The organism is Ligilactobacillus sp. RTP31139st1_D10_RTP31139_211217, from assembly GCF_040226755.1.
Lineage (GTDB): Bacteria > Bacillota > Bacilli > Lactobacillales > Lactobacillaceae > Ligilactobacillus > Ligilactobacillus animalis.
In genome coordinates, this window is sequence record NZ_JBCOAR010000002.1 from 57187 (window position 1) to 114857 (window position 57671).

General features: G+C 41.1%; 57 protein-coding genes (2 of these 57 only partly in view). 6 read left to right on the plus strand and 51 right to left on the minus strand.

The features are described from left to right. The 9 genes from ABT996_RS01450 to rpsO form a co-directional block, all read right to left on the minus strand. Positions 1 to 131: the start of a HAMP domain-containing sensor histidine kinase gene (locus tag ABT996_RS01450; protein ID WP_033193006.1), read on the minus strand. 1393 nt of this gene lie to the left of the window's left edge; the window shows 131 of its 1524 coding nt (coding positions 1–131); it begins with the start codon at positions 129 to 131; its stop codon lies beyond the left edge, outside the window. Continuing rightward, positions 131 to 817: a response regulator transcription factor gene (locus ABT996_RS01455; protein WP_004048888.1), complete on the minus strand. Its 687-nt coding sequence runs from the start codon at positions 815 to 817 to the stop codon at positions 131 to 133. The genes ABT996_RS01450 and ABT996_RS01455 overlap by 1 nt, the downstream gene beginning before the upstream one ends. Positions 818 to 1076: 259 nt before the next feature. Then, complete coding sequence (gene gnd, locus ABT996_RS01460) at positions 1077 to 2501, minus strand: NADP-dependent phosphogluconate dehydrogenase (protein ID WP_010688800.1); 1425 nt, start codon at positions 2499 to 2501, stop codon at positions 1077 to 1079. 80 nt (positions 2502 to 2581) lie between these two features. Then, positions 2582 to 3817: an ATP-dependent Clp protease ATP-binding subunit ClpX gene (gene clpX / locus ABT996_RS01465; RefSeq protein WP_035449000.1), complete on the minus strand. Its 1236-nt coding sequence runs from the start codon at positions 3815 to 3817 to the stop codon at positions 2582 to 2584. A 169-nt stretch (positions 3818 to 3986) separates the two neighbouring features. Then, on the minus strand, positions 3987 to 5273 hold the full coding sequence (gene tig / locus ABT996_RS01470; protein WP_035448997.1) for a trigger factor: 1287 nt from the start codon (positions 5271 to 5273) through the stop codon (positions 3987 to 3989). A 168-nt stretch (positions 5274 to 5441) separates the two neighbouring features. Then, entirely contained in the window at positions 5442 to 6629 is a 1188-nt protein-coding gene (gene tuf, locus ABT996_RS01475) for an elongation factor Tu (RefSeq protein ID WP_010688796.1), read from the minus strand. Between the two features lie 205 nt (positions 6630 to 6834). Beyond that, entirely contained in the window at positions 6835 to 7719 is an 885-nt protein-coding gene (locus ABT996_RS01480) for a hypothetical protein (RefSeq protein WP_035448995.1), read from the minus strand. Positions 7720 to 7787: 68 nt separating this feature from the next. Continuing rightward, on the minus strand, positions 7788 to 9497 hold the full coding sequence (locus tag ABT996_RS01485; RefSeq protein ID WP_010688793.1) for a ribonuclease J: 1710 nt from the start codon (positions 9495 to 9497) through the stop codon (positions 7788 to 7790). Positions 9498 to 9677: 180 nt separating this feature from the next. After that, complete coding sequence (gene rpsO, locus ABT996_RS01490; RefSeq protein ID WP_004048905.1) at positions 9678 to 9947, minus strand: 30S ribosomal protein S15; 270 nt, start codon at positions 9945 to 9947, stop codon at positions 9678 to 9680. 273 nt (positions 9948 to 10220) lie between these two features. Here rpsO and rpsT point away from each other — a divergent pair, with 273 nt between their 5' ends. Continuing rightward, positions 10221 to 10475, plus strand: coding sequence for a 30S ribosomal protein S20 (rpsT, locus tag ABT996_RS01495; protein ID WP_103050404.1), 255 nt, complete (start codon positions 10221 to 10223; stop codon positions 10473 to 10475). A 51-nt stretch (positions 10476 to 10526) separates the two neighbouring features. Here rpsT and holA read toward each other — a convergent pair whose 3' ends face one another. From holA to ABT996_RS01575, 16 genes are all read right to left on the minus strand, one after another. Beyond that, positions 10527 to 11558: a DNA polymerase III subunit delta gene (gene holA / locus ABT996_RS01500; RefSeq protein ID WP_035448993.1), complete on the minus strand. Its 1032-nt coding sequence runs from the start codon at positions 11556 to 11558 to the stop codon at positions 10527 to 10529. A gap of 77 nt (positions 11559 to 11635) precedes the next feature. Then, the gene (locus ABT996_RS01505) at positions 11636 to 13864 is read right to left on the minus strand and encodes a DNA internalization-related competence protein ComEC/Rec2 (RefSeq protein ID WP_035448991.1); all 2229 of its coding nucleotides are present in this window, start codon (positions 13862 to 13864) and stop codon (positions 11636 to 11638) included. A gap of 8 nt (positions 13865 to 13872) precedes the next feature. Next, entirely contained in the window at positions 13873 to 14361 is a 489-nt protein-coding gene (locus ABT996_RS01510) for a ComE operon protein 2 (protein ID WP_035448990.1), read from the minus strand. 60 nt (positions 14362 to 14421) lie between these two features. Further along, positions 14422 to 14721 carry a ComEA family DNA-binding protein gene (locus tag ABT996_RS01515; protein WP_035448988.1) on the minus strand — a complete coding sequence of 100 codons (300 nt, stop codon included), beginning with the start codon at positions 14719 to 14721 and terminating at the stop codon, positions 14422 to 14424. Between the two features lie 70 nt (positions 14722 to 14791). After that, positions 14792 to 15073, minus strand: coding sequence for a hypothetical protein (locus ABT996_RS01520; RefSeq protein WP_035448986.1), 282 nt, complete (start codon positions 15071 to 15073; stop codon positions 14792 to 14794). A 63-nt stretch (positions 15074 to 15136) separates the two neighbouring features. Beyond that, on the minus strand, positions 15137 to 15607 hold the full coding sequence (coaD, locus tag ABT996_RS01525) for a pantetheine-phosphate adenylyltransferase (protein ID WP_010688787.1): 471 nt from the start codon (positions 15605 to 15607) through the stop codon (positions 15137 to 15139). 1 nt (position 15608) lies between these two features. Continuing rightward, positions 15609 to 16178, minus strand: a complete 570-nt coding sequence (rsmD, locus tag ABT996_RS01530; protein WP_258409073.1) for a 16S rRNA (guanine(966)-N(2))-methyltransferase RsmD — start codon at positions 16176 to 16178, stop codon at positions 15609 to 15611. 88 nt (positions 16179 to 16266) lie between these two features. Then, positions 16267 to 16557 (minus strand): YlbG family protein, encoded by a 291-nt coding sequence (locus ABT996_RS01535; protein ID WP_010688784.1) that lies wholly within the window; start codon positions 16555 to 16557, stop codon positions 16267 to 16269. A 52-nt stretch (positions 16558 to 16609) separates the two neighbouring features. Further along, on the minus strand, positions 16610 to 17731 hold the full coding sequence (locus ABT996_RS01540; protein ID WP_035448984.1) for a CAP-associated domain-containing protein: 1122 nt from the start codon (positions 17729 to 17731) through the stop codon (positions 16610 to 16612). Further along, positions 17731 to 21156 carry a pyruvate carboxylase gene (locus ABT996_RS01545; protein WP_035448982.1) on the minus strand — a complete coding sequence of 1142 codons (3426 nt, stop codon included), beginning with the start codon at positions 21154 to 21156 and terminating at the stop codon, positions 17731 to 17733. Before ABT996_RS01545 ends, ABT996_RS01540 begins: the two co-directional genes overlap by 1 nt. A gap of 42 nt (positions 21157 to 21198) precedes the next feature. Then, positions 21199 to 22401, minus strand: coding sequence for an FtsW/RodA/SpoVE family cell cycle protein (locus ABT996_RS01550; RefSeq protein WP_035448980.1), 1203 nt, complete (start codon positions 22399 to 22401; stop codon positions 21199 to 21201). Further along, complete coding sequence (locus ABT996_RS01555; protein WP_004048930.1) at positions 22398 to 22688, minus strand: DUF1507 family protein; 291 nt, start codon at positions 22686 to 22688, stop codon at positions 22398 to 22400. The genes ABT996_RS01550 and ABT996_RS01555 overlap by 4 nt, the downstream gene beginning before the upstream one ends. Before the next feature lie 146 nt (positions 22689 to 22834). Further along, positions 22835 to 24676 (minus strand): translational GTPase TypA, encoded by a 1842-nt coding sequence (typA, locus tag ABT996_RS01560; protein ID WP_010688776.1) that lies wholly within the window; start codon positions 24674 to 24676, stop codon positions 22835 to 22837. Between the two features lie 152 nt (positions 24677 to 24828). After that, positions 24829 to 25614: an inositol monophosphatase family protein gene (locus tag ABT996_RS01565; protein WP_035448978.1), complete on the minus strand. Its 786-nt coding sequence runs from the start codon at positions 25612 to 25614 to the stop codon at positions 24829 to 24831. Further along, positions 25614 to 25904, minus strand: a complete 291-nt coding sequence (locus tag ABT996_RS01570; RefSeq protein WP_035448977.1) for a UPF0223 family protein — start codon at positions 25902 to 25904, stop codon at positions 25614 to 25616. Before ABT996_RS01570 ends, ABT996_RS01565 begins: the two co-directional genes overlap by 1 nt. An 18-nt stretch (positions 25905 to 25922) precedes the next feature. Next, positions 25923 to 26825, minus strand: a complete 903-nt coding sequence (locus ABT996_RS01575; RefSeq protein WP_349924591.1) for a Rossmann-fold NAD(P)-binding domain-containing protein — start codon at positions 26823 to 26825, stop codon at positions 25923 to 25925. A 276-nt stretch (positions 26826 to 27101) separates the two neighbouring features. Here ABT996_RS01575 and def point away from each other — a divergent pair, with 276 nt between their 5' ends. Then, entirely contained in the window at positions 27102 to 27659 is a 558-nt protein-coding gene (gene def, locus ABT996_RS01580; protein WP_035448973.1) for a peptide deformylase, read from the plus strand. Between the two features lie 74 nt (positions 27660 to 27733). On the opposite strand, the gene ABT996_RS01585 is transcribed toward def, so the two are convergent. Continuing rightward, on the minus strand, positions 27734 to 28204 hold the full coding sequence (locus ABT996_RS01585; protein WP_035448972.1) for a hypothetical protein: 471 nt from the start codon (positions 28202 to 28204) through the stop codon (positions 27734 to 27736). 284 nt (positions 28205 to 28488) lie between these two features. Between ABT996_RS01585 and ABT996_RS01590 the strand changes: the two genes are divergently transcribed. The 3 genes from ABT996_RS01590 to ABT996_RS01600 all read left to right on the plus strand — a co-directional run bounded on the left by ABT996_RS01590 (position 28489) and on the right by ABT996_RS01600 (position 31576). Beyond that, positions 28489 to 28701 carry a DNA-directed RNA polymerase subunit epsilon gene (locus ABT996_RS01590; RefSeq protein ID WP_010688769.1) on the plus strand — a complete coding sequence of 71 codons (213 nt, stop codon included), beginning with the start codon at positions 28489 to 28491 and terminating at the stop codon, positions 28699 to 28701. A gap of 3 nt (positions 28702 to 28704) precedes the next feature. Then, entirely contained in the window at positions 28705 to 30381 is a 1677-nt protein-coding gene (gene rnjA, locus ABT996_RS01595; RefSeq protein ID WP_010688768.1) for a ribonuclease J1, read from the plus strand. 208 nt (positions 30382 to 30589) lie between these two features. Continuing rightward, entirely contained in the window at positions 30590 to 31576 is a 987-nt protein-coding gene (locus tag ABT996_RS01600; RefSeq protein WP_010688767.1) for a diacylglycerol/lipid kinase family protein, read from the plus strand. Positions 31577 to 31663: 87 nt separating this feature from the next. Here ABT996_RS01600 and recD2 read toward each other — a convergent pair whose 3' ends face one another. The 24 genes from recD2 to ABT996_RS01720 all read right to left on the minus strand — a co-directional run bounded on the left by recD2 (position 31664) and on the right by ABT996_RS01720 (position 56432). Beyond that, positions 31664 to 34057, minus strand: coding sequence for an SF1B family DNA helicase RecD2 (gene recD2 / locus ABT996_RS01605; RefSeq protein ID WP_035448970.1), 2394 nt, complete (start codon positions 34055 to 34057; stop codon positions 31664 to 31666). Between the two features lie 11 nt (positions 34058 to 34068). Then, complete coding sequence (locus tag ABT996_RS01610; RefSeq protein ID WP_035448968.1) at positions 34069 to 34728, minus strand: tetratricopeptide repeat protein; 660 nt, start codon at positions 34726 to 34728, stop codon at positions 34069 to 34071. A gap of 12 nt (positions 34729 to 34740) precedes the next feature. Then, positions 34741 to 35394 carry a histidine phosphatase family protein gene (locus ABT996_RS01615; protein WP_035448966.1) on the minus strand — a complete coding sequence of 218 codons (654 nt, stop codon included), beginning with the start codon at positions 35392 to 35394 and terminating at the stop codon, positions 34741 to 34743. 93 nt (positions 35395 to 35487) lie between these two features. Continuing rightward, positions 35488 to 36630, minus strand: coding sequence for a tRNA 2-thiouridine(34) synthase MnmA (mnmA, locus tag ABT996_RS01620; RefSeq protein ID WP_103050407.1), 1143 nt, complete (start codon positions 36628 to 36630; stop codon positions 35488 to 35490). 114 nt (positions 36631 to 36744) lie between these two features. Next, positions 36745 to 37083, minus strand: coding sequence for a DUF1831 domain-containing protein (locus tag ABT996_RS01625; protein ID WP_010688761.1), 339 nt, complete (start codon positions 37081 to 37083; stop codon positions 36745 to 36747). Between the two features lie 17 nt (positions 37084 to 37100). Beyond that, entirely contained in the window at positions 37101 to 38249 is a 1149-nt protein-coding gene (locus ABT996_RS01630) for a cysteine desulfurase family protein (RefSeq protein ID WP_035448962.1), read from the minus strand. 12 nt (positions 38250 to 38261) lie between these two features. Continuing rightward, entirely contained in the window at positions 38262 to 38948 is a 687-nt protein-coding gene (locus ABT996_RS01635) for a 5'-methylthioadenosine/adenosylhomocysteine nucleosidase (protein ID WP_035448961.1), read from the minus strand. Between the two features lie 20 nt (positions 38949 to 38968). Continuing rightward, the gene (locus ABT996_RS01640; protein ID WP_035448958.1) at positions 38969 to 39193 is read right to left on the minus strand and encodes a hypothetical protein; all 225 of its coding nucleotides are present in this window, start codon (positions 39191 to 39193) and stop codon (positions 38969 to 38971) included. A gap of 10 nt (positions 39194 to 39203) precedes the next feature. Further along, on the minus strand, positions 39204 to 39746 hold the full coding sequence (locus ABT996_RS01645; protein WP_010688750.1) for an NUDIX hydrolase: 543 nt from the start codon (positions 39744 to 39746) through the stop codon (positions 39204 to 39206). A gap of 100 nt (positions 39747 to 39846) precedes the next feature. Next, on the minus strand, positions 39847 to 42642 hold the full coding sequence (gene ileS, locus ABT996_RS01650) for an isoleucine--tRNA ligase (protein WP_035448956.1): 2796 nt from the start codon (positions 42640 to 42642) through the stop codon (positions 39847 to 39849). Between the two features lie 313 nt (positions 42643 to 42955). Continuing rightward, complete coding sequence (locus tag ABT996_RS01655; RefSeq protein WP_010688746.1) at positions 42956 to 43702, minus strand: DivIVA domain-containing protein; 747 nt, start codon at positions 43700 to 43702, stop codon at positions 42956 to 42958. A 24-nt stretch (positions 43703 to 43726) separates the two neighbouring features. Beyond that, positions 43727 to 44509: a YlmH family RNA-binding protein gene (locus tag ABT996_RS01660; RefSeq protein ID WP_010688745.1), complete on the minus strand. Its 783-nt coding sequence runs from the start codon at positions 44507 to 44509 to the stop codon at positions 43727 to 43729. A gap of 17 nt (positions 44510 to 44526) precedes the next feature. Then, positions 44527 to 44781 carry a YggT family protein gene (locus ABT996_RS01665; protein WP_103050405.1) on the minus strand — a complete coding sequence of 85 codons (255 nt, stop codon included), beginning with the start codon at positions 44779 to 44781 and terminating at the stop codon, positions 44527 to 44529. Positions 44782 to 44791: 10 nt separating this feature from the next. Then, a complete protein-coding gene (locus ABT996_RS01670; RefSeq protein WP_010688742.1) occupies positions 44792 to 45229 on the minus strand; it encodes a cell division protein SepF in 438 nt (145 codons plus the stop codon). 17 nt (positions 45230 to 45246) lie between these two features. Next, positions 45247 to 46503 (minus strand): cell division protein FtsZ, encoded by a 1257-nt coding sequence (gene ftsZ / locus ABT996_RS01675; RefSeq protein WP_035448954.1) that lies wholly within the window; start codon positions 46501 to 46503, stop codon positions 45247 to 45249. A 26-nt stretch (positions 46504 to 46529) separates the two neighbouring features. Next, on the minus strand, positions 46530 to 47876 hold the full coding sequence (gene ftsA / locus ABT996_RS01680) for a cell division protein FtsA (protein ID WP_035448953.1): 1347 nt from the start codon (positions 47874 to 47876) through the stop codon (positions 46530 to 46532). A gap of 152 nt (positions 47877 to 48028) precedes the next feature. Beyond that, entirely contained in the window at positions 48029 to 48739 is a 711-nt protein-coding gene (locus ABT996_RS01685; protein ID WP_010688738.1) for a cell division protein FtsQ/DivIB, read from the minus strand. Positions 48740 to 48890: 151 nt separating this feature from the next. Beyond that, positions 48891 to 49985, minus strand: coding sequence for an undecaprenyldiphospho-muramoylpentapeptide beta-N-acetylglucosaminyltransferase (gene murG / locus ABT996_RS01690; protein ID WP_010688737.1), 1095 nt, complete (start codon positions 49983 to 49985; stop codon positions 48891 to 48893). A gap of 1 nt (position 49986) precedes the next feature. Further along, on the minus strand, positions 49987 to 51357 hold the full coding sequence (gene murD, locus ABT996_RS01695) for a UDP-N-acetylmuramoyl-L-alanine--D-glutamate ligase (protein ID WP_035448951.1): 1371 nt from the start codon (positions 51355 to 51357) through the stop codon (positions 49987 to 49989). Between the two features lie 21 nt (positions 51358 to 51378). Then, positions 51379 to 52341, minus strand: coding sequence for a phospho-N-acetylmuramoyl-pentapeptide-transferase (gene mraY / locus ABT996_RS01700; RefSeq protein WP_035448949.1), 963 nt, complete (start codon positions 52339 to 52341; stop codon positions 51379 to 51381). Positions 52342 to 52374: 33 nt separating this feature from the next. Continuing rightward, positions 52375 to 54522, minus strand: a complete 2148-nt coding sequence (locus ABT996_RS01705) for a penicillin-binding transpeptidase domain-containing protein (RefSeq protein ID WP_035448948.1) — start codon at positions 54520 to 54522, stop codon at positions 52375 to 52377. Beyond that, positions 54519 to 54887, minus strand: coding sequence for a cell division protein FtsL (gene ftsL / locus ABT996_RS01710; RefSeq protein WP_005920947.1), 369 nt, complete (start codon positions 54885 to 54887; stop codon positions 54519 to 54521). The genes ABT996_RS01705 and ftsL overlap by 4 nt, the downstream gene beginning before the upstream one ends. Positions 54888 to 54900: 13 nt before the next feature. Continuing rightward, on the minus strand, positions 54901 to 55848 hold the full coding sequence (gene rsmH / locus ABT996_RS01715) for a 16S rRNA (cytosine(1402)-N(4))-methyltransferase RsmH (RefSeq protein ID WP_035448946.1): 948 nt from the start codon (positions 55846 to 55848) through the stop codon (positions 54901 to 54903). Positions 55849 to 56054: 206 nt separating this feature from the next. Then, positions 56055 to 56432, minus strand: a complete 378-nt coding sequence (locus ABT996_RS01720; RefSeq protein WP_035448944.1) for a DUF3397 family protein — start codon at positions 56430 to 56432, stop codon at positions 56055 to 56057. A gap of 197 nt (positions 56433 to 56629) precedes the next feature. On the opposite strand from ABT996_RS01720, the gene ABT996_RS01725 reads away from it, so the two are divergent. Further along, positions 56630 to 56746: a DUF4044 domain-containing protein gene (locus ABT996_RS01725; protein ID WP_035448942.1), complete on the plus strand. Its 117-nt coding sequence runs from the start codon at positions 56630 to 56632 to the stop codon at positions 56744 to 56746. A 50-nt stretch (positions 56747 to 56796) separates the two neighbouring features. Here the strand turns inward: ABT996_RS01725 and ABT996_RS01730 are convergent, their stop codons facing one another. Next, positions 56797 to 57671, minus strand: the 3' portion of a protein-coding gene (locus ABT996_RS01730) for an alpha/beta hydrolase (RefSeq protein ID WP_035448940.1). It continues 55 nt past the right edge of the window; the window shows 875 of its 930 coding nt (coding positions 56–930); the start codon falls outside the window, past its right edge — the gene reads right to left on this strand; the stop codon is at positions 56797 to 56799.

Here is a 57671-nt window from a genome sequence, read left to right on the forward strand (position 1 = left end):
GAAAAAACAGCAAAAATCAGCAAAACTCCGATCCCAGTGCCAACCGACCATTTTAGCTTAAGTGAGAAGAATGATTTTGCATGACTATCTTTTAGCTGCTTTTTATGCAAAATAGCCTTTCGAATACACATTAGGAACGCATTACATAGCCGGTTCCACGTACAGTTTGGATATAACTATCCTCACCTGGACGATCGATCTTATTACGTAAGTAGCGAATATAAACATCCACGACATTAGTTTCGATCTGTGATTCGTAACCCCAAACTTCTTTTAATAATACATCACGGGCCAAAACTACATTGACATTTTCCATCAATGTCAACAATAATTCATATTCACGTTTTGTCAATTCAATGATCTCATCGCCACGACGGACAACACGATTTTCTTTTTCGATCACAAGGTCACGATAGCTTACTGTTGTTTGCTTAGATGAATTATATTCACTTTCAAGATCAACGCGACGCAATACGGCACGCAAGCGGGCTAATAACTCTTCGATCGCAAATGGTTTGATCACATAATCATCAGCCCCATGATCTAGACCGGATACACGATCGATCACAGAATCACGCGCTGTCATCATGATAATTGGGGTGTTTTTAACTTGACGGACACGACGACATACTTCAAGGCCATTCAAGTCAGGAAGCATCAAATCAAGTAAGATGGCATCCCATTCTTCGCTCAAAGCTACTTCTAAACCAGTCCGACCACTCTCACAAGCATAAGTTTCATATCCTTCATGCTTTAATTCAAGTTCAACGAAATGAGCTAAATTTTCTTCGTCTTCGATGATAAGTATCTTACTCATTATTCCACACTCCTATATCTTGTTGTTAAACTTTTTATTATTTATTTAATGATAACATACTTAATTCTAACATTGATGCCATCAATAAGTATACCTTAATTTTACCTTAAGAAAGATTTATTATAGCATACTTCTTATTATCTTGCCACCCAACATTAAATTTGGATATTTAATTATAATTTTTTAGATAATAATCATGCTTGATTTTTTGCCTAAAAAAAGGGATACGATCAATTCGTACCCCCTTTTGCTAACTAGTTTATTCTTCGTGATACCATTCGTAGTGATAATTACCTTCTTTGTCGACACGTTCATAAGTATGTGCCCCAAAGTAATCACGTTGTGCTTGGATCAAGTTTGCTGGTAAAACAGCTGATCGATATTGATCGTAGTAGGTAATTGCACTAGTAAAGCCTGGGCAAGGTACACCCGCTTGAATAGCTAAGGCAGCTACTTCTCTAACTGCTGCTTGATACTTAGCTGTGATCTCAGTAAAGTATGGATCGAGCATCAAATTCTTCAATTCTGGTTCCTTATCAAATGCATCTGTGATCTTTTGCAAGAATTGAGCCCGAATGATACAACCTTCACGCCAGATCTTAGCTAAAGAGCCATAATCTAAATTCCAGTCATATTTTTCAGAGGCAAAGCGCATTTGTTCAAAACCTTGAGCATAGCTGACGATCTTGCTAAAGTAAAGCGCTTGGCGGATCTTTTCAACAACTTCTTTTTTATCAAGCTTTTTAGCATCAAATGCTTCTGGCTTAGCTAAAACTTCACCCGCTTCTACGCGTTCATCTTTAAGAGCAGAGATGTAACGTGCGTAAACAGATTCGGTGATCAATGATTGTGGAACACCTAGTTCAAGGGCGCTTTGTGAACTCCACTTACCAGTTCCCTTATTACCCGCACGATCTAAGATCACATCAACTATCGGCTTATCAGTACCTTCATCATCTTTACGGGTCAAAATATCAGCCGTAATATCGATCAAATAGCTATCAAGCTCGCCATCTTTCCATTCGTGGAAGATAGCAGCGATCTCATCGACTGAAAGACCTAGCAAGTTACGCAATAAGTTATAACTTTCAGCGATAAGTTCCATATCACCGTATTCGATCCCATTGTGGACCATCTTAACGTAATGGCCAGCCCCATTAGGTCCAATGTAAGTTACACATGCTTCGCCATCATCTGCTTTAGCAGCGATCTGATCCAAAATAGGCGCTACAAGGTCATAAGCTTCCTTTTGTCCCCCTGGCATCAATGAAGGACCTTCTAAGGCACCCTTTTCACCGCCAGAAACACCCATACCGATAAAGTTGATCCCTGAATTGTCTAATTCAGCGTTACGACGCATGGTGTCTTCAAAGAAAGTATTCCCACCATCGATCAAAACATCGCCCTTATCAAGATAAGGCAAGAGACTCTTGATCGTTGCATCTGTTGGCGCACCAGCTTTGACCATCAAAATGATCCGACGTGGTTTTTCCAATGAATTAACAAAGTCTTCGATCGTATAACTTGGAACTAAATTTTTATCTGGATGATCGGCAACAACTTGCTCAGTCTTTGAACCTGTACGATTGAAGATCGCAACTTTATAGCCCCGACTTTCAATATTCAAAGCCAAGTTCTTGCCCATAACAGCCATACCGACAACACCGATTTGTGCTTTACTCATATCCAACTTAACCTCCTAAAATTCCTACTGCACTTAATTTTACCAAAATTGCCTAAGATTTTAAAGACGCTTACTAAGAATTAGGCTTTCATCACTAAGGTAGGTTCAGCTTTACCTAAAACCGTATCTTTTGAAATGATAACTTTTTCGATCTCCTTATTACTTGGGACCTCGAACATGATATCACGCATCGTAGCTTCAATGATCGAACGCAAGCCACGGGCCCCAGTATTACGTTCGATCGCTAAATGAGCCACTTCACGTAAAGCATCTTCTTCAAATTCGAGTTTTACCCCATCAAATTCAAGCAACTTGCTGTATTGCTTGACTAAAGCATTCTTAGGCTCAGTCAAGATCCGAACTAGATCATCTTCAGAAAGCTTTTCAAGTGCCGTCAAGATCGGCAAACGTCCGATAAATTCTGGGATCAAACCAAATTTCAAGAGGTCTTCAGGAATGATCTGTTGCATAATACTCTTAGATTCATCATAGCTTTGCTTGCTATCAGCACCAAAACCGATCGTCTTATCTCCTAAACGGTTTTTAACGATCGTTTCGATACCGTCAAAAGCCCCACCTACGATAAACAAGATATTTGTCGTATCGATCTGGATAAATTCTTGTTGTGGATGCTTTCTGCCCCCTTGTGGTGGAACATTAGCGACTGTGCCTTCCAAGATCTTCAAAAGCGATTGTTGGACACCTTCACCCGAAACATCACGGGTGATCGAGACATTTTCACTCTTCTTAGCTATCTTATCGATCTCATCGATATAAACGATCCCTCTTTGAGCTCGTTCAACGTCATAATCTGCATTTTGTAAGAGCTTCAACAAGATATTTTCAACGTCTTCACCAACGTAGCCTGCTTCTGTCAATGTCGTAGCATCAGCGATCGTAAATGGGACATTTAAGATCTTAGCTAAGCTTTGGGCTAAGAATGTCTTACCTGAACCAGTAGGCCCTACAAGACAGATATTACTCTTTTGCAATTCCGTATCATCGTCAGCAGTATCAAATGAAGCGTTGATCCGCTTATAGTGGTTATATACAGCTACTGCCAAGGTCTTTTTAGCCTGTTCTTGTCCGATAACATATTGATTTAAAATATCAACGATCTCTTTTGGTGTCGGTACATCAGTAAATTCATCTTTAACACTAGCTTTATTTTCTTCGCTGATGATCGTTTGGGCTAATTCGACACATTCATTACATATATACACGCCAGGGCCCGAGATCATACTTTTAACTTGCCGCTCAGATTTGCCACAAAAAGAGCAAACTGCGGGTTCGTTTGGATCTGTATTTTCGTACATCTAAATCACCTTTATCTAATAATTACTTATATTCTATCAGACATTGCTACTAAAAACTAATACTTACTTTTTATTTATCAGGTGAATGGATAAATTTAGGGATCGCAACAGATAAATTCCGCTGCGATCCCTAAAATCACAAGATTAAATTGATATTGTCACTCAAGTATTAAACTTGTTTTGCAGAATCTGTCATTTCTTTAACGACTTTTCTGATAGCAATGTCATGGTTCAACATGTCATCTGAAAGAGCTGAGCGAACTGCAGCTTCTTCCATGCCGTATTGTGTAGCTAATTCTTTGATCTCTGCATTGATTTCTTCTTCTGAGGCTTTGATATCTTCAGCAGCTACGATAGCTTCTAAGACAAGGTTTGTCTTAACACGCTTTTGTGCACCACTTTCAAATTGTTTGTGCAAGTCTTCTTCTGAAGAACCTGTAAGTTTGTAGTACATATCAGCACTGATACCTTGTTGTTGCAAACCAGCTAAGTATTGATCCATTTGACGGTGTACATCTTCTTCGATCATTGCACCTGGGATCTCGCCGATTTCAGCATTTTCAACTGCTTTATCGATAACTTCTTCTTGGATAGCTTCTTTTGCAGCGTTTTGTTTTTGAGCTTCAAGACGTTCACGTGTCTTAGCTTTCAATTCAACTAAAGTATCAACTTCTTCGTCAACGTCTTTAGCAAATTCGTCGTCAAGTTCAGGTAATTCCTTAGTCTTAACTTCGTGGATCGTTGTTTCAAAGACTGCATCTTTACCCTTAAGGTCTTCAGCATGGTATTCTTCAGGGAATGTTACGTTAACTTCCACTGTTTCACCAGCTTTGTGACCAACTAATTGGTCTTCAAAACCTGGGATAAATGTGTTTGAGCCAAGTTCAAGTGAGTAGTTTTCACCTTTACCACCGTCAAAAGCAACACCGTCAACTTTACCTTCAAAGTCGATAACAACTGTGTCGCCTTCAGCAGCTGGTTGATCTTCTTTCAACACTAATTCAGCTTGTTGTTCTTGTAATTTCTTGATTTCAGCATCAACTTCTTCGTCAGTAACTCCTGTTGATTGTGCTTTAACTTCAAGATCTTTGTATTGACCCAATTTAACTTCTGGTTCAACCGTAACTTTAGCAGTCAAGACCCATGTAGAATCTTTTTCCATTGATTCAACGTCGATCTCTGGTTGTGCTACTGGTTTGATGTTTGATTCTGCTACAGCATTAGCATAAGCTTCTGGCAAGACAGCGTTCAAAGCATCTTGGTAAAGTGATTCTTCGCCAAACATTTTGTTAAAGATTTGACGAGGAACCTTACCCTTACGGAAGCCAGGTACGTTTAAAGTTTTCTTGACACGGTTAAATGCTGTGTCTAAACCTTCCTTGATTTTTGCAGGTTCGATTTCAAAGGTCAACTTACCGTTGTTTGTACCTTCTTCTTTTTCCCATTTTACAGACATTATTTTCCCTCCGAGTAAAATAGTTTGTACAATTTACTGAGTAATTGCATACTAACTAAGTTTAACTTAGAAAGCTTTAAATGTAAATGTTTATAGTACAAAAAGTCGATTTTTTAGACAAAAAAGACTTGGGACGAACCCAAGCCTTCTTCAATATTCAAAAGAATATTAGTCGTCGATTTCAGAAACGACACCAGCACCAACTGTACGGCCACCTTCACGAACTGTGAATTTAAGACCTTTTTCGATAGCAACTGGAGCGATCAATTCAACGGAGAATGTTACGTTATCGCCAGGCATAACCATTTCTACACCTTCAGGCAATTCGATAACACCTGTAACGTCTGTTGTGTGGAAATAGAATTGTGGACGGTAGTTTGAGAAGAATGGAGTATGACGGCCACCTTCTTCTTTTGTCAAGACGTAAACTTCACCCTTGAACTTCTTGTGTGTTTGGATTGAACCTGGTTTTGCAAGAACTTGACCACGTTCGATTTGTGTACGGTCAACACCACGAAGCAATGCACCGATGTTGTCACCAGCTTCACCTTCGTCAAGTGTCTTACGGAACATTTCAACACCTGTAACAGTTGTCTTAAGAACATCGTCTTTCAAACCAACGATTTCAACTTCGTCGCCGACTTTAACGATACCACGATCGATACGACCGGAAGCAACAGTACCACGACCTGTGATCGTAAATACGTCTTCAACTGGCATCAAGAATGGCTTGTCTGTTGGACGTTCTGGTGTTGGGATGTATTCGTCAACTGTATCCATCAATTCAAGAATCTTCTTCTTAGCATCTTCATCATCTTCCAATGCTTTAAGAGCAGAACCACGGATAACAGGAATATCATCACCAGGGAAATCGTATTCGCTCAATAAGTCGCGAACTTCCATTTCAACCAAGTCTAATAATTCTTCGTCGTCAACCAAGTCACACTTGTTCAAGAATACAACGATGTATTCAACACCAACTTGGCGAGCAAGCAAGATGTGTTCACGTGTTTGTGGCATAGGACCATCAGTTGCAGCAACAACTAAGATAGCACCGTCCATTTGAGCAGCACCAGTGATCATGTTCTTAACGTAGTCAGCGTGTCCTGGAGCATCGATATGTGCGTAGTGACGGCCTTCTGTTTCGTATTCAACGTGTGCTGTGTTGATTGTGATACCACGTTCACGTTCTTCTGGAGCAGCATCGATAGAAGCGTAATCTTCAGCTTGAGCTAAACCTTTTTCAGATAAAACCTTTGTGATAGCTGCTGTTAAAGTTGTTTTCCCATGGTCAACGTGTCCAATTGTACCGATGTTTACATGGGGTTTTGTTCTTTCGTAATGTTCTTTTGCCATTAATAGAACCTCCTGTAATTTTGCAAAGAAAATCTGCAATTCTGCCGATAATCCTTTAAATTTTATTATACTACTTCCAGTCAAGAATGCCAAGTAATTTATTACTCGGGTTCCTTCTAAACTGAAAACCTTGAATTATTATATAGTCACTATTGATTTTTGTAAATACTAAAATCCAATTTTTTAAAAAAATATTTGAAATTAGTTAAACCGTCCACTGTGCTAGGCTGTTTTCCAAGGCCTGCGCAAATTCATTTTCTTGTGCGTCTAAGCCTGATTTTCCTAGCAATACCGCATAAAGTTTCTCCGGATCAGCATATGGTGCTGTCAATTTTGGATAAAGCAGTTGCAATTTTAATTTTAATTCCGCTAAGATCTGTTCCTTTTGATCTACAGCATATTCAGGATCATTTTCCAGCAAAGCTGTCAGACGCTGATACATCACATAATCATCTAATTCTTTCAAGTTACCCGGAACAAAGTCTTGTTTTTCACCTGTAAATAGCAGATATGTGACTGCTTTTTCACTCCCAAGATAGCGCAATTCATCTAAAATAGCCGCTCTGACTAACGGATGCACATCTTCATCCACTAGGTCAGCACTAACACTTTCCACAAATTCAGCAATCGTCAAACTTCCTGAAGCTTCAAAAACTTGGCGTTGCTCCAAAATAGCGAGTGCACCTAAATGCTTCAATCTTTTGGTCAAAGCATTTACATCCGTTTGCGTTCTTACAGTAGCCAAAGTTTGATCAAATAAGCGCGTGAAATTGGCTTTTTCTTTAGCTGACATGAAACCACTCATCAAATTTAAGGTCATCTCGATTTTTCTGACCTTACCGGCATAGATCATCTCTGTTACATATTCTGTCAACTTTTGATCATCTCGTAAATAATCTAACAGATAATCCTCAGCCAATAAACTTGCCATTTGGTGATCTTTCAATTCTTTTAGTGCGGTAAAGAGCAAATAATTTACTTTAAACGTTTTTTTAGCTTGATACGCTTGTAATAATAATTCCTTAGCTTGTAAAAAATCACTTTTTTCTAAAGCTGCCTGACCAGCCGCATATAATTCTTCTTGTTCCATCGTTCACTTTCCTTATTCAAAAAGGCTGTAACATATCTTTGTTACAACCTTCATAATTTTAAGTCGCATTATTTGTGCGAACCATTATTCTTCTTGTTTTTACCATGACCATGATATTGGTTTATCTCCATGATCACTGGCAGAATAACGGGATGACGCTTTGTTTGCTCATAGAGAAAATGATTGAGCTGCTCACGCACATCTTGTTTCAAATGTCCCCAATCAAATTCTTTATTGTCAAGATTTGATTGGACAGTTTTAGTAATGATATCGGCACTTTCAGCGATCAGATCGCGACTTGTCTTAACGTAAACAAAACCTCTTGAAGTGATCTTTGGTCGGTCTACGATCTTTTTCTTCTTGCGATCGATCGTGACTACCGCGATAAAGATCCCATCTTCAGACAAGATCTTACGGTCACGAAGCACAATATTACCAATATCACCTACCCCGATCCCGTCGATCATCGTGTTACCGACTTCGACCGATGAGGCAACTAACATCTTGCCATGAGTATATTCAGCCACATCGCCTTTTGCTAGTAAGAAGATATTTTCCGCTGGGATCCCAACTTCTGTCGCTGCGTGTGCATTAGCCGCTAACAAACGATATTCACCCTGGACTGGTAATACATAACGTGGTTTTAACAAATTCATCATCAACTGCAAGTCATTTTTGCTAGCATGACCCGAAGAGTTCAATTCATCTGAGATCGATTTGACATCAGCACCCGAGCGATAGATCATATCACGTGTTTTAGCCACGTTGGTCTCCATTGCATGTGATGGTGTAGTCGTGATAAAGACGAGATCACCTTCATGTAGCGAAACGGAACGATGCCGTTTTAAAGCCATTTTTTGCAAGGACTTCAACGGTTCACCCGAACGACCAGCCTCTAGGATAACGATCTGATCATCATCATAACGTTTGATATCTTTGATCGGAATCAAAATATCATCACTCGGCAAGTGAAGTTTATTTAATTTCAAAGCTGTCCGGACGATTTTTTCAACATCATGTCCAGTCAAAGCAACTTTTCGATCGTTAGCTTGGGCGGCATCCAAAACTTGTTGCACCCGTGAGATATTGGAAGCAACGCAGGCAACGATGATCCGCCCCTTACGATACTCAAAGGTCTCACTGATAAAATCATAGATCTCACGTTCATTGACCGTTTCACTTGGATTTTCTGCATTTGCAGAGTCACTCAACAGCGCTAAAACGCCATCGTTTCCGATCTCGGCCAAACGTGCGAGATCAGTTTGATATTGCGCTGAAGCTGTTTGATCAAACTTGAAATCACCAGTATATACGATCGTTCCTTCATCTGTTTTCAATGCTACCCCTAAACTTTCTGGGATCGAGTGAGTTGTTTTGAAAAATGACACCGTTGCGCTAGGAAAATCGATCTCTGTTTTTTCATTGATAACATGAAAATCATTGAATTTCTTTGCTATCTCTTCATTTTCACAAGCAATTTTAGCTAAAGCGATCGTCAATTCTGAACCAAAGACAGGTACATCAAACTCACTTACAAAATATGGTAATGCTCCGATTGCATCAGCATGTCCATGTGTCAAAAATACTCCGACGATCCGGCGTGCATTTTGACGTAAATATTCAAAATCAGGGATCACGATATCGATCCCTAATAATTCATTTTCAGGATATTTCAATCCACAATCTAGGATGTAAATATCATCATTCACTTCAACGGCATACATATTCTTAGCATTTTCACGTACGCCACCAAGTGAAATGATCTTTATATCACTCATATTCTCACCTCTGTTTTAGATTTTTGTATAAAATATTTTAATTATCATATTTAACACGGGTCGAAAAATCGACCTATCAATATATGATTATACCATAATTACGGTACCAGTTAACAATTATATCCAGGCAGAAAAAAAGTGTTGCTAGAATCACTCCTAGCAACACTTTCGAAAATAAGATTAACGACGCAAGCCTAAGCTCTTGATCAATTCACGGTAACGTTGAACGTCCTTGTTACGCAAGTATGCCAACAAGTTACGACGATGACCGATCTTCTTCATCAAACCACGTTGGGAAGCAAAGTCCTTCTTGTGGCTACGTACGTGTTCGTTAAGTTCGTTGATATCTGCAGTCAAAACAGCGATTTGAACTTCTGCTGAACCTGTATCGCCTTCATGACGTGCGTATTTTTTCATGATTTCGTTTTTCTTTTCGTTTGAAATAGCCATTGTATTTCCACCTTTCAAAAATTCTGCCTAAAACCGAGTAAGTCGTCGGTGTCGTCGCCAAACTAAGTTATAGGTCCGGTACATCTGTACTTAATCTAATCTACTAGATTTTGCTTTGAAATGCAAGTCTTAAATTTATAAATAAGTGTCAAGGAATATTTCTTGACATCAAATTCATTTTTCTGTTGCATTGTTTAAAACGCTCTTGTATAATGAGATATGTTGAAAATTTAGATGATACCGTTACGGATCATACAGGTGGAGGTGACATTCATGCCAATTATCAAATCCGCAATCGAACGTGTAAAAACAAACGAAAAAGCTAACGCTCGTAACTCTGCTGAATTAAGCAAGATGCGTACAGCAATCAAGAAATTTGAAAAAGCTAAGACTGCAGGTGCAGAAGATGTTGAAAAACTCTACCGCGAAGCAGTTTCAGCTGTTGACCGCGCACATTCTAAAGGCTTGATCAAAGCTAACAAGGCTGCGCGTGACAAGTCTCGTATGGCTGCACGTTTATCTAAATAATGAATGATAACTGAAAAGAGCTTGGAAATTAAATTTCCAAGCTCTTTTTTGTTATACCACGACCGCTTTTTGAGCAAAATTAAGCATAAATAGTTGAAAAAGTAATTCTGGCTCTTGCGTCGTAGTTTTTAATCGTTCCTCGATATGGATCAGACCTAGATAAGCATTTTTTAAATCTTGGCGCTTAAAGACCCGCGTTTTTTGCAAAGCTAATTTGACCCGATATGGATGGACCTTTAACGTACTTGCAATATTACCTTGAGCATAGCCATGTTTTTGTAGGATCTCGACTTGAAGTAATAACCGGAACTGCCCTTCTAAGATCGCATTGATCTTTAAAGGTTCTTCTTTTTGTTGCAATAGATCACGATATAGCTCCAAAGCTTTAGCCGTATCTTTTTGCAAAACAAGTTCGACCAGATCAAACACATTTTGCTCTAAAGAACGTGAGACCATCGCAGATACTTCATTAACAGTGATCTGCTTATCTTCAGCTACCAATAAGAGCTTTGGTAACTCATTAGCGATCGCAGTCAAGTTGGTGTTCGTTCGTTGTAATAAGATCTCTAAGGCTCTAGGATCGATCGTATAGCCTTTTTGGGCCAATTCGGCGGATAAATGCTTGCGTACAGCCATCTCTGTCAGCGGACTATTGTCGACTACCACAGCCTTTTGTTTGATCTGTTTGACCACTTTTTTACGCTCATCTAGTTTAGCATAAGGTGCCATCAAAACTAGTACCGTCGTCGGTTCAGGATCATTTACATAAGCGATCAATTCATCTAGATCGTGTTCGAGTTTTACTTTTTTAGCTTCACCGGTCAAAAAATACGGTCGATTTATAAACACGAGCCGCTTTTCTCCAAAAAACGGTACCGACATTGCGTCGGCTAGCGCAGTCGATAGCGTTACCTCTTCCATATCATAAATTCCAATATTGAATTCGCGTTCTTCTTCCGGGAAATTGGCGATCAGTTTTTGTTTGATCTTCTCAGCATTGACTTGCTCTTCACCTAAGACCAAATAAACTGGTGCCATCTGATTTTTTTCAATGTCATTTAAGACTTTTTCTACCGTCACCATAGTTTTAACTAAAGCTCGCTTCCCTTCTTCTGCTATTATTCCGATTTAACAATCATACCATATTTATCCTATTAGCTCTAATTATCTTTAAGATCCCAAAATGAGAAATACCCTAACATTTCAGTAAATTTTATCATCCCGACTTTAGCCGTCACATAGTACGGAACTTTTGCTTTCTGCAAAGTCACCAAAGTTTCCTGATTTGGATGACCGTACCGGTTATGCCGCCCAGCAGAAATGATCGCAACTTTAGGAGCTAATTGTTGCACGAATTTAGGATCAGTCGCTGTCTTACTTCCATGATGCCCCATCTTTAACACATCTGCTGTCAAATTAGGATATTTCTTGCTGACCGCAAGTTCGCCTTTGCGATCGAGATCACCTGTAAAAATACATTTTAGGCCATAAAAATCGAGCCACAAAACGAGTGAATCAGCATTTGTTCCTTGTCCACGCGCGAAGGGATGTAACAACTTCAAGTGTGGATCAGATAGTTTCACCCTATCAGTTACACCTTTAACTGCTTCAGGCATAACCGCCGACTTAGCCAACCGATGCTTAAAACTAGGTAGATTTTCCATTCCAGCTGGTACGATGATCTGTTTGATCTTGATCAATTGGCTCAAGCTTGGGAAATTTCCAACATGGTCTGCATCTTGATGCGTTAAATATAGTTGGTCGATCCGGGTGATCCCTTTGCTCAGCAAATAATTGGCCACGATCGTCTCACCACTTGTCTTAGTGGGATGCTTTTTCCAGTTAGGCATTGAAAAATGAACTTTACCCCCAGTATCGATCAAGATCACTCGCCGCGAAAAACGTTCTCTGATCAAAGTGCAGTCACCTTGACCTATATCAAAATATACGACCTCACTACTCAAAGGATAACGTAACAATAAAAAGGTCAAAAAATAACTCATCCCTAATAAAGCTAACCAGCGAATTTTTTTCGAACTACCTTGTAACCACAATAGTACACCCAACCAAAACAAGACCATTATCAATGGCGGTCTACCTAAAATCAAATTACTCGGCAAGCGCGCTAATAAATTCAAACCGCTTGAGATCAGCTGTAAGAGCTGAGCTGCTAAATTCTGCAAAAATGGGACTACTGCACCGATAAAGGTCACTGGTAAAATAATATACTCAAATATCAGGTTCATCCAACCTGTTATCAAAAAGGTCAAGAAATTCCACTGATATGTATAATATAATACGAGTGGTGCACTAAAAGCATTTAGCTTCAAATTAAACAACCAGTTCGAACTCGTTTTACTTGTAACGATCACCAGAGTCAAAAGATAGCTCAGCTGTGCCCCTAGTTGATAAAACAACGCCGGATAGCGCCATAGTTCAAGTAATAAAACCACTGCCCAAATAGTGGCTAGTTTTAAGCGCACTCCTTTTATGAGCCTCTTTGCCAGTTTTAGCCAACACATCCAGACCGCACGTACCAAACTCGCAGAGGCCCCACCTAAGATCGCATAAACAGGCAAAACACCTAAAACCACTAGAATTTCTAGCCATTTTGGTAAACGCAAGAGTTTTAAGAAACGACGTAAAGTTTTGACTACATAAAAAACATGGAGGCCAGATAAACTAAATAGATACAACAATCCTAAGCGCGTGATATCAGCTAAAGTTTTATCAGCGTCAGACGATCTTATCCCCAATAGCAACATAGCACTGTACCAATCTAATGGTCGGGGAAGCCTTTTTAATTTTAAACGCAATGCTTGGCGCAGATCATGTAATCGCCCGCGCCACACCATTTGTCCCGGTGGTACCTTTTGCAAAGTGTAATGTGTCACAGCAAAAGCTAAAAAGATGTTCTTTCCTTGATAAAAACGGCGCCAATCAAATTGAGCCTCATTGGTCGGGGCTTGCAACGGTAAAACTTTTCCCGTCACATTCCAGATCTTTGTCTTGTTTATTTGTAATAACGTCTTTTTTTCAGCTAAAGTTCGGATCCGATAATATCCATTCACCCACTGGCGTTTTTCCCACCACCAGGCCTTAAATGTCAATAGATCCCCACTTATCTTAGTTTCATCACTGTAGATCAGCAAATGTTGCTTCTGGGTCACATCTGGTGTGACTTGCATAACTTGATGTACATTTTGTTGCCAAGTATAAAACCGGATACTAAAAAACACACAAATCACTAATACACTACTGATCAGGTGAATATTTTTAGTGGCCAACAGTCTTAAGAATAAAACTAACACGACCATCCCTGCCATCCAAGTATGGTCAAGTATCAAAAAACTTAAACTGACAGCTACAAAGGCTGTCAATAAAAGCATGACTTGAATTACTTAGGCTCTCCTTTATCGACCAATTGCTTGAACAAAGCAGTGTCAATATATTCCTTATCGAGTTTGACTTGCTCGAGTGTAACTTCTTTTAACTTCAACAATTCGAGTGCATGAGGGTCATTGTTATAATTTCTGAGATAGTGGATCTTTTTGATCCCTGCTTGCAATAACATCTTAGTACATTGCAGACATGGAAAATCCGTGACATAAAGCTCTGCCCCATCTGTGGGGATCCCAAACTTAGCACATTGCAAAACAGCATTCATCTCAGCATGGATCGTACGTAAACAATGCCCATCGACCATGTAACACCCGTCATCAATGCAATGCTTATCACCTGAAACTGAGCCATTATAACCACCGGCGATCATTCGCTGATCTCTGACCAAGATTGCCCCTACGGATAAACGTGTACAAGTACTCCGTAACGATAGCAAAACCGCTTGTAACATAAAATATTGATCCCAAGGGATGCGTTTTTCCATTTTTTCCTACCTCATCATCTCTAAATTTAGTAATAGTATATCAAAGATAACTATTATTGCCTATATCGTTAAAGACTTACTCAATTTCTGATACGTTTTATCACCAATGCCCGAAATATCTTTTAATTCAGATAATTGTTTGAATGAGCCATGCTGTTGCCGATATTCGATGATCTTCGTCGCTTTTTTATCACCGATCCCATCGACTTGCATCAGCTGTTCTTTAGTTGCTGTATTTAAATTCACTTTGCTACCGTCTGCTCCCGATGCGTTCGCGGTCAAAGAAGTCTGTGGTTCTGCTGGAGCGACTGCTGTTTGAGCACTAGCAACAGTTGCTCCTTGCTTAGGAACATATATCAATAGTTGGTCGGTCAGTTTTTTGGCGTAGTTTAACTGCGAAACTTCTGCTTGAGCTGTTGGACCACCAGCGCTAGCGATCGCGTCGCCTCACATGGTCACTAGCCGAAAGCTTATATAACCCCGGATGGTTGACCTCGCCTTTAACATCTACATATACGTAGCCTGCTGTTTTCTTTGACTTAACTGCTTGGATCACCTGATGACTTGAAGAACTTGGCGCAAAAACTTCAGTCGCATTCGTAGCTGAACGTTCAAATCCAAATATCCCTACAATAGCCAAGATCACCGCTAAAATACCACCTGAAAGGATCCGCCACTTGTATTCCATCAGAAAATCATACCAATCATTCATTTTCTCGCCTCCTACTATATAAATACGAAAAAAGAGCAGGAAATATTTCCTACTCTTAAAAAATTATTTTTTACTCAAGGCTACTTGAACGATCGGTGGAACTAAATTCCCCAATTCACCCTTAAAACGTGCAACTTCTTTGACCAAAGTCGACGACAAAAAAGCATACTTGGGATCGGTCAACAAGATCAAAGTCTCGATCTTTGGTGCCAGTTCTTTATTCATCGCCGCAATATTTTGCTCAAATTCAAGGTCTTGCGTATTTCTGACCGAGCGAATGATGATCTGGGCATCTAATTCTTGCGCAACATTCACCGTTAGATCAGCTTCCTTAGCTAAAACCTTGACATTAGGGATTTTTTCAGTTGCCTTTTGAATAAAGCTCTGACGCTCATTTGCCGAAAACATCGGCTTTTTGGCGGTATTGGTCAAAACCACGACAAATACTTCGTCAAATATCGCCGCACTGCGCTTGATAATGTCTAAATGTCCATTGGTCACGGGGTCAAAGCTCCCAGGAAAGATCGCCTTCATTTCAGTTCACTTCCTTATAACGATAAAACGTTAATTCTGTGATCCCATAATCAGCTTTTTTAATAAGTTCAAAATCAGCTAATTCTTCGGGCAGATCAGCAACTTGATCTGTTTCACAAATGATCAAAGCCTCGGCATTTAAAAGCCCTAATTGTTTTAATTGCTCCATCAATTCTAAGATCTGTTGTTTTTTATACGGTGGATCAAGAAAAACATAATCGAAGCTTTGCTCTTGTTTAGCCAATTTATTGAGCATCTTATAGGCATCACCTTTTAGCACTGTAAATTTATCTTCTTCCTTGGTAACACTCAAATTTTCATGGATCGTTTTGATCGCTTGATATTGTCGATCTACCAAAGTCGCATGGTCAGCACCACGTGAAACAGCTTCGATACTAAGACCACCCGAACCAGCAAATAAATCTAAAACTTGGCCCCCATCTAAGTACGGACCAATAATGTTAAACATTGCCTCTTTGACTTTATCCGTTGTGGGACGAGTCTTCATTCCGGGTACTGCCTTTAAACGACGCCCCCCATATTCTCCTGCTACAATTCTCATACAACTCAGCTCTCTTCTTTTATCAACTACTACACTAGATCGCAATCGGGATCTAACACATCGCACAACTATAGATATGCGATCTTTATCTAAATTTCTAATTGAATTTCTCTTGATCTTCTTCAGTCAGTTTATATGCTTGATGATCCTGTTTGGAAAATTCTGTCGTGATATCAGGTCGATTCGAGATCTCGACCGCTTTAACAAAGCGTAACTGTTTCAATTTTTCGACCGTCTTTTTTACATCTACCTCATCCATATAGATCAAGGCATACTTCATCTTGCGTGAAACATACTGAAGATTACCATAACGTCTTAATTGTTTACTCTGGCGCAAATGATAAAGATATACGATCACGCCACGACGTTTTTTTGCTTCAAAAGCCATCTTTTTATCACCTACACATCTTCTACTATTGTATCATCATTTTTCAAATATTTTATCCATTTTTATCATAAACTACGATCAAGCATGAATTTTCATAGTTAAATCCAATGTTTGTATTTTTAGAAAACAAAATGTTATTCCAAAAGCTTTGATTTTTTCCCGTCGTTGCTACTAATTGCACCGGATTCACAACTGGTCCGTTGATATATATATCAAAGCGTTCAGCATCAACTTGGGCATCGGCTAATAATTGGGCTGACACATCATTGGGTCTTAACTGTAAAACTTTAACGTCATTTAAGCGATCTGCCTTAAGTCGCCGGTACTGTTTTAATTGTTTTTTGGACAGATATTTTTTAGGATCGTTTTCTAACGTCTGATTTATTCTTTGAGCTACAGCTGTCGCCTCTTCGCTCTGGCTCAACTGCGCTACTTTCCTCTGTGCCCGTTCAAAAGTCAACACTTCCCAGATCTCTTGTATCATCGTATCTTGATCATCCGAGGATAAAACATCTGTACTATAACGCACTGGTAAAGGAGTCTGTGAACTAACTTTATATAAACCACTGCGTAGCAATTCTTCTTTATCAAGATATTCCACTGCAACTACTTTTTTAGTCACCCTAGAAATATAGCTCACCGCATAACTGCCATTTTTAAAAGCGATCAAAGGCTTCGTTGCCAGATCTGTCTGCGTTAATTTTATCTGTGCCGTTTGCTCATTTGATCTGAGTTTAAAATCCATAGCTAGAGGAAATTTTTGTTGTAATTCGCTTTTTTTCAATCCATTTTTTAGCTCACTTGCCAGTGGCGATTCGCCTAAAAGATAGATAGCACAGACCTTAGCGCTATATTTATCGATCCCGACCAACATATACGTTTTATCTTCCCAGCGGTACTGCTGCCATTCGATATTTTCCGCACTGGTGATCACTTGCGTTGGTTGGCCAAAATCAGCGCTAAAAGCAAGATTTGACACGCCAATATAGCGTGCCAAACCTTGTGTTTTTAATTTAGTTACTTTAGGAACAACTTGTGAGTGTGGTTCGTTTGAATGAGACAACTCTTTTTTATCAGTCTTGTCATCACTTGTAAAGATCGCCAATAAATAGAGGACTGGCAAAATGATCACAAAACACACACACGTTTTCTTCCAAAAGTTACTATCAAACATTATTTAACTGGCTCTAATTCAAGCAGCAGATCTTGACTTGCTAAAATATCGCCATCTTTAACGTAAATATGCGTTACTTTACCATCAAACGGTGCTTTGATCGTAGTTTCCATCTTCATCGCTTCGGTAACTACTAATGGTTCACCCTTCTTAACAACTTGATCTTTTTTGACTAAGACATTTAGCACTGAACCACTCAATGTTGCCCCAATATGATTTGGGTTAGTTGGCTCGGCTTTAGAGATCGCATTGACCTTAGCTTCCTTGCTCTTATCGTGGATCACGATCTGCAAGTTTTGACCGTTGACCGAGAAGAAGAGACTGCGATTACCATCTTCGTCAGCATCAGAGATCGAATCCAATCTAAAGATCGAAGAACGACCTGGTCTAAATTTGACCCGAACAGTTTCGCCTGGGCGCATCCCTTGATAGAACGTGGTCGTATCCAAGACACCCATTGAACCAAAGCGTTTCGTATTTTCTTCATAGCCCATGAAGACATCTGGATAAAGAATATAGCTCAACACTTCTTCAGCCGTTGGTTTACGCTTGATCTTTTCGGTCAATTCTTTTTCCATCTTAGCAAAGTCAACTGGCTCAGCTAAACTCCCTGGACGAACTGTGATCGGCTTTTTGCCTTTTAAGACAACTTTTTGTAATTCTTCTGGGAAACCACCATATGGCTGGCCAAGATCACCATAGAAGAAATCAACTACTGATCCAGGAAAGTCGAGTTGTTGCCCACGAGTCAAAATGTTATCTTTAGTCAAGTTATTTTGGATCATGAAGATCGCAAAGTCACCAACCACTTTTGAACTTGGTGTGACCTTGATGATATCACCTAAAAGTTCGTTGACATCGCGGTAAGTTTGCTTGACTAATTCAAAGTCATCGATCCCCAATGCCTTAGCTTGTTGTTGTAGGTTAGAGTATTGACCACCTGGCATCCCTGTTTGATAAATATCAGTTTGTGGTGAAGTCATTCCATTCATGAATGCTTGGTAGAATGGTTTTACACCTTGCCAATATTGGTTGATCTTTTCAACATTTTCCATTTCAAGTTTTGGTTGGCGTGCATCTTCTTCTAATGCATAATAGAAGCTTCCCATACTTGGTTGACTTGTTGTTCCCGAAAGTGAGCTCATAGCTGTATCAACGATATCGACACCAGCTTTAGTTGCAGCCACATAAGTTGAGACCCCGTTCCCAGTCGTATCATGTGTATGCAAATGGATCGGTACATCAACTTTTTGCTTCAAAGCTCCGACTAATTCAAAAGCAGCTTTTGGTTTGAGCAAGCCAGCCATATCTTTGATCCCGATGATCTGAGAACCGGCATCAACTAATTGTTTAGCTAAGTTTTCATAGTAAGCCAAAGTATATTTAGTTTCGTTCTTATCTAAAATATCTCCGGTATAACACATCGTACCTTCCGCGATTTTACCCGTATCACGTACATATTGAATGCTCTTTTCCATTTGTTCGATCCAGTTCAAACTATCAAAGATCCGGAAAACATCGACCCCATTAGCCGCACTCTTATCGATAAATGCTTTTAAGACGTTATCTGGGTAATTTTGATAGCCGACCGCATTCGAGCCCCGTAAAAGCATTTGCAAGAGCGTATGTGGCATTCTTTCACGCATGAACTGCAAGCGTAGCCATGGATCTTCGTTCAAGAAACGGTAGGCTACATCAAAGGTCGCCCCACCCCAAACTTCAGCGGAAAAGACATTTGGCAAGGCTTTATCGTAAACTTCGATCACTGGGGCCATATCTTTAGTCCGCATCCGGGTCGCAAATAAACTTTGGTGGGCATCACGCATTGAAGTATCGGTCAAAAGAACTTCTTTTTGGTCTTTGACCCACTTCATCGTTGCCTCAGCGCCTAAGTCATCAAAGACTTTTTTAGCATTGATAGCATCACTTGGAGCAAAAGTATCTTTTAACTTGATATCAGGCACAAAGATCTTCTTTTGTTGCTTAACACCAGGGAAGCCGTTGACGGTCACATCCCCGATATATTTGAGTAATTGGTTGACAGTATTAGATTTACGTTCAAACTCAAATAGGCTAGGGGTTTGATCGATGAAAGTCGTATTAGCATCCCCGGCTTTAAAGACTTCATTATTGATAACTTTACGCATGAAATCAATATTAGTCTTGACTCCACGGATCTTAAATTCACGTAAGACCCGATCCATTTTAGCTACAGCTTCATTAAAGGTCCGTGCCTGCACACATGTCTTGACCAACAGTGAATCGTAGAATGGGGTCACGACGGCACCGGCATAGGCATTCCCACCATCTAACCGCACGCCAAAACCACCTGGTGAACGATATGTTTCGATCTTACCGGTATCGGGCATGAAGTTATTTTCAGGGTCTTCAGTCGTGATCCGACATTGGATCGCACAGCCATGATATTTAAGGTCTTTTTGGTGTGGCAGATGCAGATCTTTAAAGAGATCTTTACCTGCAGCGATCAAGATCTGGGATTGAACGATATCGATCTCTGTGATCATTTCAGTGACTGTATGTTCAACTTGGACACGCGGGTTGACTTCGATGAAATAAAATTTGTCATCTGTAACTAAAAATTCGACTGTCCCAGCATTTTGATAGTTGACACTTTTGGCTAAACGAACGGCCGCTTCGCAGATCTCTTGGCGTCGCTTATCATCTAAGGTGATGCTTGGCGCAAATTCGATCACCTTTTGATGCCGACGTTGCACCGAACAATCACGCTCAAACAAATGCAAGATATTACCATATTTATCCCCTAAGATCTGAACTTCGATATGCTTAGGATTTTGTAAGTATTTTTCAACATAAAGCTCATCATCGCCAAAAGATTGCATGGCTTCACTACGCGCACGATTGTAAGCTTCTTCTAATTCATCTTCAGAATAGACGATCCGCATTCCACGACCCCCGCCACCTAAAGCAGCTTTGACCATGATCGGATAACCATGTTGATCGGCAAATTCACGGACTTGGGTGATCGATCTAACTGGATCTTCAGTCCCGGGGATCGTCTCTAGCCCAGCAGCATGTGCCACTTCTTTAGCTTCAATCTTGTCACCAAACATTTGTAATTGCTTAACTGTTGGTCCAATAAATGTGATCCCAGCATCTTCACATTTTTGGGCAAATTCTTCATTTTCAGACAGAAAACCATAACCTGGGTGGATCCCATCGGCCCCTGTCATTTTAGCGATCTGGATGATATCATCCATATCTAGATAAGCTTCGATCGGTTTTTTTCCAGCTCCAACAAGATAGGATTCATCGGCTCTAAAACGATGGACTCCGTACTCGTCTTCTTTAGCATAGATCGCAACTGTCTGTAAATTAAGTTCGTGACACGCTCGAATGATCCGAATAGCGATCTCGCCACGGTTAGCAACTAAAATCTTTTTCATCAATAAACACCACTTTCCTAAATTCTTCTATTTTCTACAAACTTACTTACCAAAAACTTCTACTTCAAGGCCCCGTTTTTGCGTTGCTGAAATATTCATCACCATCCCCAAAGCAACCGTCAAAACGATCATACTTGAGCCCCCATAAGAGATAAACGGCAATGTAACACCGGTGATCGGTAGCAAGCCGATCGCCCCACCAACGTTAAAGAAGGTCTCAACAGCAATAAAGGTCCCTACACCATAACAAAAATACATCGCATAGACGCTCTTTGATCGAATACCGATCAAAAAGATCCTTAAAATGATCCAAGCCAGTAAACACAGCACGACGACCGCTCCCAATACGCCTAATTCTTCGGCGATCACTGAGAGAATAAAGTCGGTGTACGGTTCGGGAAGATAGCCTCTTTTTTGGATACTTTCACCGAGTCCGCGCCCGATCAAGCCACCGTTGCTGACCGCATAAAATGAGTTTACCAACTGTTTACCACTCGAATTAGCATATTGAAATGGATCAAACACTGCCAAAAAGCGTTGCCTGATATAACCAAGGCTCGTGTTGTTAAGCGCCGTGGTAAACTGCAAAAGATAAGTCCCGATCCCTAGGAATGCGGTCCCTAAAATAATGATCCACGTGCTCTTTTTATAGTTTATATCAGCATACGCTAAATACATCACGACAACGATCGCAAAACTGATACCAAAACCACCAAAGTCAGGCGCTAATGCGATCAGTAACAACATTGATAGCACCATCAGTAACATCAATAATTCCTTGGTAACACGCTTTCTCATCATTCTTTTATAAAAGACATTTTTGCCTTTGGTTGTGTAATTAGCAAAAAGATTAGCTAAAAACATCACTAAGTATAACTTACAAATTTCAGAAGGCTGGATACTGATCACTTTTAAATTGATCCAGCCATTTGCCCCATTGATAGCTGAAGTAAAGAACTTGGCATAACCTAAGAGCAACATTAGAAAGCCCCAGCCATAGAGCAACATCCGCGGGTTGCGCCACCACCGTGGGTTCGTTTGCGCAAATAGTACTGTCAGACCGATACCCATGATCACATAGATCGATTGCCGGATAAAATACTGCATCGTCTTCCCGGTCAAATATGATAGATTGATCGAACTAGCCGAATAAACCATCACGATCCCGATCAAGGCTAAAATGAGAAAAGGTATAAATAAGCCATAATCAAAATATTTTAGTTTATTTAGAAACTTTGTCTTCATTCCCATTCCACTCCAACGTCTGGTGTCACCCTTGCTTGGATATTACCCAATTTTTCTTCAAGTTCTTTTATCAGCTGATGCCCCTCCGAAGTGGTCAATAAACCACTACGTATCAAAAACTTGACTTCACAAGAAAAGCCATAGATCCTTGTGTCGGCAACTTCTTCAAAAGCGGGACAATCCGTCCGACACAAAATATTACTTTGCTTGCCTAATAGGTCACAGATCTCAGCTGCATCTTGCTGTAAAACAGCTAAAGCCTGTTGTTTTGAAATAAAGTTTTCCATCAACTTGATCTCCTCTCATACTTCCGCAATTATATCATAAAACCGCTTGAATATGTCTGTCCAACTGTAACACATTAAAAATATTTACAAAATTACTAAAAAACCACAAGTGCGATCGAAATCACACTTGTGGTTTAGTTTAACTATTATTGTGTTGCTTTAGCTGCTTTTTTAGCTGCTTTTTCACGCGCATTTGTTTCCAAGATCCGTTTGCGCAAACGAATATTTTCTGGCGTGATCTCCAACAATTCATCTTCATTCAAGAATTCAAGCGATTCTTCCAATGTCAAATGTGTTGGTTTCTTGATCGTTGCTGTTTGGTCCTTGTTAGAAGAACGAACGTTGGTCATGTTCTTACCTTTAGTGATATTAACTGAGATATCACGTTCACGTGAAGATTGACCCACGATCATACCTTCATAAACTTCTGTACCTGGATCAACGTAGATCGTACCACGGCCTTCAACACCCATGATCGCATAAGTCGTTGCTTTACCTTGGTTGATCGAAACCAAGGCACCGTTACGACGACCAGGTTCCCAGTTGCGAATAACTGGTTTGTATTCGGCAAATGTGTGGTTCAAGATACCGTAACCACGTGTCATGGAAAGGAATTGGGAATCATAACCGATCAAACCACGTGTTGGAGTTGAGAATACCAAACGTGTTTGGCCGTTCAAACCAGTTTCCATGTTCAACATTTCACCTTTACGTTGTGCCATTGAGTCGATAACAGAACCGGAGTATTCATCAGGTGTATCGATGATCACACTTTCAAATGGTTCACATAATTGACCATCGATCTCACGGTAAATAACCTTAGGACGAGATACGGCCAATTCGAAGCCTTCACGACGTAACATTTCGATCAAGATCGACAAGTGTAACTCACCACGACCAGAAACAGTCCAGGCATCTGGTGAATCAGTATCTTCGACCTTCAAAGAAACGTCCGTGTGCAATTGCATCTTCAAACGATCTTCTAATTTACGTGCAGTAACCTTGTCACCGTCGCGGCCAACAAATGGAGAATCATTTGTCATAAATGTCATTTGCAATGTAGGTGGGTCGATCCGCAATAATGGTAATGCTTCAGGATGATCAGCTGGGCAAACTGTTTCCCCAACGAAGATATCGTCCATCCCTGAAACAGCGATCAAGTCACCGGCTTTAGCTTCTTGGATCTCAAGACGTTTCAAACCAAAGAAACCAAAGAGTTTAGTTACACGGAAGTTCTTTTGTGTACCATCAAGTTTCATAACTGTAACTTGATCGCCCACTTTGATCTTGCCACGGAAGACACGACCAATACCGATACGACCTACGAAATCATCGTAGTCAAGCATTGCAACTTGGAATTGCAATGGTTCATCAGCATTATCTTTTGGAGCTGGAATAGCATCCAAGATCGTGTTGAAGATCGGATCCATTGTGTGTTCTTGTTTAGCTGGGTCGGAATCAAAAGAAGAAGTCCCGTTCATCGCAGAAGCGTAGATAACTGGGAATTCAAGTTGTTCTTCATCAGCACCGAGTTCGATAAAGAGATCTAACACTTCATCGACAACTTCTTCTGGACGAGCACCTGGGCGGTCGATCTTATTGATCACGACCACTGGTGTCAAGTGTTGTTCTAAAGCTTTTTTCAACACGAAACGTGTCTGTGGCATCGTTCCTTCGAACGCATCCACGATAAGCAAAACACCATCGACCATTTTCATGATACGTTCCACTTCCCCACCAAAGTCGGCGTGTCCTGGTGTATCTAAGATGTTGATCTGTTTACCGTTATATTTTACCGCTGTGTTCTTGGAAAGGATCGTGATCCCACGTTCCTTTTCAATATCATTTGAGTCCATCGCACGATCGCCGATGTCGGTATGTTCATCAAGCGTATCTGATTGTTTTAATAATTCGTTAACTAATGTTGTCTTACCATGGTCAACGTGGGCAATGATCGCAACATTACGAATATCATCACGTGTTTTCAAAGTTGTTTCTTCCTTTCAAAATCTACTGCTTGAGAAATGCCCCTTCAATTCAATAACCCTAACGGCCTATCGACTTTGAATGTTATGAAAAAAATTATCTCATTTTCAAGAACCCACATAAAAAAACTGTGACTTAGTGCCACAGTTTCAAACTAACGCTTGCGCATCAGCTTGATAATATCGTTCTTAGCATTTTTCGTCGCTACTAATACATCACTTGATGATAGCACATCTAATTCACTATCGTCAATGCTTTTTACGCTCAAACCATGCGCTTTTGCCAATATCTTTCCAGCTGCATGATCCCAAGGATGCAGATGGGAGCAATAGCCCACTGTTTTACCGGTCAAAACATGGATAAAACCGATCCCTGCACTGCCATAGACGCGGATCCCCATACTTTTTTCGGCAACTTGGGCAACATTGCGGTAATTGCGCACTAGCATCCGTCCACTGACATCGAATAATCCCTGTTCCAGGGAAAGATCAGGCACTTGGGGCAACCGAGCCGTATTGCAAAAAACGCCACTTTCCGGTCCGCCCCAATAGAGTTTATCGTTGATCACATCGAGAATATAGCCCAATTTTTCATGACCATTTTCATAAACTGCTAGCATACTTGCAAAATGGTCCTTTTGTTTCACAAAATTCAAGGTCCCATCCAGCGGGTCGATGATCCAAACTAAACCTTGGTAGGTCGCCAGATCTTGGTCATGATCGCCTTCTTCGCCTAAAACACGCGAACCAGGAAAAGTCTGCTTGATCTGAGTGACCAAATATTTTTCAACTTGCTTATCGATATTAGTCACTAGATCGGTGCGTCCACTTTTTTGGGCAACTTGTAGTTCTTCCTCACAACCAGCCAACAATTGGCACCGAACTTCTTTGAACCACTCTTGCACACTAGCATTGATCGTTTTCCAGTCAGTCACCACCATCAACCCTTTTCCTTAAATTTTACTCGTTTGCCAGTCGTTGCCTTAGCCAGCTTAACCGCCTGGTAAATACTGAGCCCTGAAGCTTGCTCAAAATCTCGATCGAGTTGTTTTTGAGTCATGATCGCTGGCTCCATTTGCAAAAATTTTTTATGCTTAGCTAAAAACTCTTCGCGTTCGATCCCAGTAGTATAAACTTTCTCAACTGCTTCGTAAAATTCACTTGCAGTAATGATCTCTGCGGTCGTCCACTCAGGTAATAGTGGGTATTCAAAATTTTCACTGATCTTCATCTTAAACCTCACCTTTATCTATTGTTTACGTAAATTTTCTAATTCAGCTAAAACGTTTTGCTTTACTTCCATATACTGTGTCGATTCATCTTCTGAGAGTGTCAATTTTGTCAAAACAGCTACCCCTTGTTTCGACAAAACAACAGGCTCACTGACCGCGATCTTTTGCTTAGCAAATTCGATCTCATGGGTCAAAGGCACTAAGATCGGATGATTGAAAAACAATGCCCGACAGATCCGTTGTAAACACAAAACTGTTACGACTTCCTTTGCTTGCACCAATTTAGCTTGGTAATCTTTAGTGATCTCGTCTAATTTTGCCTGTCCAAATAAACTATTATCTTGCGCAACGATCCCTAAAACCGAATTACCGGCGATCTGCGCACGACTCCAAGCGATAAAAGCCTCGTCTTGTGTGCCGATGACGTTAGCGTAGATCGGATCGCTCCCGATATCTAAACGTTCACCCAATAAGCGGGCAACCGTTTCAGAAAGTCCCATCGTGCCTAAACCAAAGACATTGTTAGCGGGTAAGCCTGAAAAGCGCAAAGCCGAATAGACCCACAGATGATCATGGGGCAAGACCACGCAGATCTTACCCCTAAAACCATTAGCCATTGCTTGATTGATCACCAGTTGGACCCAGCGACGTTGTGCATTTTCCCCCTCAGCCTCAACATAATCTTTGGGTGGTGTTCCCAGTAAGATCAGCTGTAATTCATCCCATTTTGGATGTGCAGTTGCCTCTAATACAAAATTATCGGCAAAAGCTGAACTTTCAACTAATGAAACAACTTGGTCAGTAGGTGTTTCATTGATCTGGAACCAAAAACATTTTAAATGCTCATCGTGTAAGATACATGTCTGTAAAAATAACTGCAGTTCAGGGTTTTCCCCACAAATCATCATATTATTATCCATTTGAATCCTCCACTTTTCATCTTGCCGAAATGTGATCTCTTTTGGACCGCCACGATACAAAAGTAAAAGTATATCTCTTTTAGTGTTAAAACGCAAACGTACTTTCGTAAACATTTAAAATTCTCTTTAATTATAGCACAATAATTTCTAGCCTTATCTAACAATAATGTAACAGCTACCATGCTTTGTCACGAAAACGTTACGCTAAAAAGCTGAAAACTTTTTTCCTAAAATGTGCTAAAATCAAGGTAGAAATAAATGAAGGGATGATTATTTTTGATCACTATGCATGATATTATCCGCGAAGGGCACCCAACTTTGCGGGCACGAGCAGAAAAATTTACATTTCCATTGAGCGATGAAGAAAAGCAAACTGCTCAAAAAATGATGGAATTTTTAGAAAACAGCCAAGACCTTGAGATCGCAGAAAAATACAACCTCCGCGCCGGTGTCGGACTAGCAGCACCTCAGATCGATGTATCTAAACGGATGACTGCAGTCCTAGTTCCTGGCGAAGAAGAAGGTCAAGAACCACTATTTAAGCACATCTTGATCAACCCAACGATCTTGAGTGAATCAGTCCAAATGGCTGCCCTAGCAGAAGGTGAAGGCTGTCTTTCGGTCGACCGTGAGATCCCTGGCTACGTTCCACGCCATGCTCGGATCAAATTGCGCTGGTATGATCTAGATGGCAACGAACACGTTGAACGCTTACGAGACTATGTTGCGATCGTCGTTCAACACGAGATCGACCACTTGAATGGCGTCTTGTTCTTTGATCACATCAATAAAGAAAATCCATTCGCTGCCACTGAAGACTTGATCTTGCTTTAATCATATAACAACGAGGGTCCCCGACATGATGTACATACGCATCATACCGGAGACCCTCGTTATTTGTGACCTGCTTAATTATTTTGTTCTAAAGTATTCATATCATTGACATATTCAACAGTTGCCTTATTGACTAGATAGGAGACGTCGATATGCAAGATACCATCTTTCAACCAGATATCAGAGACTACAAAAGCCCTATTTTGCTGATAGCCCCTGATTCCTTGCGCTTTAGCATGTACTGCTAGTTGCTGTTCGAGCTGTTTTTTTAGACCATTTAGATCGGCGTTAGTTAAATCTTTAACTTCAAGCTGATATTCAAAAGCCATGACTCCCTTGCCCCAAACATCTGAGATCAAGGCTGAAGCTGCTAAACTTTCATTTAACAGCTTTAAATTTTTTAAACTTGCCTCCATCACTGAATACGTCAATTTTTGACTGTCCAGCTGGATCAATTTCAATGCTTTCTTTCGGCGATATCGCTGAAAAATAAAGGCTAATGTTCCGACAATGACCACTCCAATGATCAGATATAAAAATTCCATAACTTCACCTACTTGTTTACTCTTTGATTATATACCAAATTTAGACAAACTAGCATTATTGGACACCTAAACTTAAAAGTATCTTAGCCTTTATCTCGCCCGTGACCTTGTCTAGTCTTTTATCCGGCGCGTTTGATCAACTTTATATACTTAGTTTGTAAACTATGGTAAAATAGGATTAATTATTGTGTAAACAATCCCTGTTCGGAAGTTTATTTTTGCTGATTTGAACTTTTATATAAGTGCAAATAACTATAATTAATTTCATAAAAGGAGAATCATTAATGATCTTTAAAGTATATTATCAACCAACGAAAAAAATCAATCCACGCCGTGAAAACACGGAATCTTTATATTTAGAAGCTGACTCAGAACCAGAAGCACGCGTTTTAGTAGAATCAAATACCGAATACAATGTTGAATTTATCGAAGAATTGAGCGACGCAGCTTTAGAATACGAAAAGGAAAGTCCAGCTTTTAAACTTACGGAGTTTTAAAAGATGAAAAAACTAAATGTTAAAAATAACGAGACCGCCGTTTTTGCACTCGGTGGTCTGGGCGAAATTGGGAAAAATACTTATGGTATCCAATTTCAAGACGAGATCATCGTCGTCGATGCCGGCATCAAGTTCCCTGAAGATGACCTTTTAGGGATCGATTACGTCATCCCCGACTATCAATACCTCGTCGCAAATCAGCAAAAAATCAAAGCTTTAGTCATTACACACGGGCACGAGGACCATATCGGTGGTATCCCTTACCTTTTGAAACAGGTAAACGTTCCGATCTACGCTGGTCCATTAGCCCTTGCCTTGATCAAGAGCAAACTAGAAGAGCATGGTCTATTGAACTCAACTGAATTGCATGAGATCAATGAAGATACTGTCCTACGTTTCAGAAAGACGAGCGTGTCCTTCTTTAGAACTACGCACTCGATCCCTGATACCCTAGGTGTTGCGATCAAGACCCCTTCTGGTACTGTTGTCTGCACCGGTGACTATAAATTTGATCTAACTCCGATCACAAACCAAGCCCCTAATCTTCAAAAGATGGCGCGCTTGGGTGAAGAAGGCGTTTTATGCTTACTATCCGATAGTACTAATGCCGAAGTCCCTAACTTCACCAAATCTGAACGCTGGGTCGGCAAATCGATCAAACGGATCTTCGAACAAGTCGAAGGTCGGATCATCTTTGCGACCTTTGCTTCAAATATCTCACGTGTCCAACAAGCTGCGGCGGCTGCGATCGCTAAGGGACGTAAGATCGCAGTCTTTGGCCGTAGTATGGAAGCAGCTATCGTAAACGGACGGGAATTAGGTTATCTTGATATCCCAGATGATGCGATCGTTGATGCACGCGAGATCAATAGCTTACCCGCTAATAAAGTCATGATCTTATGTACCGGTTCGCAAGGTGAACCTATGGCTGCTCTAAGTCGGATCGCTAATGGGACCCACCGTCAAGTAGCGATCCAACCAGGCGATACGGTCGTCTTTTCAAGTTCGCCGATCCCAGGTAACACCTTGAGTGTCAACAAAGTCATCAACGAACTTGAAGAAGCTGGCGCCACGGTCATCCATGGTAAGGTCAATAATATCCATGCTTCTGGACACGGTGGGCAAGAAGAACAAAAATTGATGCTTCGTTTGATGAAGCCTAAATTCTTCATGCCAGTCCACGGTGAGTATCGGATGTTGAAGATCCATACTGAATTGGCTGAAAAATGCGATGTCCCTACCGAAAATTCCTTTATCTTGGAAAACGGTGATGTCTTAGCCTTGACTAAAGATTCCGCCCGTTATGCTGGGCACTTCAACGCTGAAGACGTCTATGTCGATGGTTCCGGGATCGGTGACATCGGTAATATCGTCTTACGCGATCGCCGGATCCTCTCAGAGGAAGGGCTCGTCGTTGTAGTTGCTACGATCGATATGCAAAAACGCGAGATCTTAGCTGGGCCTGATCTACTATCACGTGGATTCATCTATATGCGTGAATCTGGTGAATTGATCAAACAAGGACGTAAACGTGTTTATCGGACGATCAGACAGACTTTGAAAAATGAAAAAGTTACTGAAGCAATGTTGCGTGAAAATATCATTGCTGAGCTCCAAACGTTCCTTTTCGAACAAACCGAGCGTCATCCAATGATCTTACCAATGTTTGTTACAGTTTAAACGCCAAAAAGCAAGCCAAGAGTAGATTTTGGCTTGCTTTTTTGTGCTTGTCGCTTGCTAAAATATTAGCTATAATTGTTTAATAGTTACTAGCGCCTGAAGAAAGTTAATATGGATCAGGCTTTGCTTAGTTCGAAAATAAAGGAAAGGACATATATGATCTTTCTCGTTATTCCCATAACGTCCATATTTTATATCACCGCTCGTTTTGAAAACTTTCTTTATTATTGTTAATCCAAATGCTGATCATGGTCAAGCTGCTAACGTTTGGGAGCAAGTCGAACAGGTTTTGCTTACTCGCCAAGTTAAATATGAAGCGCATCAAACCACACATGTTGGCCATGCTAAACAGTTGATCCACTTAAATTTTGGCAAGCAAAAAGCGGAAAATCTCAAAGACCGTGTCGTTTTAGTCGTGGGTGGAGACGGAACTTTAAATGAGACGCTCAATGCCCTCAAACACGAAGCTCCTTTGGAAGTTCCACTTGCTTTTATCCCCGTTGGCCATAATAACGGTTTTGCCAAGGGGATCGGGACCGCTTCAGATCCTTTAGTTGCCCTAGAGCAGATCTTGGCTGCAACTGAACCGACTTACTATAATGTTGGGGAATATCAAGAAACGACTCATAACGAACAAGGATACTTTTTAAATGATTTTGGGATCGGCCTTGATGCTTATACGATCAGTCTAAATGCTAACGTGCATAAACATATGCGTTTACGTAAGATCTTGCTCAAGCTTCACTTGAACTTTTTGGCGTATCTCGTAAATGTTTTCACCGCTTTTTTAAATCAAGAAGCCTTTGCAGTTACTTTGAGGATCGGTGATAAATATGAGTTCTTTAAACATGCTCGCTTAGTCAATATCGCCAACCATCCTTATTTTGAAAATGGGATCATCTTATCCCCGGAAGCTGATATCAATGATCATCAGCTTGACTTGATCATCGCTGATAACTTAGGCTTTTTTAAATTTTTAGCATTGAGTATCGCGATCTATTTCCAAAAGCAACTTAAACTTCCCTATCTTCATCACTACAAAGATAAAAATATCCATCTGATCATCAATTCTTTAGAGTACGGTCAGATCGACGGTGAAGAAGCTGGAAGTAAATACTACGATATCTTTTTTGGGACGATCAAATATCCTTTCTGGATCAATATCCAAGGGGTACCTGTTACCAAACGCGATTAATGCCGATCTAAAACGAGGGTCCTACTATGATGCCAAAAACGCATCATAGTAGGACCCTCGTTTTGTAGACTACATTGACTCACTTTATTACCGCATGAAATCCGCCGGTGTCAAATTATCCATCCCGATCATCGGGTCGATCTCACCCGTTTTGACCAAAGCTGGCGTTAAAATAAACTTGGGCGCACTTCCCGCTTTAGTAGCTTCTTTAGTGTCCGAACTCTTCGGTTTACCCAAAACTTCCCATAAACGCGTCGTAAGCGTAGTTTTACGGTTTAAGGCTACAGTTTGAATACATTTAGCATAAGCTTCTGGTTCACCCAATAAGATAAGCTTTTCCTTGGCCCGTGTTAAAGCTGTATAGAGCAAGTTCCGGGCAAACATCCGTGAATACTGTTGGACCATAGGTAAGATCACGATCGGAAATTCACTACCTTGTGATTTATGGATCGACATACAATAAGCTAGTGTCAAGTTGATGAGATCTTTACGACCAAACTCGACTTCTTGACCATCAAATGAGATGATCACCTTATCTTCTTTGGGGCGATCTTTTTTCAACTCGATCCCGACTATCTTACCAATATCGCCATTAAAAATATTATTTTCTGGGTCATTGACTAAATGTAAAACACGGTCACCGATCCGAAATACGTTATTTCCAAACTTGATCTCTTTTTGTTGTGTTTTTTTAGGATTCAAGAGTGCCTGTAGCGTCTGATTCAAGTTAGTGATCCCGGCAGCCCCACGATACATAGGCGCTAAGATCTGAACATCATCACTCTTATTTTGCTTAGCTAAAGCTGCTGTAACGACTTGTTCGACCACTGAACTCACTTGATCGGCATGACAAGGAATAAATGAACGGTCATTGGTCTTTTGCATTAGATCAGGTGGGACGATCCCATCCTTGACCGCATGTGCCAATTTGATGATCGTTGACCCATCACCTTGCCGATAGATCTTGGCGAGCTCTTTTTGCGGTAAAGTTTCACTGGCTAACAGATCAGAAAAGACCTGACCTGGTCCCACTGAAGGCAACTGATTACGGTCCCCCACAAAGATAACTTGCATCTGTTCGGGAATACTTTCTAATAGTAACTGTAACAAGACAGTATCGACCATCGAAGTTTCATCAACGATCAATAATTGACCCTCTAGTACTTTTGTCTCTTCAGGCAATTCATCTTCACGACCATTCAAGCCCAATAGGCGGTGAATCGTTGAAGCAGGTAACCCAGTAGCTTCACTCATCTTCTTAGCAGCTCTTCCGGTAGGAGCAGCTAAGAGGATCGGCGTTTGACTCGTATCTGATAGATCAAGCTCGTGTAGCGCCGCAAACGTCCGCACGATCCCCATAATGATCGTAGTCTTACCTGTACCAGGTCCCCCGGTCAGTAAAAAGACTGGGGCTTTAACAGCCGCTTTGATCGCCGCTTTTTGATCAGGACCATACGTTATCTGGAGATCTTTTTGGATTGCTTGGATAAAGTCATCGATCTGGGTATCACTTACCTCTTGCTCACTTGTTTTAGTCGCCAAACGCTTGAGCTCTTCAGCGATCGTATATTCAGCTTCATAGTAGCGTCGTAAATAGATCCGACTATCATCTGAGATCACTTGGCCTTTTTCACCCATTTTCAATAACTGGTCAGCTAATAATTCAGGTTCGATCTTCTCAGGGCGGCTCTGCTCTAATAAGCGTAAGGCCTCTTTTAATAATGTGGGACCATCCGTATAAGTATTTCCCAAATATAGGCTCAATTGGGCCATGCTTTCAAAGATCGCCGCCGCTAAGCGAACTTCAGCTGTCGCAGCCACACCCAGTTTCAAAGCTAGCTGATCAGCACGATTAAAACCGAAGCCTTCAATATCATAAACTAGCTGATATGGATTTTCATGGACGACATCTAAAGTCTTTTCACGATATTTTTCAAAGAGCTTACCCGCCATTTTCTCGGAAAAGCCTAATGTACTCAAGCCGATCAGAGTGTGTTCAGCCCCATTATCCGCTGTGATCCCGGCTAATAGGTTCTCCTTTTGCTTGGCACTCAAACCCAACTCATCAGCAACTGTTGGATCATTTAAAAGCTTATCGACGGCATTTTCGCCCAACTGAGCAACTATTTTTTCAGCTGTCTTCTTACCGATCCCTTCAAAATGATCACCAGCTAAATACGCGATCACACCATCTTTTGAAGACAAGATCTCTGGCTTATAGCTGAGCACTTGGACTTGACGGCCATATTTAGGGTGTTCGGTGATCTTTCCCTTAAAATAGTAACTTGTTCCCTCAACGAGCTCGGGAAAATTCCCTGTGATCGTCACTTCACTGTCTAGATCAAGATCGGTCTCGGTGATGCCCACAAGCGCTACTTTATACAAACTTGCTGGTGCTTCAAAAAAGATATTTAGAACTTCGGCGACTAAATAACCTTCATTTTTATCCTCATCAAATAGTGTCAGTGTCTCTTGTTGCATCATCTACCGCCTTATTTTTTCTTTGTTGTTGCCTGCATCGTCTGTTCCACATCGTTTAGACGTGTCTTTAATGTTTGATAGAGCTTAGGATCACTTTGCTTGGCGCGCTCAAAATATGATGTTGGGTCAGCACCGTTCACAACTGCGAGCACACCCAACTGAAAATTGATCCGCGTGTCATTTGGTTCTAATTGCAAAGCCTGTTGGTAATAGTCCTTGGCTGGGCCAAAATTGCCCAAGGCTAAAAAACAATCACCCATCAAACTTAAAGTTGCTGCTGATCGCATCTTCTCACTTGCTGTCAAAGCAAAGACTAAAGCCTTTTGATAGTCAGCTTTCGCATAATAAGCTTGAGCCAACATCGTATAGGCTTCGGCTTGTAATTTTCCATCTTGGATCAAGTTGAACTGTGCGATTGCCTCATCATAGAGTTCACTTGCATAATAGACATTGCCCAGTCCATAATGCAATAATTCTGTTTTTTCTGTCCGATCACTCAAAGCATTGAGCGCTTTTTTAAAAAGTTCTTCCGCTTGGGCAAAGCTCTTTTCTTCAGTTAACGCCGTCCCTAAAGCATAATAACTCTCTTGGTCGTATGGATCAGCATCGATCTTTTGGATCAATTCTTGGATGACTTGTTGCATCTTTTCATCTTGTTTAGCCCGTTTCATCATTACACCTTCTTACACAATATCAGTCGGATCAAGTTTCTTTTTTAGATAATCTGTCTTATTCCAAGCCAGACACTTAAAGTTTTGACCATCTTTCGTCTCTAAGATCGTGGTACTTGTATTAGCTAATCCACCCTTAGCCCGGATTTGGTCTAACGGGACCCCAAGTAAATGTCTGATCTCAGCACACAAAGCCGCTCCATGACTGACAATAATGACATTATCTTTCGGATAACGTTCACAGATCGCCTTGATCTTTGGGGTCATTCTTTCAAATAACTCTTCAAAGCTTTCACCTTCGATCTTACTTGGATCGTATTTATCGGGGTGATGCCGGAAACCGTCGAGTTCAGCTGGATATTTTTCTGCGACTTCGGTAAATTTCATCCCTTCCATCTTTCCTAAGTTAAATTCTTGGAAAGCTACATCAGCCTCTAAATTGACCGGCTGTGCTAAATTAGCGACTAGCTTTTGTGCAGTCACTTTAGCTCGGCGGATCGGACTACAATAGACCTTAGCAAATTTAAAATCATTTAAATAAGTCGCCAATTCTTCGATCTCGCGATAACTCTCGGGTAGTAATGGTGAATCACCACGCGCCCCTTGATAACGCCCTTCTAAATTCCATTCAGTTTTTCCATGGCGTACAAAAAACAACTTTGTCAAAATCCATCCCTCTTCCATGTCTATTGTCTAAATTTTAGCATACCTAGCCCAAAGAAAAAAGGACCATAGCCTTAAGCTACAGTCCCTAAATCTCTAAACGTATTGTAATTGCTTGCCGTTTTGATAAGCGTGATCGATCGTTCCACTACCTAGGCATTCAGCGCCATCATAAAAGACAACTTCTTGCCCTGGTGTGATCGCTCTAACGGGTTCGTCAAAGATAACTTCTACCTCTGTGCGATCAGCGTTAAAACGAACGGTAACGCCCGAATCTTTTTGGCGGTAACGGAACTTCGCTGTACAATGGAACTCATTGCCACGATCCTCGATCGGCGCAACAAAACTCAATTCACTTGCTTTTAAGCTTGTTGCGTATAGGTACTCATTGTGATAGCCTTGTCCAACTAACAAAGTATTAGTTGCTAGATCTTTACCGACAACAAACCAAGGCTCATTGCTCTTAGCATCGCCACCGATCCCTAGACCACGGCGTTGCCCGATCGTGTAGTTCATCAAGCCAAAGTGTTCGCCCTTTACTTCACCATCCAAAGTCTTCATCAAACCTGGCTTAGCTGGTAAAAATTCACTTAAAAACTTGTTGAAGTCACGTTCACCAATAAAGCAAACACCCGTCGAGTCTTTCTTCTTAGCGGTTGCTAGACCAGCCTCTTCTGCGATCTTACGCACTTCTGACTTGTCCATATTCCCGATCGGAAACATTGCTTTTTGCAGATTTTTTTGTGTTAATTGGCTCAAGAAATAAGTTTGATCCTTATTTTCATCAGCCCCACGCAATAGATGCACCGTGCCATCTTCATCACGTGACAACTGTGCGTAATGTCCCATTGCGATATAATCGGCATCTAATTCCATCGCATAATCCAAGAAGGCCTTGAATTTGACCTCTTTGTTACACATCACATCGGGATTAGGTGTACGTCCCTTTTTATATTCATCTAAGAAGTAGGTGAAAACACCATCCCAGTATTCTTTTTCAAAGTTGACCGAGTAATATGGGATCCCGATCTGATCGGCTACCTTAGCTACATCTTGGTAGTCTTCAGTTGCGGTACAAACTCCGCTATCATTTTTGTCATCCCAGTTTTTCATAAAAACTCCGACAACATCATAACCTTGTTGCTTGAGCAAATAAGCCACAACTGACGAGTCAACGCCACCACTCATGCCCACAACAACTCTTGTCTTACTATTATCTTGCATGTAAGAACTCACCATCATTTCATTAGATTCTGAATCCAGACGATTTGAAGGTCGTTTTATTCAGTAGCTACCATTATAACGATTATTCCTAACTTTGACAAGGTTCGCTTACTTTTTTATATTAAATTTTTATGCTTTTTCGATAACATTACGCGCCACGAGATCAGCTAAGATATATTCCAATTGTTCTTGGTTAGCCGCTGCATCTTTTCCCTTGAAGATGTTGACTTCTTTTAAGCCATTAGCGGTCGTCGTTACCATTTTGAAACTTTTTAGATCAGCGGAAACAACGATCTTTAGTTTAAAGCCTTTAAATGGTGAGGCTGGATCTAGTGAACGTTCTAATTGGAATTTACCACCTTTAGTCTCAATAAAGCCCGTATCACGTAAAGAATACTTCCTAACATTTGGTGATAGTTGATATGTGGTCGTATCACCTAAAATTTTAGCTGTTGTACCATATGCCATAATTACACACCTCTAACTTATTTTTTGATACGTTGACTGATCTTAGTCAATTGAGCGACCAATTCATCGATCTCAGCTGCTGTATTGTATTTACCAAAGCTAAAGCGCAGTGATTGACTCACCCGAGCTTGGTCTTTACCATACATTGCTGCTAAAACATGTGAAGGTTCTAAAGATCCAGCTGTGCAGGCAGAGCCAGCGGCAGCTGCGATCCCTGCTAGATCTAAATTGGTCAACATCGCATCATTTTGGCATCCCTCAAACCATAGATTGATGATCTGTGGGAGTTCATCTGCTCCCATTTTACCATTTACCTTCACGTCCACGCCATTTTCAGCTAGCTTATCTACTAATTGGCGCTTGAAACCTTGGTAACGTGCTGTCAATTCAGCGCGAGCGTTTTGTTCGAGCTCGACCGCTTTAGCAAATGCTGCGATCGCCGGAATATTTTCTGTTCCTGCCCGTCTCTTCATTTCTTGATCGCCCCCCATAAGATGTGGTGCTAGATCAAGGCCATCACGTTCGTATAAAAAGCCCATTTGTTTTGGACCATTCAATTTGTGCGCTGAAGTTGACATGAGATCGATCTGATCGCGTTTGACATCGATATCTAAGATCCCATAAGCTTGAACTGCATCTGTATGAAACCATGCATTGCTTTTAGCCACGATAGCTCCGATCTCAGTTATCGGCATATGACTACCAACTTCATTGTTCCCAGTCATGATCGAAACTAAGATCGTATCTGGCCGTAGAGCTTGTTTTAGATCATCCAACGAGATCACACCATTTTCATCGACTGGTAAATAGGTCACCTCGTAGCCATTTTCCTCCAAATAAGCCATGGGTTTTAAAACAGCTTCATGCTCGATCATAGTCGTGATCAAATGCCGTCCCTCATTTTTTCGTTTCAAAGCAGTTTGGATGATCGCAGTATTATCGCTTTCGGTCCCCCCGCTCGTAAAAATGATCTCATTAGGATCTTGTGCATTGATCGAAGCAGCTATTTTTTGACGACTTTGCTCTAAAATACTATGCGCTTTGCGGCCAAAAGAATTGGTCGCCGAAGCATTGCCAAAGACATCGTTCATCATCTCAGTCATCGTTTTGATAACAGCTGGATCCATCGGGGTTGTCCCAGCATTATCCAAATAAATATTATTCACGTCTATTCCTCACTAATCTTGCATCAAATTTAAGATCATCTTAGCTGAACGCTTGCCAGCATCAATGATAAATTCGTCAAATGTTTGTCCAGCATCTTCATCACCGACATCTGACATTGCCCGGACGATAACAAATGGCACTTTAAATTGATAAGCCACTTGTGCGATCGCAGCCCCTTCCATTTCACAGCAAAGCGCTTCAGGGTAGATCTCTTTGATCGCTTGGATCTTATCACTTGAAGCCACAAATTGATCACCAGTGACGATCAAGCCAGTCTTAGTTGTCAGATCAGCTTTTTTAGCTGCTTTTTCTAAAGCATGCACCAACTTTTCATCAGCTGGATAGATCTGTGGTTGCTGTGGTAACTGACCTGGTAGGTAGCCAAATGCGGTTGCATCAGCATCATGATAAGCTGCCCCAGTTGAAAAGACCACATCGCCGACACTAAGACCCGTACCGATCCCACCAGCGGAACCTGAGTTGATCAAGTGATCGACTCCAAATTCAACGATCAATAATGCTGTCGTCACACCGGCTTGAACTTTACCGATCCCAGAACGCACTAAAACAACAGTGTGACCATTGAGCTGGCCTTCATAAAAAGCGATCCCACCTAATGTTTTTTCAGTACTGTGGGTCAATTGAGTCCGCAATTCCTTGATCTCTTCTTCCATCGCACAAATAATTCCATACTTCATCAATAAACGACCTTTCTAACTTAGAAATTGACAAAACGCATAAAGAGAAAAACTAAAATGATCGCAACGATCAGACCGATAATGGCATAGTTCAGTTTTTTTGCTAATTGCTTTATCTTTTCTGCTTGGCTTTCTAATTTTTGTTTTTGACGCGTCTTAGTCCGGCTAAAACCAGTATCTTCTGGGGCTTCGACCGTTTTTTTACTCCGACGCAATGGTTTTTCTTCGGGATTGTTTTCTGTCATTGGCAGTTACCTAATTCATCAATTGCCAAAACATCACGGCCATGATCGTTTTACTATCACAGATCAGACCCTCTTGCATGGCTTTTAAAGCTTCGGGTAAAGTCAATTCTACCTTTTCTAAAAATTCATCTTCATCTTGGGGTAATTCAGTTGTTACAGGGCTTAAACCACTTGCATGGTATAAATAGATCTTTTCATCGGCAAAACCAGGTGATGTGTAAAATGGCATCACCAATTCCAAATTTTCCGCCGTGTAACGTGCTTCTTCATTTAACTCACGCGTTGCCGTTTCTAAAGGCGAATTTTGTTCATCGGGCTCGATCTTTCCCGCTGGGATCTCTAAGGTCACTTGCCCTAAAGGTGAGCGCCATTGCTTGATAAAGACCATTTTATCTTGTGGCGTGATCGCGATCACACCAACAGCCCCATGATGGCGGACGATCTCACGCAAGGCTTCTTTTCCATTGGGAAGCATCACTGTTTCACGATCAAGATCGATCACTTTACCATCAAATAAATGTTCAACATTTGTAACTTTTTCTTCAAAATCCATTTCGTTCACCTCACTTGTCATTATAGCAAAAAATACGATCCGGCTAAACATCAACAAGCCATGCTCTTGCCACGGCAAAAACACAGCTTGTTAGGAAATATTATTTTTCTAAGCCTTCTGTAACAGCTTCAGGGAAGTTGTCAGCTACGATCTTAGCACAGCTAGCACATAATTCCTTGAAACGTTCGTCAGTACCAACATCAGGTGTGATCCGACGGCAACGTGGGCAAGTTTCACCAGCTGCATGTTCAACTTTGATCTTAACTTCACCATAATCATCCGTATCTGCTGGAGCATCAGCTAGATCAGCGATATCTAATTGTGATACGATCAAGGCTTCACGCACGTCAGCTCCTAAGTTAGCCAACTCTTGTTTGACACCTTCAGAAACATAAAGTGTTACATGAGCTTCAAAAGATTTACCGATCAATTTTTGATTGCGGGCTTCTTCTAAACTCTTCAAAACATGGGAACGAATTTTCATGAAGCGAGTCCAGTTTTTCATGATCTGTGCTTCACTATCAAAATGTTCAACGGCAGGCATTTCAGCTAATTGCACATATTCTTCAGGTTCTTTGACAAAGTTCCAAATTTCTTCAGTTGTATGTGGCATTACTGGTGTCATCAACTTAGCTAAGCGGACAACTGTTTCGTATAAAACAGTTTGCATTGAGCGACGCTTCTTAGCATCCTTAGCTTCGATATAAACAACATCTTTAGCTACTGCCAAGTAGAAAGCAGATAATTCTGTCGTCACAAAATTGATGACTTTCTTGTAAATGTCCATGAAGTTATAGTTAGCATAGTCATCCAAGATCTCTTTTGTAAATTTATTGACTAAGATCAACATGTATTGATCGATCGCTTCGAGTTCGTCAAATGGTATGGTATCTTTAGCTGGATCAAAATCTGTTGTGTTAGCCAATAAGAAACGCATCGTATTTCTAAACTTACGGTAACTTTCAGAAATTTGTGCAAAACTTTCCATTGAGACACGCACGTCAGCTGAAGTATCAACACTCAAGACCCAAAGGCGGATGATCTCAGCCCCCATCTTCTTGATAACTTCTTCAGGAACGATCGTGTTGCCCAATGACTTACTCATCTTACGTCCTTCAGCATCAAGCGTGAAACCTTGGGATAAGATCTGCTTGTATGGAGCATGACCAGAAACCGCCACACTGGTGATCAAACTTGAGTTGAACCAACCACGATATTGGTCAGAACCTTCTAAGTAAAGATCAGCTGGATAGGTCAAGTAATCACGTTGAGCACAAACACCTTGGTGGGAAGAACCGGAGTCAAACCACACGTCCATGATGTCAGTTTCTTTAGTAAACTTGCCATTTGGTGAATGTTCGTTAGTGTAACCTTCTGGCAAGAGATCCTTGGCATCTAACTTGAACCAGATATTTGAACCGTGTTCTTCGACTAATTTAGCCACATGCTCGATCGTTTCTTTTTCCATGATAGCTGTTCCATCTTCAGCGTAGAAGATCGGAAGTGGAACGCCCCACACACGTTGACGTGAGATGACCCAGTCACCACGGTCACGGATCATATTGTAGAGACGTTTTTGACCCCATTCAGGTAAGAACTTAACTTCATTGATCGCATTCAAGATGTTGTCTCTGATCTTATCGACCGAAGCGAACCATTGTGGTGTTGCCCGGAAGATGATCGGCTTTTTAGTCCGCCAGTCAAATGGATAGCTGTGTTCATAATCCATTTCCTTTAAGAGTAAGTTAGCTTCACGTAATTTGTTCAAAGCAACTTCATTAGCATCTTCATAAAAAACACCGTCGAATTCAGGACCACATTCAGCCGTTAAATGACCAGTATCACTCACAGGAGCAAAGATCTCTAGGCTATACTTCATCCCCATCTTGTAGTCATCATCACCATAGCCAGGAGCCGTGTGGACTAAACCTGTACCAGATTCAGTCGTTACAAAGTCACCTAACATGACTAATAATTCACGATCTTCATAGAATGGATGTTGCGCTGTGATGTATTCGAGATCTTGACCCTTAACGACTTTCAAGGTCTTAACATCTTCCCAACCGAATAATTCAGCATTCTTTTGGATCAGATCTGCTGCCATCACGAATTTACGTTCTTCACCTGCTGGTTGGACCACTGCATAGTCAAAGGAAGCATCGATCGTGATACCTTCTGAAGCTGGGATCGTCCATGGTGTCGTTGTCCATACGACCATGTATGTATCTTCATCCAAGACACCTTTACCATCAAGAACTCGTTCTGCATAGAAAGCAGATGGTGAAGTTACGTCATGATATTCAACTTCGGCTTCAGCTAAAGCAGATTCTGATGACCAAGACCAGTAAACTGGGCGCTTACCTTTGTAGATAAGATCATTTTCTGCCATCTTACCAAAAACCCGAATTTGTTGAGCTTCATATTCAGGATCTAAAGTCACATATGGGTTATCCCACTCGCCTGCGACCCCTAAACGTTTGAAGTCAGTCCGTTGCTTATCAACTTGTTCTAAAGCATATTCACGACATTTTTCCCGGAAATCTGCTACAGATAAGGCTTTACGGTCGACCCCAGCTTTTTTGAGCTGTTGTTCGATCGGTAACCCGTGTGTATCCCAGCCAGGCACATATGGTGCTCTAAAGCCCATCATTGACTTAGCACGGACAATAATATCTTTTGAGATCTTGTTCATCGCATGTCCCATGTGGATGTTACCATTGGCATATGGAGGTCCATCATGTAAGACAAAAGTTGGTTTACCTTCGTTTAATTTTTGGCGCTTTTCGTAAACCTTATTTTCTTCCCATTCGTTTTGACGTTCTAATTCACGAACAGGCAAATTGCCGCGCATTGGGAATTTGGTTTTCCCTAAGTTCAAAGTATCTTTGATTCGCATACTCTTTACCCACTGTGCTCAGGTGGTAAGACACAGCTATCCTTTCTTTTTGATAAAACAAAAAGATCCCACCCACAAAGGGACGAGATCTCGCGGTACCACCCAATTTAAGAATTTAAATAAATTCCACTCTTTGATCATATAACGCGATCAACCGACCAAACCTACTTGCTTTCAGTTTGATAAAAAAGAGATGATAAACCTAAATTCAGGGGATGGCCGGTCCTTGCACCATTTTTCCGGCTCGCTGACATCGTAAAAAGAGGTCCGTGTTCTCTTATAATCTTAGCACTATATCTGTTAAGCTAGACGCCTAGTCGTTGTTGCTGTCATCAGCAAAGCGTTGTGAACTAGCATTGTCGTTAGAATCAGGGAAGATGACCACTGTTTCAGCCTCTTTTGCTTCTTCAACTGGTTCACTCACAGGTGTATTGTCAGCAACATAAACTTCATTTTCGGCGTCTGTATCATTTGAGAATGATTTTACTTCTTTTGCATTGGATTTGTCAAGGGTATCATCGTGACGAATTGCTTCTTGGATTGCTTCATAGCTCGTTGTTTCACCTTGTTGCAAAATATCGTCCCATTCACTACCTTTAACAACTTCAAGCTGGGATTCCAACATAACTTGAAGCTTTTGCCGGAAAATACGGGCTTGCTTGCGCAGATCGTCGGTCTCCAAAGCCAAACGTTTTGATTTCTTAGAAGCTTCATCGATAATATGACGCGCTTTTTCATTGGCTTGGTCAATAATATCTTGACCTTGCTTTTGCGCTTCACGATTGATGATCTCAGCTTCACGTTGCGAATTAGCTTTGACCTTATCAGCAGCTTCTTGGGCAACGATGATCGATTGATTCAAGGAATCTTTTAAATCATTGAAATACTTCAATTTTTCTTGGCTTTGTTTCAAGCTCTCAGTTAAATGTGCATTTTCTTTTAAGACTAACTCGTAGTCTTTGATGATCTGATCTAAGAAATCGTTGACTTCATCTTGATCATAACCACGTAACTTGGTATGAAACTCTTTATTATGAATATCCAAAGGGGTCAATGACATCCCCAACACCTCCAAATTTTTAAATCATTTTCTAATTACAGCAACTTCACAGCGCAACTTACCTCGCTTTGATTTGCCTAATACATCGATCAACTTGATCCGGCCAAAACCACGAACCGAAACGATATCTAAAACGCCTAATTCTGTATCTGGTTTGGTCAACACCATCCAATTTAGCTGGACTTTCTTGGCATTGATCAATTCCTTGACACGGTTACGCGATATATTATAGACCGCCGCGATCACCGTGTCGATCCGAAGCGAACTGGCCGAAACAGTCTCAAGCTCCCAATCATTATTAGGGACAAGTCGCTGGGTCAGTGGCATTTCTTCCAAGCGAACATTGATCTTACCGATCCGTTCGACTTGTTGGAGCAAATAATCACTGATATTTTTTTGAACGACGATCTGCCAGCGCTGTGAATCTGTGATAATATCGCCTAAAACTTCGCGCTCTAACCCACTATTTGCCAAAGTTCCTAAAATTTGTCCGTGGGTCAACGATACAAATTTAGTTGGATAATTTATCTCTAACAGTTGCAACTCAAAATCCTTTTCCTGTGGTTCATAATAGTCAGGATAAAATAAGAGCCGCTTTCTTTCTGCTTGAGCAAAACCTCCCTCAGCTTTGACTTTGATCATATCATCAGCCTGTAATAAGAACTGGGCAATATGTTGTTGTCTAGGATCTAAAAAGTGTGTCAAGATCGGGCGGTATTCATTTTGCGCCTGGTTGATATAATCGTTCAACGAATCGATCACCGGTTTTTCTTCTGCGCGAAAATGTTGATAGACCTCACTATTCACCACACTCCCCCATTTCACTAAAAGAGATAAAACAACATAAAGACCCCTTTTTCAACAAACTGTAAAACGATCAATGCGACCACTGGGGCAAAACTGATCCCGGCGATCGGTGGAATAAAATCAAATAACCGCAAATATGGTTGGCACACTTTGATCAATAACTGACCTAATTGTGTCTGATAAGCACCTGGAAACCAAGATAACAAACAGTAGGCAATGATCAAAAAAGAGTACAAACTAAATAAACTACTGATAAGACTTAATATTCCCAAATTATTCTCCTTAATTATACTTATAATCACCATTACGCATCGTATCAGTTAAGTTGCCCTCAACTTCAAAGTCATGCGGAGTACATAAAAAGATCTGTTCACCGATGCGTTGGATCTCACCATCGACTGCAAAAACTACGCCTGAAAGAAAATCAACGACACGATGTGCTTGTTCATCATCGATCCTTTGAAAATTAACGACAGCTGCTTGCCCAGCTAAAAGCTTGCTAGCGATCGCTTTAACATCAGAAAAGATCCGAGGTTCAAACAGCATGATCTTCTTTTCAAGCGGCCGACGTTCATTGTGCAAAGCCATTACGTTTCTCTCATCTCGACTTTCAGTGGTAGCCTTAGATTCTGGATAACTTTCCTCACGTGGCTCTTCTTCGTAATTTTCAAAATCATCATCTGCGCTGAAGAAACTACTGAGTTTGCTTGAAAATGACATTTTTCAGCCTCCTTGTCTTAATGACGACGCCGAGTAAAGAATGGTGGATTATTTAGATCGTCTTCGTCACTACTTTGTTCAGCTGAAGAATTGGAACCAAAGACGTTAAAATCCTTCTTCTCAACATTTTGAAATTCAGTTTCACGTTGTTGGGCTGCTTTTCTTGTACCATTGATCTCGCGTGAAAGATCCCAATCACCCAATGGATCATTATTTTGCGCTGGGCGTGCAGCCGTGTTGTTTTCTGGTGCACTTGGCGTTGGCGTGTTGAACGTCCGTGGTGGTACAACTTTAGATGTGCTACTTTCTTTTTTCTTTTTATCGATCCCAGTTGCGATCACGGTCACGACTACATTATCTTCCAAGGATTCGTTGATCGAAGTCCCAAAGATGATGTTGACATCACTTGTAGCCGCTTGGGAAACAATATCTGAAGCAGCTTGAGCTTCAAATAAGCTTAGATCTGGACCACCGGTAATGTTTAACAAGACTTGTTCTGCCCCATCGATCGAAACTTCGAGCAATGGTGAAGAGATAGCCTTCTTAGTTGCTTCTTCGGTCCGGTTTTCACCATTAGCGGAACCGATCCCCATCAAAGCAGAACCTTGATTTTGCATCACGGTCTTCACATCAGCAAAGTCCAAGTTCACGTAACCTGGTGAGGTGATCAGATCAGAGATCCCTTGCACACCTTGACGTAACACGTTATCTGCTTCTTGGAAAGCTTGTAACATCGGTGTTTTCTTATCAACGATCTCGAGCAAGCGGTTGTTAGCAATGATAACTAAAGTATCAACATGCTCTTTCATCTTGGCTACACCTTCAGCAGCAAAACGAGCCCGCTTTGGCCCTTCAAAACTAAATGGACGAGTTACGACCCCGACCGTCAAAGCACCTTGTTCTTTAGCGATTTTAGCAATGATCGGTGCAGCACCAGTACCAGTACCACCGCCCATACCGGCCGTGACAAAGATCATGTCGGCACCACTCAAGGCTTCCGCTAAAGCTTCTTCACTTTCTTGGGCCGCCTTACTTCCGATCTCAGGATTAGCCCCTGCACCCAATCCACGAGTCAATTTAGGCCCTAATTGGATCTTTGTTTCAGCGTTAGAATTCTTCAATGCTTGCACATCTGTGTTTGCAACGATAAATTCCACACCTTTAACGTCATCAGCGATCATACGGTTGACCGCATTACCACCAGCGCCACCAACACCAATAACTTTAATTGTGGCACCATGTTCCATTTGATCTGCGTCTAATGAAAATTCCATTCTATATTCCTCCATCTCCTAATCTTTTAGTCAAAGAATTTGTCAAATATCGCCTTGAATCGATCCATTCCCTTAGGTTTATCATCTTTCTTTTTATCCTTAGGTGTATCATACTCATCAGCTACCGGCTCAAAATCAGGCTTGATATCTTGTTGCTCATCTTCATCGAGCTGGTTTACTTTTGGTTTACTGATGAATTCTTGACCGTCGAGCGTTCGTCTGACGATCTGATCGATCTCATTTTCTTGCGTGACGTATTCTACGATCCCGATGACCTGTGCAAAAGATGGGATCCGTAAATTCATCTCTTGAGGAATAAAGACTTTAACATTGACCCCAAAGATCTTTTGGGCCAATTCTTTGACACCTGGTAAGGCTGCTAAGCCACCAGTTAATACGATCCCCCCAGGTAGCTGTAAAGCATTGATCCGATCTAGATCAGCTTTTAGCTTACCAAAGATCTGCTGTAAGCGCGCTTCAATGATCTGAGCTAGATACTCTTCAGTGATCATCTCTGGCTCTTGTTGTCCCACAACAGTTACTGGGAAAGTATCTTCATTTGAAGCTAATGTTTCATCGGCATAGCCATAATTGCGTTTTAAGATCTCAGCATTCTCGATCGAAGTATTCAAGACGATCGAAATATCACGGGTCACATAATCGCCACCCTCTTGATCGACATAAGTGTACTTCAATTGATGATCGTGGACTACAGCAGCAGTCGTTTGACCACCGCCAAGATCGATCAAGATCGCTCCAAAGTCCTTTTCGCCATCGGTCAAGGCAACTTGCGATAATGCAAGTGGGGCTACGATCATATCTCTGACCTTTAACCCTGCCCGTTCGATACATTTACGAGTATTATGTAAGATCGTCTTGGGACCTGTGTACATTACCCCTTGCATCTCTAATCTGACGCCGACCATCCCTCGTGGGTCTTGGATCCCATCAAAGCCATCAACGATAAATTCATCTGGAACAATATCGATCACATCGCGTTCAGGTGGTAAATTTTGGACCAAAGCAGCCTCGGTCACACGCCGAACATCAATGTCACTGATCTCTTTAGAGTTACCGTCTTCGTTTCCGATGGCGATCATCCCTTTACAACGCTCTATTTGAAGCATATTAGCTGGAACACCAACGCTCACCTCAGAAATTTGAATATTTGCCTTTTCTTCGGCTTGTTTCACAGCTTCTTTTATCGCCTTAACAACTTGGTCAATATCAACGATCACTCCACGATTGAGACCGGCAGAACGTGTATTACCGTAACCGATTATGTTGATCTGGTCTTTGAGATACTCAGCTATTATGACTTTAATCGAAGTCGTACCGATGTCTATGCCAACATAGATACTAGAGTTTCCCATCAATTTGCCTCCCTTATGATTTTAATAATGTTCTCATTGTTTATTATTTAAATTCAATAGGTTAATTTTAACACAAAAATATATTAATTGGCTACTTGTCAACCCCTCAAAATAAAAAATTTAGTTCACAATATTTTAGTTATTTCTAATTCTTAATTTTTAGGGTATGAAAACGCCCCAACTTCAAGGTCAACGATGCCTTTTTGATCCATTTTAGTCGCGATCTGAGGGTAATATTCCATCTTCTTTGTCAACGTCGAAAGATCGGCGATGACCTCATTGCCATCATTCATGTAAAGCTTGATCCGGTTTGGATTTACTTTAGATGGGTCATAATGGATCTCTGAGACGGACTTTTTCAATTCAGTCGGTAGTTCTTGCACTTTTGTGACTGCTAATTTCAACTTGGCCTTATCTTTAAAAGCATAAAATACGGGGTAACTGCCCTTGACTGAAGGAGTTCCTTCACTCAAAGGTTGACCAGTCGTTCCGATCTTATAATACTTATTATTCCGATAAATATAACCAACTTGGGGCTCTTCTTTTACGTCGATCACCACATTATTAACATTTACATAGCGCAATGTTGCCTGTTCGACTAAGCCTACTTTGTTCTGGATCTTATTCTCGATTTTGCTAGCATTGAACCACACATTGAACAGGGATTCATAGTAATGGAGTCCACTGGCTTTGATGACTGCCACGCGTAACTGCTTATCATTTGAATCAACTGTCACTGATCTAACACGACTGATCGGCAAGATCAAACAAAGCGTCAATAGTGTCATTATCGAAAAAAAGACTAACGGAAATAACGCTTGTTGACGCAATGCTTTTTTACGCTGTTCAGTCAGCCGGATCAATTTGCCATTGAACAGATCTTTGGCTGGTGGTTTTGGCTTTGCTTGACCGCGTTTTGCTTGTTTTTCGAGCCATGGTTGAAGTTTCTGATTAGGGACAACTGGCTTCTTTTTCTTCCAAAATCTGATCCTCTTCAGCCCCTCTCACTAACTACTAGTTTAGTAAATCTTCCATCACCTTGATCAAACGATCAGCTGCATCCGGTACCCCTGCTTTTTTAGCATTAGCCGCCATTTGTGCTTGCTTTTGTGGATCAGCCATCATCGCTTGGATATTTTCAAATAAGACCTTGCCGTTCAACTCACTTTCCTTGATCATCAACGCCGCACCTTTGTTTACTAAACTTTGAGCATTTTTAGTTTGATGATCATGTGTGACATATGGGCTAGGGATCAAGATCGTTGGGATCCCTAAAGCAGTGATCTCGGCCAAACTGGTGGCTCCAGCACGACCCACGATCGCATCGATCTCGGGTAAGATCGATGGCATGTCAGCAATATAAGGCTTGATCACTACATTTTTAGGCAGGTCCTTGACACGGCTATCTTCCATGATCTTATCATAATGGACGCGTCCCGTCACAAATAATACTTGATAGGGTTGATCTTTGAAATATTCGATCGCTTCTATGCTAGCATTGTTGATCCCTAAAGCCCCACGTGAACCACCAAAGATCAAGATCGTCTTTTTGTTAGGATCAAGCTGGTATTCGGTCGCCAAACGACCCGTTGGTTTCATCGTTGCTACTTGTTGAGCTCGTGGATTACCGGTAAAGACAACTTTTTTAGCTGGAAAATCAGCTCTCACATCATCAAAACAGATCCCAACTTTATCAACATAGTGACTCAAGAATTTATTCGTCACACCCGCAACACTATTTTGCTCGTGAATGATCGTTTTGACTTTCATTTTAGCAGCCGCATACACCACTGCCCCACAGACATAACCTCCCGTACCGATCACAACATCTGGCTTGAATTCTTTGATGATCTTTTTAGAGTCATGCACGCTCTTTAAAAAGAGGTACACCGTCTTAAAGTTTTCAGGTGAAAGTGAACGTTTAAATCCTTGGATCTCGATCGTTTTAAACGGGATCCCAGCATTGGGAACGATCTTACTCTCTAATCCCTTAGTTGTCCCGACATACAAGACTTCTGTGTCAGGTCGTTGTTGTTTGATAGCTTCGATCAGTGCTAGCGCTGGGTAGATATGACCACCCGTTCCGCCACCAGATACTAATAGTCGCATACTATTCATCCTTTTTTTCTAAATTTTCTACTGTTTCGATAAATTTATCGCCACGTTCTTCAAATGTCTTCCATTGGTCCCAACTTGCACATGCTGGTGACAATAAGATCGTATCACCTGGTCGACTGAGAGCATAGGCTTTAGGCACAGCGTCGACCGCATCTTTAGCCTCGACGATCTGTTCTAAGCCCGCCTGTTTTCCGGCTTCTTTCAATAAGTCTTTAGTCTCACCAAAGACGACTAAAGCACTGACATGTTCCTTTAGATATGGTACTAAACGCTCAAAGGTAAAGCCACGATCTAGCCCACCAGCTAACAAGACAACTGGGGTTTTGAAACCAGCAAGTGCCTTTTCAGTTGCTTCGATATTGGTTGCCTTAGAGTCGTTATAAAACTTGCGCTCATCAAACGTTGTCACGTATTGAGTCCGATGTCTGACTCCTGAAAATGTCTGCAATACTTCAACGATATCGGCAGTTGCTACCCCCATGAGTTTAGCGACCGCGATCGCTGCCAAAGCATTTTCAATGTTATGTGTGCCAGGAACTTTGATCTCATCAGCAGGCATGATCGCTTCATCTTTGAAATACAAGATCCCATCTTCTTCATAGGCTCCTTCTTTAGTAAAGGCTGTCCGTGAAAATGGTACGACTTTTGCTTTAGCTTGTTGGCTAAGTTCACGCCATTCAGCTTGGTCAAAATTGACTACAAAGTGATCAGCTGCAGTTTGATTTTTCAACAAACGCATCTTAGCCTTGACATAATTTTCACGTGAACCATGATAATCGGTATGAGCTTCGTAAATATTAGTCAAGACCGCGATCTTAGGGTGGAGCTTAGTGATCCCAAGTAATTGGAAACTGGAGAGTTCCATGACTAAGATATCGTCAGCCGTTGCTTTTTGGGCCGTTTCGACGGCTGAGATCCCGATATTACCACAAGCATACGCCTTATTTTTATCCTTTAGGTGGTTTAACATCAAGGAGATCAAAGTCGTCGTTGTCGTCTTACCATTTGTCCCAGTAACGCCCACTAGCTCAGCTTCAGAGATCTCATAGGCTAATTCAGGTTCGGTGATGATCAAAAAGCCTCTTTTTTGGGCTTCAGCGATCAAGGGATTCGTATATGTGATCCCAGGATTTTTGACGATCAATTCCGCATCATCCAATAAAGAAAGCGGATGTGAGCCAACAACGACTTTGATACCGGCATTTTCCAACTCAGCCAAGACTTGCTTATCTGCTGGAATATTCTTATCATTTACCGTTACATTTGCCCCGAGCTCTTTTAACAGATAGGCACTGTTGAGCCCGCTTTTACCTAAACCAACGACTAATACGTTTTTACCCTTATAATCTGTCACATTTTTCATGTCTAACGACTTCCTTTGATATTAAATTATCGTCATAACTGCAATGATCGCAGCTACTAGACCAATTGCCCAAAAAGTTAGATCGATACGCCATTCACTCCAGCCACATTCTTCAAAATGGTGGTGGATCGGACTCATCTTGAAGATCCGTTTACCCGTCAATTTAAAACTTGCGACTTGTAAGATCACACTAAGCGTTTCTAAGACGAAGATGATCCCGATCACCAACAACGACAACTCTTGGTGTAAGATGATCGAAACGGCTGCCAAAGCTCCCCCTAGAGCTAATGAGCCAGTATCACCCATGAAGATCTTGGCTGGTTTATGATTGAACCCTAAAAAGGCGATCAAAGCACCGATCACGGATAAACAAAAGATCAAAACATCGTATTGTGCTTGATGATAGGCGATGATCGCATAAGCACCAAAAGCAATGATCGCTTGGCCTGAGACCAACCCATCGATTCCATCGGTCAAATTAACCGCATTTGAAAAGCCGACCAACCAAAAAAGCACAAATAAAACATAAACGAAGCCTAAAGTGACCTCATGTCCAAAGAATGAAAGTGCAAAAGGCAACTTTTCATGATGATAGACAGCTAAAAAGATCAAGCCCCCGATTATTTGGCCCAATAATTTTTGCCAAGGCTTCAAGCCTTCATTTTGCTTTTTCCATAATTTGACGGAATCGTCAAAGAAACCTAAAAAGCCATATAACAGTAAGATAAAGTCTAAGACCAAGATCTTAGGACTTAGCATGTGCAAGCCTAGTGGGACCCAAAGCCCCGTAACAATGATCGCTAAATTAAAGGTAAAGCCCCCCATCGTTGGTGTTCCCGCTTTTACTTGGTGCCAACTTGGCCCTTCTTCGCGGATCATTTGTCCTTGCTTTTTTTTGTGTGCATAGCTGATAAACATCGGTGTAAATAAAGCAGTCAATACTAAACTGCTGATCACCGGGATCAACATTTGAAAAATAGTCATGTTATTTTTCCTTCCTCTTTTTTTCTATCTATTTTATTTTAACTCAACTGTCAATTTTGTTTGCTTACTTAGCTTTTCACCAGGTGCAACGCTTTGCTTAGTAACATAGCCATTCCCCTGAACGTCTAAGTCAATACCAGTCAGCTCGGATAATTTCATCACATCAAGGCGCGACCAACCAGTGATATCTGGCATCGTCAGCGTTCCATTTGTGACTAAGATCACACGCTCACCAGTCAACATGCTCGTGCCGGCAGTCTGTGATTGTTTAACGACCTTTTTACCTTCGCCAATCACTGCTGGTACTAAGTCGCTTTGGGTCATTTCTTCACTAGCTTCTTTAGGTGACATCCCCTTCACGTCTGGGACACTGGTTTGTGCCTTTTCATCATTTGAGTCATTTGCCTCATCCAAAACGCGTTTCATCAAAGGATCAAAAATAGAAGCTAACATTCCCGTTTCACCTTGATCAGCAAAGGTCTTAGGTTGTTTCATCGTGATGTATAAAATGTATTTAGGATCATTTATCGGCGCCATCCCAGCAACAGAGAAGATATAATTAGTCTCACCACTTAAATAACCTGTGCCATTTTCGTTGGCGATCTGCGCTGTCCCAGTCTTGACCCCAACATCATAACCATCGATCTTGTAGGCCGTCCCAGTCCCGTCTTTATCAGTCACAACATCTTGCATCATTTCACGAACTTCCTTAGCAGTTGAGCTTCTGATCGATTTTCCGACTACAGTTGGTGATTGCGAAAAGACCGTCTTACCATTATTTGGGTCAACAACTTTGCTTACTAGATAAGGTTTGACCATCTTACCATTATTAGCCACAGCCGACATTGCTTGGAGCATTTGGAAGACAGTCACATTTACTCCTTGGCCAAAAGCAGTGTTAGCTTGTTCGATCGGATATTTGTATTCGATACTACCAGCTGCTTCATTCCCTAAACCAGCATTTGTTGACTTCAAAAGACCAAATTTTTTGATGTAATTTAGCCACGTCTTTTCTCCCATTGCTTGTTCGAGCTTAGCCATCCCAACATTTGAAGAACGAATAAAGCCTTCACGATAGGTGATATCACCCCAACCAGTCGTATTCCAATCATTGATCCGTTGACCGTCGATCTGATAAGAACCTGACTTAAAAGTGGCGTTAGCATTATAATTTCCACTATTGATCGCTGCTGCCATCGTCAAGATCTTCATGATCGAACCTGGTTCATAAGTATCTTCTAACAAGATATTGCGCCACATATCATTTAGCCCTTCTCCAGTCTGAGGGTTAAAGGTCGGCCGTTGACTCGCCGCAATGATCTCGCCCGTCTTGGGATTCATCAAAACAGCTGTCATCGATTTTGGCTTATAAGTTTCTTGCGCTTTATTCATCAAAGTCTCTAAATAAGTCTGAGTCCGCGTATCTAAAGTGGTATAAACATTATCGCCATCTTTAGCGGGCTTACTTTGTGATTTAGAATTAGGCAAAGTCGTCCCGCGTGAATCGATCGCGAGCTTATTGACTCCGTTGACGCCCTTTAGTTGTTTTTCAAAAACCTTTTCTAAGCCCATGACCCCAACTAAGTGAGATTGTTCATTTTCTGCTAGACCAACTAAGTGAGACGCAAAGACCCCGTTAGGATATAACCGTGCTTGAGCAGGCGTAAATTTGATCCCACTGATCTTAGCAGCTTCGATCTTCTTTTTGGTCTCCATTGAGATATGTTTACCTTTGCTACCAAGCTCAACTTGATAGAGACCATCGTCGGCATCAAAGAGCTTGAGCAGGTCATCATAATTCATCCCTAAATTTTGACTCAAGACCTTAGCAGCTTTAGTCTTTTGTGAATCTTGCAAATAATCCGGTTTACCTTCAAGGGTCTTCGCCGATTTAGATAAGACGATATAGATCGAATAAGTCGTCGTATCTTCAGCGATCGGTTGATTTTGCGCATCATAGATCGTCCCGCGTTTGGCTTTGATCTCAGTTTGTTCGGCATACATTGCCTGTGCTAATTTGGTCAGATTTTTTCCGTGAGCCGTGTGTGTCAAACCCACATAAAAAAAACGACCAATAAATGTAAGAAAGACGATGATGACGATGAAAAATAACGCTCTTCCAAAATAACTGCGATTTCGCGGGTCTTGTTTTACATTTATCTGCCGTTTTTTAGTACTCATTTGGTAACATTCCTTATGTTTTTATCATTCATTTGTAAACCAACATCCTTGGCGATCTCCATCAAACGTGTCCGGCTAGACAGTTCGCTGATCTCTTCTTTCATGTTAGCATTTGAAGTCTGTAAAGTTGAGACTTTTTGATTGATATCTTGGATCGTTGCTTGGGTCTTGGTCACGGCCGTATTCGACCAGATCACCAAACATGACATGACCACTAATAATACACCTAAAGCGATCGCTGCATTGCGCTCTTGTTTAAAATACATCCTTCGCAACTGTCCAGCTGTATTTTGTGGTTGCTGATCTAGCGTAGTTTTTACCTGTGGAGCTTGAGGTGTTTCGAGTTTTCTTACTGCTTGTGCCAAAGTCTCACATCCTTTACTTTAATTTTTCAATTGCTCTTAATTTAGCCGAGTGTGCCCGATGATTAGCTTCGAGTTCCGCATCAGACGGTAAGATTGGCTTACGTGTTATCAATTTAAATTCTGGTTCAAGTTCAGCTGGGATAATTGGTAATCCGGCAGGAAGTTCTGGTAAACTCGCTTTTTCTTTGAACATCGTTTTAACTAAACGATCTTCTAACGATTGGAACGTGATCACACTGATCCGCCCACCAACATCAAGCACTTCAAACGCTTGATCTAAGGACTCTTCCAAAGCACCTAGCTCATCATTGACAGCTATACGGACTGCTTGGAAGACTTTCTTAGCCGGATGGCCTCCCTTACGTCGAGCTTTGGCCGGGATCCCAGCTTTGATCAGTTCAACTAGTTGGCCTGTTGTTTCGATCGGTGCTTGTTTTCTAGCGGCTTCGATCCGCCGAGCGATCGATTTAGCAAATTTTTCTTCACCATAGCGCATGAAGATCCGAACTAATTCTTGGTAGGACCAGTCATTGATCACTGTTTTAGCAGTCAAAGCTTGACTTTGATCCATCCGCATATCCAGTGTTGCATCGTGTTGATAACTAAAGCCACGTTCGCCAACATCAAATTGCGGTGAAGAAACTCCTAAGTCATATAAGATCCCATCAACTTTAGTGATCTGTTGCTCGGCTAAACATTCCTTTAGATTACGAAAGTTACTTTTGATAAAGGTCAATTTCTTACTGGCTAACTCATTTTGTAAACGTTTAGTATTGTAATCGATCGCAGTTTGATCTTGATCAAACGAGAACAACCTGCCCTTATCTGAAAGCTTTGACAAAATTAAACTGGTGTGACCCCCACCACCTAAAGTACAATCGACGTAGACGCCGTCTGGTTTGATATTGAGTTGTTCAACTGCTTCCTCTAATAGTACAGTCACATGATTAAATTCCGTCATTTTCTAATTCCTACAGCTTTCATCTTTCTTGCTTCCAATGTATAACGACGATCTAAAAACGATCATCAAAATATGTATTAAATATATGTTATACAATTAGATATTACCATAGTTCTACGCTTTGAACCACAATAATAACTAACAAATTCGCGATTTTTATAAAACGTTTTAGATATTTACTAAATATTAGTCTGTTTGTACTTAACTCACATAATACCTAAAAAACTTGCGACCTGAATCAACAATAAAATAATGTACATCCCAACGATAAAAATATCTAACGTTCGCCAGTAGATCACAAAAAAACGGCGGACCCGAAAGTCATCTTCGGTATACACTAAATACACCGTCAAAACTAGACCAAAAGCACTAGCCGCAAATGCTAAAAACGGTAATAACGAAAGCCCCGTCAAAGTGACCGAAAGCCCGTGGATTCCTAACAATAACACCAACATCATAATATCGATGATCCTTAAGCGTTTAGGCCAATATTTAGCGAAATTTTTCTTTAAAAATGTCAATGCCATCCAAATGATCAAAATGACAATTGGCATGATATACCACGTTGCGATCGCTGTAAACATCACTACCATCCTCAATTAAAAATATTACCCCTATTATACCAAGCATTTTTGCTACAAATCAATTGTAGACACACCAAAAACAAGGAAAACTTAACGCTTCATCAAAAGAAACTAATAACTCACTTGTACTATGAGATTTGACAGCGACCGACCTTTAAAGGTATAGTATAGTAAAAATTGGAAAGGTGTCGAGTATCGTGAGAGAAAAAAAGAAACGCACAACATTTCAAAAGATCACCATGGTCGTTGTTTGGCTCATGTTGATCTTCACACTTGGTAGTGTGATCCTCGGCTCACTTAGTGCTTTCTTCTAAAAGTAATGATGAACTAAAAAGGAACAGCCTAAAAATTAGGTTGTTCCTTTTTAGTTCATATATTTAGCGACGAAAGCACCAACTTTTTCAGTATATACCGTTGGATCTTGGTAGTAAGACATTCCATGGGCTGCACCTTTTACGACCCATAATTCCTTTTTACCAGCACTGGCTTGATAGTTTTCATACACCATTTCCGTTGGAACGAAGCTATCTTTACTGCCGTGGATAAATAGCGTCGGCAATTTATTTTGTTTTAATTGCTCAGTTGCACTCCCATTTTTGAAATTAAATCCGATAAATGGATGAGCCATCCAACTGGCTGTTGTTAAGATCGGTTCTTTTGGCAAACCAAATTGCGCACTCAATTGTGTCCCTAATTCTTCATTGATCGATGAATAGCCACAATCTTCAACGATCACCTTGACTTGCTTAGGTAATTTTTCACCACTCATCATCATAACAGTGGCGCCCCCCATGCTCACTCCGAACAAGCCGATCTTGGAATCTTGTCCCTTTTTAGCAATGAGCTGCTTGAGCCAATTTTGATAATCTAGTCGATCTTGCCAACCAAAAGTTATATAGTGGCCTTCACTTCTACCAGCTCCGCGATCATCAGGCGCTAAGACATTGTAGCCGAGGTCATGAAACATCCGAATGTAACTTGCCATCCGCAAGCTATTTTCACGATAACCATGAGCGATCACGATCGTCTCATTGGTTGCCTTTTTAGCTGGTACATAGCGCGCTTTCAACGTCAACTTGCCATCAGCTGACTTTTCTGTCCAAGTTTGTTGCTTAGTCTGAGTCAACCAGGCCTGATCTTTCTTCAAGAGTTCGGCTTTTTTCGGTGCTGAGGCCCCTAAACTGGCTGAATCACGCACAAAAGCATAATTGACGAGATACCCATTTACCCCTACGTAGA

What these genes read in the sequence shown, in the direction of transcription:
- murG (WP_010688737.1), bottom strand. Translation starts at nt 49,985, where the DNA reads ATGCGACTATTAGTATCTGGTGGCGGAACGGGTGGTCATATCTACCCA.
- ABT996_RS01655 (WP_010688746.1), bottom strand. Translation starts at nt 43,702, where the DNA reads ATGTCATTGACCCCTTTGGATATTCATAATAAAGAGTTTCATACCAAG.
- rsmH (WP_035448946.1), bottom strand. Translation starts at nt 55,848, where the DNA reads ATGACGGAATTTAATCATGTGACTGTACTATTAGAGGAAGCAGTTGAA.
- ABT996_RS01670 (WP_010688742.1), bottom strand. Translation starts at nt 45,229, where the DNA reads ATGTCATTTTCAAGCAAACTCAGTAGTTTCTTCAGCGCAGATGATGAT.
- ABT996_RS01550 (WP_035448980.1), bottom strand. Translation starts at nt 22,401, where the DNA reads ATGAAGACAAAGTTTCTAAATAAACTAAAATATTTTGATTATGGCTTA.
- ABT996_RS01585 (WP_035448972.1), bottom strand. Translation starts at nt 28,204, where the DNA reads ATGGAATTTTTATATCTGATCATTGGAGTGGTCATTGTCGGAACATTA.
- ftsA (WP_035448953.1), bottom strand. Translation starts at nt 47,876, where the DNA reads ATGGGAAACTCTAGTATCTATGTTGGCATAGACATCGGTACGACTTCG.
- ABT996_RS01540 (WP_035448984.1), bottom strand. Translation starts at nt 17,731, where the DNA reads ATGTTTGATAGTAACTTTTGGAAGAAAACGTGTGTGTGTTTTGTGATC.
- gnd (WP_010688800.1), bottom strand. Translation starts at nt 2,501, where the DNA reads ATGAGTAAAGCACAAATCGGTGTTGTCGGTATGGCTGTTATGGGCAAG.
- ABT996_RS01485 (WP_010688793.1), bottom strand. Translation starts at nt 9,497, where the DNA reads ATGAGTGATATAAAGATCATTTCACTTGGTGGCGTACGTGAAAATGCT.
- ABT996_RS01510 (WP_035448990.1), bottom strand. Translation starts at nt 14,361, where the DNA reads ATGGAAAAACGCATCCCTTGGGATCAATATTTTATGTTACAAGCGGTT.
- rpsT (WP_103050404.1), top strand. Translation starts at nt 10,221, where the DNA reads ATGCCAATTATCAAATCCGCAATCGAACGTGTAAAAACAAACGAAAAA.
- ABT996_RS01590 (WP_010688769.1), top strand. Translation starts at nt 28,489, where the DNA reads ATGATCTTTAAAGTATATTATCAACCAACGAAAAAAATCAATCCACGC.
- ftsZ (WP_035448954.1), bottom strand. Translation starts at nt 46,503, where the DNA reads ATGGAATTTTCATTAGACGCAGATCAAATGGAACATGGTGCCACAATT.
- ABT996_RS01480 (WP_035448995.1), bottom strand. Translation starts at nt 7,719, where the DNA reads ATGGAACAAGAAGAATTATATGCGGCTGGTCAGGCAGCTTTAGAAAAA.
- ABT996_RS01570 (WP_035448977.1), bottom strand. Translation starts at nt 25,904, where the DNA reads ATGAAGATCAGTGAAAATTTTGAATACCCACTATTACCTGAGTGGACG.
- mraY (WP_035448949.1), bottom strand. Translation starts at nt 52,341, where the DNA reads ATGACTATTTTTCAAATGTTGATCCCGGTGATCAGCAGTTTAGTATTG.
- ABT996_RS01555 (WP_004048930.1), bottom strand. Translation starts at nt 22,688, where the DNA reads ATGGAAAACTTTATTTCAAAACAACAGGCTTTAGCTGTTTTACAGCAA.
- tuf (WP_010688796.1), bottom strand. Translation starts at nt 6,629, where the DNA reads ATGGCAAAAGAACATTACGAAAGAACAAAACCCCATGTAAACATCGGT.
- ABT996_RS01535 (WP_010688784.1), bottom strand. Translation starts at nt 16,557, where the DNA reads ATGGCTTTTGAAGCAAAAAAACGTCGTGGCGTGATCGTATATCTTTAT.
- rpsO (WP_004048905.1), bottom strand. Translation starts at nt 9,947, where the DNA reads ATGGCTATTTCAAACGAAAAGAAAAACGAAATCATGAAAAAATACGCA.
- ABT996_RS01705 (WP_035448948.1), bottom strand. Translation starts at nt 54,522, where the DNA reads ATGAGTACTAAAAAACGGCAGATAAATGTAAAACAAGACCCGCGAAAT.
- ABT996_RS01625 (WP_010688761.1), bottom strand. Translation starts at nt 37,083, where the DNA reads ATGGCATATGGTACAACAGCTAAAATTTTAGGTGATACGACCACATAT.
- ABT996_RS01520 (WP_035448986.1), bottom strand. Translation starts at nt 15,073, where the DNA reads ATGAATGATTGGTATGATTTTCTGATGGAATACAAGTGGCGGATCCTT.
- ABT996_RS01505 (WP_035448991.1), bottom strand. Translation starts at nt 13,864, where the DNA reads ATGCTTTTATTGACAGCCTTTGTAGCTGTCAGTTTAAGTTTTTTGATA.
- clpX (WP_035449000.1), bottom strand. Translation starts at nt 3,817, where the DNA reads ATGTACGAAAATACAGATCCAAACGAACCCGCAGTTTGCTCTTTTTGT.
- holA (WP_035448993.1), bottom strand. Translation starts at nt 11,558, where the DNA reads ATGGTGACGGTAGAAAAAGTCTTAAATGACATTGAAAAAAATCAGATG.
- mnmA (WP_103050407.1), bottom strand. Translation starts at nt 36,630, where the DNA reads ATGGTGAGTTCTTACATGCAAGATAATAGTAAGACAAGAGTTGTTGTG.
- rnjA (WP_010688768.1), top strand. Translation starts at nt 28,705, where the DNA reads ATGAAAAAACTAAATGTTAAAAATAACGAGACCGCCGTTTTTGCACTC.
- ABT996_RS01635 (WP_035448961.1), bottom strand. Translation starts at nt 38,948, where the DNA reads ATGAAGTATGGAATTATTTGTGCGATGGAAGAAGAGATCAAGGAATTG.
- ABT996_RS01455 (WP_004048888.1), bottom strand. Translation starts at nt 817, where the DNA reads ATGAGTAAGATACTTATCATCGAAGACGAAGAAAATTTAGCTCATTTC.
- ABT996_RS01610 (WP_035448968.1), bottom strand. Translation starts at nt 34,728, where the DNA reads ATGAAACGGGCTAAACAAGATGAAAAGATGCAACAAGTCATCCAAGAA.
- tig (WP_035448997.1), bottom strand. Translation starts at nt 5,273, where the DNA reads ATGTCTGTAAAATGGGAAAAAGAAGAAGGTACAAACAACGGTAAGTTG.
- ileS (WP_035448956.1), bottom strand. Translation starts at nt 42,642, where the DNA reads ATGCGAATCAAAGATACTTTGAACTTAGGGAAAACCAAATTCCCAATG.
- recD2 (WP_035448970.1), bottom strand. Translation starts at nt 34,057, where the DNA reads ATGCAACAAGAGACACTGACACTATTTGATGAGGATAAAAATGAAGGT.
- ABT996_RS01545 (WP_035448982.1), bottom strand. Translation starts at nt 21,156, where the DNA reads ATGAAAAAGATTTTAGTTGCTAACCGTGGCGAGATCGCTATTCGGATC.
- ABT996_RS01645 (WP_010688750.1), bottom strand. Translation starts at nt 39,746, where the DNA reads ATGGATTTTGAAGAAAAAGTTACAAATGTTGAACATTTATTTGATGGT.
- ABT996_RS01565 (WP_035448978.1), bottom strand. Translation starts at nt 25,614, where the DNA reads ATGGTGGTGACTGACTGGAAAACGATCAATGCTAGTGTGCAAGAGTGG.
- ABT996_RS01720 (WP_035448944.1), bottom strand. Translation starts at nt 56,432, where the DNA reads ATGTTTACAGCGATCGCAACGTGGTATATCATGCCAATTGTCATTTTG.
- ABT996_RS01640 (WP_035448958.1), bottom strand. Translation starts at nt 39,193, where the DNA reads ATGACAGAAAACAATCCCGAAGAAAAACCATTGCGTCGGAGTAAAAAA.
- ABT996_RS01575 (WP_349924591.1), bottom strand. Translation starts at nt 26,825, where the DNA reads ATGGATAATAATATGATGATTTGTGGGGAAAACCCTGAACTGCAGTTA.
- coaD (WP_010688787.1), bottom strand. Translation starts at nt 15,607, where the DNA reads ATGAAGGCGATCTTTCCTGGGAGCTTTGACCCCGTGACCAATGGACAT.
- murD (WP_035448951.1), bottom strand. Translation starts at nt 51,357, where the DNA reads ATGAAAAATGTGACAGATTATAAGGGTAAAAACGTATTAGTCGTTGGT.